48 protein-coding genes and 1 pseudogene (1 of these 49 running past the window's edge) are annotated in these 57671 nt (G+C 72.6%); 28 read left to right on the top strand and 21 right to left on the bottom strand.

The window, feature by feature from the left end; translation table 11 throughout:
- Positions 1 to 417 carry the 3' portion of an amino acid ABC transporter ATP-binding protein gene (locus AWQ70_RS33385; RefSeq protein WP_067185457.1) on the top strand. 324 nt of this gene lie to the left of the window's left edge, so only the last 417 of its 741 coding nucleotides appear in the window; the start codon falls outside the window, past its left edge; it ends in the stop codon at positions 415 to 417.
- Positions 418 to 492: 75 nt separating this feature from the next.
- Here the strand turns inward: AWQ70_RS33385 and AWQ70_RS33380 are convergent, their stop codons facing one another.
- Positions 493 to 978 carry a carboxymuconolactone decarboxylase family protein gene (locus tag AWQ70_RS33380; RefSeq protein WP_067185455.1) on the bottom strand — a complete coding sequence of 162 codons (486 nt, stop codon included), beginning with the start codon at positions 976 to 978 and terminating at the stop codon, positions 493 to 495.
- 232 nt (positions 979 to 1210) lie between these two features.
- Positions 1211 to 2224 (bottom strand): pirin family protein, encoded by a 1014-nt coding sequence (locus AWQ70_RS33375; protein WP_067185453.1) that lies wholly within the window; start codon positions 2222 to 2224, stop codon positions 1211 to 1213.
- A 125-nt stretch (positions 2225 to 2349) separates the two neighbouring features.
- On the opposite strand from AWQ70_RS33375, the gene AWQ70_RS33370 reads away from it, so the two are divergent.
- On the top strand, positions 2350 to 2814 hold the full coding sequence (locus AWQ70_RS33370) for a MarR family winged helix-turn-helix transcriptional regulator (protein WP_067185450.1): 465 nt from the start codon (positions 2350 to 2352) through the stop codon (positions 2812 to 2814).
- 4 nt (positions 2815 to 2818) lie between these two features.
- Here AWQ70_RS33370 and AWQ70_RS33365 read toward each other — a convergent pair whose 3' ends face one another.
- Positions 2819 to 3781: a GNAT family N-acetyltransferase gene (locus tag AWQ70_RS33365; RefSeq protein WP_067185448.1), complete on the bottom strand. Its 963-nt coding sequence runs from the start codon at positions 3779 to 3781 to the stop codon at positions 2819 to 2821.
- A 98-nt stretch (positions 3782 to 3879) separates the two neighbouring features.
- The gene (locus AWQ70_RS33360) at positions 3880 to 4251 is read right to left on the bottom strand and encodes a VOC family protein (protein WP_067185446.1); all 372 of its coding nucleotides are present in this window, start codon (positions 4249 to 4251) and stop codon (positions 3880 to 3882) included.
- A gap of 131 nt (positions 4252 to 4382) precedes the next feature.
- Here AWQ70_RS33360 and AWQ70_RS33355 point away from each other — a divergent pair, with 131 nt between their 5' ends.
- From AWQ70_RS33355 to AWQ70_RS33325, 7 genes are all read left to right on the top strand, one after another.
- The gene (locus tag AWQ70_RS33355; protein ID WP_067185443.1) at positions 4383 to 4922 is read left to right on the top strand and encodes a phosphate-starvation-inducible PsiE family protein; all 540 of its coding nucleotides are present in this window, start codon (positions 4383 to 4385) and stop codon (positions 4920 to 4922) included.
- 136 nt (positions 4923 to 5058) lie between these two features.
- The gene (locus tag AWQ70_RS33350; protein ID WP_067185441.1) at positions 5059 to 5637 is read left to right on the top strand and encodes a MarR family winged helix-turn-helix transcriptional regulator; all 579 of its coding nucleotides are present in this window, start codon (positions 5059 to 5061) and stop codon (positions 5635 to 5637) included.
- A 47-nt stretch (positions 5638 to 5684) separates the two neighbouring features.
- Complete coding sequence (locus AWQ70_RS33345) at positions 5685 to 6056, top strand: nuclear transport factor 2 family protein (protein ID WP_067185438.1); 372 nt, start codon at positions 5685 to 5687, stop codon at positions 6054 to 6056.
- Positions 6057 to 6203: 147 nt separating this feature from the next.
- Positions 6204 to 7178, top strand: a complete 975-nt coding sequence (locus AWQ70_RS33340; protein ID WP_067185475.1) for an aldo/keto reductase — start codon at positions 6204 to 6206, stop codon at positions 7176 to 7178.
- A gap of 176 nt (positions 7179 to 7354) precedes the next feature.
- The gene (gene polX, locus AWQ70_RS33335; protein ID WP_067185435.1) at positions 7355 to 9040 is read left to right on the top strand and encodes a DNA polymerase/3'-5' exonuclease PolX; all 1686 of its coding nucleotides are present in this window, start codon (positions 7355 to 7357) and stop codon (positions 9038 to 9040) included.
- Positions 9041 to 9265: 225 nt separating this feature from the next.
- Positions 9266 to 10486 carry a sulfite oxidase gene (locus AWQ70_RS33330; protein WP_084518085.1) on the top strand — a complete coding sequence of 407 codons (1221 nt, stop codon included), beginning with the start codon at positions 9266 to 9268 and terminating at the stop codon, positions 10484 to 10486.
- 346 nt (positions 10487 to 10832) lie between these two features.
- A complete protein-coding gene (locus tag AWQ70_RS33325; RefSeq protein WP_067185431.1) occupies positions 10833 to 12416 on the top strand; it encodes a WS/DGAT/MGAT family O-acyltransferase in 1584 nt (527 codons plus the stop codon).
- 28 nt (positions 12417 to 12444) lie between these two features.
- On the opposite strand, the gene AWQ70_RS33320 is transcribed toward AWQ70_RS33325, so the two are convergent.
- The 6 genes from AWQ70_RS33320 to AWQ70_RS33295 form a co-directional block, all read right to left on the bottom strand.
- Positions 12445 to 13038, bottom strand: a complete 594-nt coding sequence (locus AWQ70_RS33320; RefSeq protein WP_084518084.1) for a TetR/AcrR family transcriptional regulator — start codon at positions 13036 to 13038, stop codon at positions 12445 to 12447.
- 205 nt (positions 13039 to 13243) lie between these two features.
- Complete coding sequence (locus tag AWQ70_RS33315) at positions 13244 to 14854, bottom strand: monocarboxylic acid transporter (protein ID WP_067185427.1); 1611 nt, start codon at positions 14852 to 14854, stop codon at positions 13244 to 13246.
- On the bottom strand, positions 14851 to 15183 hold the full coding sequence (locus AWQ70_RS33310; protein WP_067185424.1) for a DUF485 domain-containing protein: 333 nt from the start codon (positions 15181 to 15183) through the stop codon (positions 14851 to 14853). Before AWQ70_RS33310 ends, AWQ70_RS33315 begins: the two co-directional genes overlap by 4 nt.
- 260 nt (positions 15184 to 15443) lie before the next feature.
- Complete coding sequence (locus AWQ70_RS33305; RefSeq protein WP_067185420.1) at positions 15444 to 16928, bottom strand: sodium/solute symporter; 1485 nt, start codon at positions 16926 to 16928, stop codon at positions 15444 to 15446.
- 13 nt (positions 16929 to 16941) lie between these two features.
- Positions 16942 to 17364, bottom strand: coding sequence for a hypothetical protein (locus AWQ70_RS33300; protein WP_067185416.1), 423 nt, complete (start codon positions 17362 to 17364; stop codon positions 16942 to 16944).
- Positions 17361 to 18110 (bottom strand): LytR/AlgR family response regulator transcription factor, encoded by a 750-nt coding sequence (locus AWQ70_RS33295; protein WP_067185412.1) that lies wholly within the window; start codon positions 18108 to 18110, stop codon positions 17361 to 17363. The genes AWQ70_RS33300 and AWQ70_RS33295 overlap by 4 nt, the downstream gene beginning before the upstream one ends.
- Positions 18111 to 18561: 451 nt before the next feature.
- Here AWQ70_RS33295 and AWQ70_RS33290 point away from each other — a divergent pair, with 451 nt between their 5' ends.
- Positions 18562 to 19197 (top strand): RNA polymerase sigma factor, encoded by a 636-nt coding sequence (locus tag AWQ70_RS33290; RefSeq protein ID WP_067185409.1) that lies wholly within the window; start codon positions 18562 to 18564, stop codon positions 19195 to 19197.
- A 48-nt stretch (positions 19198 to 19245) separates the two neighbouring features.
- A complete protein-coding gene (locus AWQ70_RS33285) occupies positions 19246 to 19713 on the top strand; it encodes a peroxiredoxin family protein (protein WP_067185404.1) in 468 nt (155 codons plus the stop codon).
- A gap of 147 nt (positions 19714 to 19860) precedes the next feature.
- On the opposite strand, the gene AWQ70_RS33280 is transcribed toward AWQ70_RS33285, so the two are convergent.
- From AWQ70_RS33280 to AWQ70_RS33265, 4 genes are all read right to left on the bottom strand, one after another.
- Positions 19861 to 21033: a sensor histidine kinase gene (locus tag AWQ70_RS33280; protein ID WP_084518082.1), complete on the bottom strand. Its 1173-nt coding sequence runs from the start codon at positions 21031 to 21033 to the stop codon at positions 19861 to 19863.
- Between the two features lie 10 nt (positions 21034 to 21043).
- Positions 21044 to 21469: an HIT family protein gene (locus tag AWQ70_RS33275; RefSeq protein ID WP_067185397.1), complete on the bottom strand. Its 426-nt coding sequence runs from the start codon at positions 21467 to 21469 to the stop codon at positions 21044 to 21046.
- A gap of 70 nt (positions 21470 to 21539) precedes the next feature.
- Positions 21540 to 21920 (bottom strand): DUF3618 domain-containing protein, encoded by a 381-nt coding sequence (locus AWQ70_RS33270; protein WP_067185394.1) that lies wholly within the window; start codon positions 21918 to 21920, stop codon positions 21540 to 21542.
- Positions 21917 to 22315, bottom strand: a complete 399-nt coding sequence (locus AWQ70_RS33265) for a phage holin family protein (protein ID WP_067185392.1) — start codon at positions 22313 to 22315, stop codon at positions 21917 to 21919. The genes AWQ70_RS33270 and AWQ70_RS33265 overlap by 4 nt, the downstream gene beginning before the upstream one ends.
- Positions 22316 to 22654: 339 nt before the next feature.
- Between AWQ70_RS33265 and AWQ70_RS33260 the strand changes: the two genes are divergently transcribed.
- The 5 genes from AWQ70_RS33260 (at position 22655) to AWQ70_RS33240 (ending at position 33847) form a co-directional block, all read left to right on the top strand.
- Positions 22655 to 25111, top strand: a complete 2457-nt coding sequence (locus tag AWQ70_RS33260) for a glycoside hydrolase family 48 protein (RefSeq protein WP_067185388.1) — start codon at positions 22655 to 22657, stop codon at positions 25109 to 25111.
- A gap of 124 nt (positions 25112 to 25235) precedes the next feature.
- Positions 25236 to 27632: a glycoside hydrolase family 9 protein gene (locus tag AWQ70_RS33255; protein ID WP_067185384.1), complete on the top strand. Its 2397-nt coding sequence runs from the start codon at positions 25236 to 25238 to the stop codon at positions 27630 to 27632.
- A gap of 163 nt (positions 27633 to 27795) precedes the next feature.
- Positions 27796 to 29226, top strand: a complete 1431-nt coding sequence (locus tag AWQ70_RS33250; RefSeq protein ID WP_067185380.1) for a glycoside hydrolase family 10 protein — start codon at positions 27796 to 27798, stop codon at positions 29224 to 29226.
- Positions 29227 to 29435: 209 nt separating this feature from the next.
- Positions 29436 to 32879, top strand: a complete 3444-nt coding sequence (locus AWQ70_RS38185; RefSeq protein WP_245647266.1) for a DEAD/DEAH box helicase — start codon at positions 29436 to 29438, stop codon at positions 32877 to 32879.
- Entirely contained in the window at positions 32876 to 33847 is a 972-nt protein-coding gene (locus AWQ70_RS33240) for an SWIM zinc finger family protein (RefSeq protein WP_084518081.1), read from the top strand. Before AWQ70_RS38185 ends, AWQ70_RS33240 begins: the two co-directional genes overlap by 4 nt.
- A gap of 196 nt (positions 33848 to 34043) precedes the next feature.
- On the opposite strand, the gene AWQ70_RS33235 is transcribed toward AWQ70_RS33240, so the two are convergent.
- Together AWQ70_RS33235 and AWQ70_RS33230 are read right to left on the bottom strand one after the other, a co-directional pair.
- Entirely contained in the window at positions 34044 to 34973 is a 930-nt protein-coding gene (locus AWQ70_RS33235) for a diacylglycerol/lipid kinase family protein (RefSeq protein ID WP_067185466.1), read from the bottom strand.
- Positions 34974 to 35055: 82 nt separating this feature from the next.
- Positions 35056 to 37815: an immune inhibitor A domain-containing protein gene (locus AWQ70_RS33230; protein WP_067185376.1), complete on the bottom strand. Its 2760-nt coding sequence runs from the start codon at positions 37813 to 37815 to the stop codon at positions 35056 to 35058.
- A 298-nt stretch (positions 37816 to 38113) separates the two neighbouring features.
- On the opposite strand from AWQ70_RS33230, the gene AWQ70_RS33225 reads away from it, so the two are divergent.
- The 9 genes from AWQ70_RS33225 (at position 38114) to AWQ70_RS33185 (ending at position 49581) form a co-directional block, all read left to right on the top strand.
- Positions 38114 to 39463: an FAD-binding oxidoreductase gene (locus AWQ70_RS33225; protein WP_245647265.1), complete on the top strand. Its 1350-nt coding sequence runs from the start codon at positions 38114 to 38116 to the stop codon at positions 39461 to 39463.
- 81 nt (positions 39464 to 39544) lie between these two features.
- Complete coding sequence (locus tag AWQ70_RS41705) at positions 39545 to 41341, top strand: serine/threonine protein kinase (RefSeq protein ID WP_067185370.1); 1797 nt, start codon at positions 39545 to 39547, stop codon at positions 41339 to 41341.
- Between the two features lie 165 nt (positions 41342 to 41506).
- Positions 41507 to 43099 (top strand): acyl-CoA carboxylase subunit beta, encoded by a 1593-nt coding sequence (locus AWQ70_RS33215; protein WP_067185365.1) that lies wholly within the window; start codon positions 41507 to 41509, stop codon positions 43097 to 43099.
- 6 nt (positions 43100 to 43105) lie between these two features.
- The gene (locus AWQ70_RS33210) at positions 43106 to 45094 is read left to right on the top strand and encodes an acetyl/propionyl/methylcrotonyl-CoA carboxylase subunit alpha (protein WP_067185361.1); all 1989 of its coding nucleotides are present in this window, start codon (positions 43106 to 43108) and stop codon (positions 45092 to 45094) included.
- Positions 45072 to 45875: an enoyl-CoA hydratase-related protein gene (locus tag AWQ70_RS33205; protein WP_067185357.1), complete on the top strand. Its 804-nt coding sequence runs from the start codon at positions 45072 to 45074 to the stop codon at positions 45873 to 45875. Before AWQ70_RS33210 ends, AWQ70_RS33205 begins: the two co-directional genes overlap by 23 nt.
- Positions 45872 to 47914 (top strand): acyclic terpene utilization AtuA family protein, encoded by a 2043-nt coding sequence (locus tag AWQ70_RS33200; protein WP_084518080.1) that lies wholly within the window; start codon positions 45872 to 45874, stop codon positions 47912 to 47914. Before AWQ70_RS33205 ends, AWQ70_RS33200 begins: the two co-directional genes overlap by 4 nt.
- 65 nt (positions 47915 to 47979) lie before the next feature.
- Positions 47980 to 48186, top strand: coding sequence for a hypothetical protein (locus tag AWQ70_RS33195; protein ID WP_067185353.1), 207 nt, complete (start codon positions 47980 to 47982; stop codon positions 48184 to 48186).
- A 163-nt stretch (positions 48187 to 48349) separates the two neighbouring features.
- A complete protein-coding gene (locus AWQ70_RS33190) occupies positions 48350 to 49201 on the top strand; it encodes a helix-turn-helix domain-containing protein (protein WP_067185350.1) in 852 nt (283 codons plus the stop codon).
- 122 nt (positions 49202 to 49323) lie between these two features.
- On the top strand, positions 49324 to 49581 hold the full coding sequence (locus AWQ70_RS33185; protein WP_067185347.1) for a hypothetical protein: 258 nt from the start codon (positions 49324 to 49326) through the stop codon (positions 49579 to 49581).
- 77 nt (positions 49582 to 49658) lie between these two features.
- On the opposite strand, the gene AWQ70_RS33180 is transcribed toward AWQ70_RS33185, so the two are convergent.
- From AWQ70_RS33180 to AWQ70_RS33160, 5 genes are all read right to left on the bottom strand, one after another.
- On the bottom strand, positions 49659 to 50177 hold the full coding sequence (locus AWQ70_RS33180; protein WP_067185344.1) for a mannosyltransferase YkcB-related protein: 519 nt from the start codon (positions 50175 to 50177) through the stop codon (positions 49659 to 49661).
- Positions 50178 to 50194: 17 nt separating this feature from the next.
- Positions 50195 to 51304, bottom strand: a complete 1110-nt coding sequence (locus tag AWQ70_RS33175) for a glycosyltransferase family 39 protein (protein WP_067185341.1) — start codon at positions 51302 to 51304, stop codon at positions 50195 to 50197.
- 69 nt (positions 51305 to 51373) lie between these two features.
- The gene (locus tag AWQ70_RS33170; protein ID WP_067185338.1) at positions 51374 to 52873 is read right to left on the bottom strand and encodes a sensor histidine kinase; all 1500 of its coding nucleotides are present in this window, start codon (positions 52871 to 52873) and stop codon (positions 51374 to 51376) included.
- Positions 52870 to 53583: a response regulator transcription factor gene (locus AWQ70_RS33165; protein ID WP_067185335.1), complete on the bottom strand. Its 714-nt coding sequence runs from the start codon at positions 53581 to 53583 to the stop codon at positions 52870 to 52872. The genes AWQ70_RS33170 and AWQ70_RS33165 overlap by 4 nt, the downstream gene beginning before the upstream one ends.
- Positions 53584 to 53617: 34 nt before the next feature.
- Positions 53618 to 55135 (bottom strand): phytoene desaturase family protein, encoded by a 1518-nt coding sequence (locus AWQ70_RS33160; RefSeq protein ID WP_067185332.1) that lies wholly within the window; start codon positions 55133 to 55135, stop codon positions 53618 to 53620.
- 238 nt (positions 55136 to 55373) lie between these two features.
- On the opposite strand from AWQ70_RS33160, the gene AWQ70_RS33155 reads away from it, so the two are divergent.
- The 3 genes and pseudogenes from AWQ70_RS33155 to AWQ70_RS33145 all read left to right on the top strand — a co-directional run.
- Positions 55374 to 56288 (top strand): pseudouridine-5'-phosphate glycosidase, encoded by a 915-nt coding sequence (locus AWQ70_RS33155; RefSeq protein ID WP_067185328.1) that lies wholly within the window; start codon positions 55374 to 55376, stop codon positions 56286 to 56288.
- Position 56289: 1 nt separating this feature from the next.
- Positions 56290 to 57237: a carbohydrate kinase family protein gene (locus AWQ70_RS33150; protein ID WP_067185325.1), complete on the top strand. Its 948-nt coding sequence runs from the start codon at positions 56290 to 56292 to the stop codon at positions 57235 to 57237.
- Between the two features lie 65 nt (positions 57238 to 57302).
- A pseudogene (locus AWQ70_RS33145) lies at positions 57303 to 57671 on the top strand (hypothetical protein); the annotation flags it as partial.

The following is a 57671-nucleotide window of genomic DNA, read 5'->3' as shown; positions in this document are numbered from 1 at the left end:
AGGCGCGGCCGGGCCGAGGCCGAGCGGGTAGCCCGGGAGACCCTGGAGAGGGTCGGGCTGAGCGAGAAGGCCGAAGCGTATCCCGCGCAGCTCTCCGGCGGCCAGCAGCAGCGGGTGGCGATCGCCCGCGCCCTGGCCATGAACCCGTCGCTGATGCTGTTCGACGAGCCCACGTCGGCGCTCGACCCGGAGCTGGTCGGCGACGTCCTCGCCGTCATGCGCGAGCTGGCCGGGGACGGCATGACGATGATGGTCGTCACCCACGAGATGGGCTTCGCCCGCGAGGTCGCCGACCGCGTGGTCTTCATGGACCACGGCATGATCGTGGAGGACGGGCCGCCGGAGCAGGTGATCGCCGATCCCCGGCATGCCCGTACCCGCGAGTTCCTCGGCCGGGTGCTCCACCCCGAGGGCTAGCCGGCCCTCCGGACCGGATCACCCCGCCGAGCAGGCGGATCAGCTCGCCGGCGGGCCGACCAGCTCGTCAGCTCGTCAGCTCGTCATACCGGCGAACATGCCGGGCTCGTAGGAACCCCCCTGGTTGCGCACGATCACGCCGAGCCGGTTGGCGGCGTTGATCATGGCGACCAGGTAGACCAGCGCGGCGGTCTGGTCGTCGTCGTAGTGCTCGCGCACCCGGGCCCAGGTCGCGTCGGACACGCCCTGGTGGGCGTCGGCGAGCCGGGTGCCCTCCTCGGCGAGTGCCAGCGCGGCCCGCTCGGCCTCGGTGAACACGATGGACTCGCGCCAGGCGGCGACCAGGTGGAGCCGGACCGCGGTTTCCCCGGCGGCCGCGGCCTCCTTGGTGTGGAGGTCGACGCAGAAGCCGCAGCCGTTGATCTGGCTGGCGCGCAGCATCACCAGCTCCTGGAGGTCCCGGGGCAGCGGCGACTGCTGGATCATCAGGCTGACGTTGGCGAACCGCTTGCCGATCTTGGCGCCGAGTTCGCCGGCCATCAGGTTCATCCGGGGTTCCATGGTTTCGTCCTCACTCGTGGAGAGTCGCGGACCGCGCGGATCGTTCGCGCGGCGTCCTGACGACCATGGAGATGCCGCCGACCCGCTCCCTGTGACAGCACGGTCGTGTGACGTGCGCCACCGGTCGCGGGTGTCACAAAGCGGCGCGAACGACGCCGGCTCCAGGCATCCGCCGTTCAGACACGCCGTTCAGACACGCCCTTCAGGCATCCGACGTCCAGGCATCCGACGTTCAGGCATCCGTCGTCGAGGTGTCGCCGTCGGCGGCGGAGGTGGCGGCCCGCACGTCGGCGTGGGCGGCCGGGACGCTGCCCAGCCGGCCGGCCTGGTAGTCCTCCATCGCCGTGATGATCTCCGCCTTGGTGTTCATGACGAAGGGCCCGTAGGCGACGACCGGCTCCCGGATCGGCAGGCCGCCGAGGACGAACACGTCCATGCCGCCGGTACGCGAGTCCTGGCGCGCGTCCGCCGCGACGGTGATCGTGTCGCCCGCCCCGTAGACGGCGAGCTGCCCGGCGGTGATCGGCCGCCGCTCGGCACCGACGGTGCCGTCGCCGGCGAGGACGTAGACCAGCGCGTTGAAGTCGGCCCGCCACGGGAGCGTCAGCGACGCGCCCGGCGAGACGGTGGCGTGCACGAGGGTGATCGGCGTGTACGTCGATCCGGGCCCGGCGTGCCCACCCACCTCTCCGGCGATGACGCGGACCAGGGCGCCGCCGTCGTCGGAGCTGAGCAGGGCCACCTTGGACGAGGTGATGTCCTGGTAGCGGGGCTCGGCGAACTTCCGGGCGCGCGGCAGGTTCACCCAGAGCTGGAGGCCGTGGAACAGGCCGCCGCTGGCGACGAGGTACTCGGGCGGGGTCTCGATGTGCAGGATGCCGGATCCGGCGGTCATCCACTGGGTGTCGCCGCCGCCGATGAGGCCGCCCCCGCCGTGGGAGTCGGAGTGCTGCATCTCCCCGTCGATCATGTACGTGACGGTCTCGAAGCCGCGGTGCGGGTGCCAGGGCGTGCCCTTGGGCTCTCCGGGGGCGTACTCGACCTCGCCCATCTGATCCATGTGGATGAACGGGTCGAGGGCCCGCACATCCACTCCCGCGAAGGCACGCCGTACGGGGAAGCCCTCGCCTTCGAGGGCGCGGGGCGCGGTGGTCACGGACACGACCGGGCGGTGCGCGTCGGTCAGCGGGTTGGGCAGCGGGACGCGCGGCAGGGCGAGCGGGTTCTCCACGGTGACGGCGGGCATGGTGGCCTTCCTTCCGGTCTCGGAGGGTCGCGGGCGGCGTACGACGCAAGGTCGTTGCGCCGTCAACGACATTCACTCTACCCAATATCGTTTCGCCGTCAACTATTCCCGCTAGGCTGGGCGGCATGGACGAGGTGCGATGGCTCGAAGCGGAGGAGCAGCAGGCGTGGCGCGCCTACCTGGACGGCACCCGGCTGCTGATCCAGGCCCTCGATCGCCAACTGGAGGCGGACGCGGGCATCTCCATGCTCGACTACGAGGTGCTGGTCGTGCTGTCGGAGGCGCCGGACCGGCGGATGCGGATGCGCGACCTCGCCGACGCCGTGTTGTCCACGCGCAGCGGCGCGACCCGGGCGGTGACCCGGCTGGAACGGCTCGGCTGGGTCCGCCGCACCGAGTGCGAGGACGACAGGCGCGGCACCGAGGCCGAGCTCACCGAGGCGGGCGCGGCCAAGCTGGCCGCCACCGCGCCCGGCCACGTCGCCGCCGTCCGCGCCAACATGTTCGACCTGCTCACGCCCGCCGACGTGGCCCGTCTGCGCTCCATCGCCGCAAGGGTGCGCGACCACCTGCTGCGTCCCGCCCCCTGAGCCGCTACTCGCGCTCCGCCTCGGACGCCGGGCCGGTCGGCAGGTCGGCCTGCCAGGCGTCGATCGCGAGGACCCGGCGCATGCCGACCGAGAGGTAGAGATCGAGCGCGGGCGTGACGTTGTTGGAATCCACGTGCAGGATCGTCCCGGCGCGCCCGCGCCGCGCGTCCGCCGCGAACGCGGTACGCAGCAGGAGCCTCCCCAGCCCCCGGCCGCGGAAGCCGGGCAGCACCGCCAGGGTCCGCACGTAGCCGCAGCCCTCGTCGGAGAGGAAGTGGTCGGTCCCCAGCAGCATCGCCGCGGGCTCGCCGTCCACGCGGGCGACCAGGAGCTGACTCCAGTCGTTCGCGGGGGACGCCTCCATGGCGGAGACCCACTCGTCGAACGTCCGGGGCACGAATCCGAAATGCCGGGCGAATCCCTCCTGCTGGATCCGGTGGGCCGTACGGAGCCGCTCCTCGTCGGGCTCGCCGCTCTCCACGGTGACGCCGGAGGGGATCTCGGGCTCCGCGGCGGGCGCCCCGCCGGGGTGGTCGATCCGCATCCGGTGGAAGCTGGTCGCGGGGGCGAGCCCGCGTTCCTGGGCCGCCGCCCGGAGCTCGGCGTCCTCGCGATAGATCCCGATGTCCACCCGGGCGCGGTCGTGCCCGAGGCCGCGGGCGATCTCCACGGCGCGTTCGAGGACCCGGTCCCAGAGCCAGTCGGCCACCGCCGGGACCCGCGCCTGGACGTCGATGTCCACGTTGTCGCTCGTCCCCTTGGGGCAGGCCCACCCCCAGCCCACGAGCCGGTCGCTTTCGTACACCAGCCAGCCGTCGGCGTCGAGGTCCAGCTCGCCGAGCACCTCGGCGACGTCGTCAAGGGTGGCGTCGGGCCTTCCGACGACCTTGGTGTCGTGCTCGGCGACCAGCTCGTGGATCGCCTCCGCGTCGGCCTTCGTGGGCCGTCTGATGTCGTATCCGTTCACCCCGCGGTTGTATCGTCCGCGACTTGGCGGCGGCTTACTCGCGGATTGGCGGCCGGGCGCGGTCAGACGCGCGGTCAGGCGTACAGCTGGGCGTGCGGTCAGGCGTACGGCTGGGTGATGACCTCCATGTTGTGACCGTCGGGGTCGTTGAAGTAGACGCCGCGACCGCCGTACAGGTGGTTGATCTCCCCGGGCTTCTCGTGGTGGGGGTCGGCCCAGAAGTCGAGCCCCCGTTCCCGGATCCGTCCGAAGATGACGTCGAACTCGGACTCGCTGACGATGAAGCAGTAGTGGTTCCGCTGGACCTCGTCGGCGTCCATGTAGTCGAGCGTGACCCCGTTGGCGGTCTGGACGGGCACGAACGGCCCCCACTGCGGGGCCGCGGTGAGCCCGAGGATCCCGGCCAGGAACTCGGCCGACGCGCGCTTGTCCCTGCTGGGCACGATGGTGTGGTTGAGTGCGACGGACATCGAAGGCGCCCTCCTGTCCCGTTTCCGGGGAACCGTCCTGTCGGGAACCGGCGTTCCCTCCCCCTTGGAGACCTTCCCCGCTTCGCCCCTGCTTTGACGGCATTCCCCCACTTTGGGGGCATGTTTCACCTATGGGCGATGAGACGCGTACACCGGCCCCGGACGACACGCCGGGACCGCCGGCCACGATCGCGCGGAGCGGACTGGAGTCCCTGCTGCTGCGGATCCTCACCCGCGTCGAGCGGGCGCTCCTGTACGTGGTCGCGTTCATCCTCCTCGCCATCGCGGGCGGAATCGTGGTCATGACGTTCGCGACGGCGGCCCGGACCTCGGCGAACTGGAGCGACACGACCGTCGCCCTCCTGGAGGAGCTCCTGCTCGTCCTGATCGTCATCGAGATCTTCGTGACGGTGCAGACCCATCTGCGCGGCGGGCACCTCCAGGTCGAGCCCTTCATCATCATCGGCGTCATCGCCGTGGTCCGGCACATCCTCTCGGTCGTCGTACGGCTCAGCGTCACGATGACGGCGGAGCAGGCCCGCGATGAGTTCACGGAGCTGGCCGCCTACGCGGCGGTGACGTTCGTGCTGGTCGCGGCGCTCACCCTCGCCCGCTGGTCGAAACGGGCCGCGCACCACGGCTCCCGGGCTCCCGGACCTCCGGACTCCTGAACCTCCGGGCCACGAGTGAACCTCCGGGCCACGAGCGGCCGCCGACGCCGGCGGGGGCGTCGTCGGCGGCCACCGGCGCACATACCGGGGCAGCGCTCGACAATTCGTGAAGTAGGTAATAAAGTCCTGCTTCATCATGAAGGACGTAAATAAATCCCCCAACGGCTTCCAGCGTGACGCGGACGACCTCCTCTTCGATCCCCGGGCGAGGGAGGCCATGTCGCGCTTCACCGACGGGGCCGACACCCTGGCCCTCGAAGCCGCCGCCGCCATCCGGACCGCCGTACACGCGATCGAGCGGATGCGCTCCCACGGCGCCCAGGGGCGCGGCCTCAGCGCAGGGGCGCTCGACATCCTGATCCGGCTCAGCGGCGCGGTGGAGGGCGGGATCAGCATCGGCGACCTGGCCCAGGCCGGCGGGGTCAGCGCCCGCAACGTCACCGGCCTGGTGGACACCCTCGAACGCGACGGGCTGGCCCGCCGGGTCCCCGATCCCGACGACCGGCGGTCCGTCCTCGCCCGGATCACGCCCGCCGGGCTGGCGTGGATCGAGGCCTTCCGCCGCCCGACCCAGGTCGCCATGGACGCGATCTTCCAGGGGTTCACGGCCGACGACCTCGCCCGGCTTCGGCACCTGTGCCTGCGCCTCGCCGACAACCATCACCGCGTCTCCGAGCACCTCGCCCGCACCACCGGAACGGCCCCCCGTTCCTGACTCCCCCTGCACGAGGCCGTCCTCGCGGACGGCGGATCGGAGCTCCGATGTCCAGTGCCCCCACCCCGACCCGGCAGGCCGTACGCGGCTATCACGAGGCCCGCTTCCGCGGGGACGTGACCGCGGCCGCCGCCCACCTCGCCGAGACGTTCGCCTTCCAGAGCCCGATGCTGCGTTCGGACGCCGCCGGGCACCTGGCCGGCCTTCCCGGCTTCCTCCAGATCGTCACCGGAGTCGACATGATCAGCGAGCTGTACGGCGACTCGGAGGCGACGCTCGTCTACGACGTGCACACGGCCACCCCGGCCGGCACCCAGCGCACGGCCGAACACTTCCGGCTCGACGGCGGCAAGATCACCTCGATCACTCTGATCTTCGACGCGGCGCCCTGGCAGCCGATGAAGGCGATGATCGGCTGACCGCCGCTTCTCGCCCCGCTCGCCCTGCCCCCCTCCGTCGGAGCACGAGCAGGTCGTAGGGCCCGTCCCGATGGACCTCCCGCCGAGGCGAACCGATCGCCTGACTCCGTTCGCCCGGCCGTCGCGGCGGAACTTAGGGTGATCGGCATGGATTACGTACGGCTGGGAAACACGGGACTCAAGGTCAGCAGGATCTGCCTCGGCATGATGAGCTACGGCGACCCCGACAAGTGGGGCGGCTGGGTGCTCCCCCAGGATCAGGCCGAACCCATCGTCCGCAAGGCGGCCGACGGAGGCGTCACCTTCTTCGACACCGCCGACGTCTACTCCCAGGGCGTCAGCGAGGAGGTCACCGGCAACCTGCTCCGCGCGATCTTCCCCCGCCGCGAGGACTACGTCCTCGCCACGAAGGTCTACTTCCCCGTGGGCTCCGCGCAGAACGACCGGGGACTGTCCCGCAAGCACATCCACGCCGCCGTCGACGCCTCGCTGCGCCGCCTCGGCACCGACTACATCGACCTCTACCAGATCCACCGGTGGGACGACGAGACTCCCATCGAAGAGACCATGGAGGCCCTCGACGACGTCGTCCGCGCCGGAAAGGCCCGCTACATCGGCGCCTCCTCCATGTACGCCTGGCAGTTCGCCAAGGCCCAGCACACCGCCGAGCGCAACGGCTGGACCAGGTTCGTGTCGATGCAGAACCACTACAACCTCCTCTACCGGGAGGAGGAGCGGGAGATGATCCCGCTGTGCCTGGACCAGGGCGTCGGCCTGATCCCGTGGAGCCCGCTCGCCCGGGGCCTGCTCGCCCGCGCCGGCGCGCCGGCCGACACCGTGCGCCAGGTCGGGGACGGCGCGCGGCAGGAGCAGCTCTACGGCGGCCCCGGGGACGCGGCGGTCCTGGAGCGGGTGGCCGAGACCGCCCGGGAGCGCGGCGTCTCCCCGGCCTCCCTGGCGCTCGCCTGGCTGATGCGCAGGCCGGGCGTCACCGCGCCGATCGTCGGCGCGACCAAGGACCGGCACGTGGACGACGCCCTCGCCGCGGTGGGCCTGGAGCTCTCCGACAAGGAGATCGCGTACCTGGAGGAGCCGTACCGGACGCGTCCGCTCCAGTTCTGACGGTGATGACGTCCTGACAGCGACGATTGGAGGCGAGCGCCTCCCGCGGCGGGGTCCGCCCCGAGGTCCGACCGTGCCGGAACCAGGCCACGGCCGAGCCCTCCGGGCCGGCCTCGGCCGGCCCCCGCGACGAGGCGGCGGCGAAGATTGTCGGAGCCGCGCCGTACGCTGCTGCCATGGGTCGGTCGAACGATGACGCCGCTGCCGCGATCGAGGAGTACGCGGAGCTGTTCGCGCTGAACGGCGGGGACGCGTTCCGGGTCCGCAGCTACCAGAAGGCGGCGAAGTCGATCGCCGGCTTCCCCGAAGACCTGCGCGAGACGGACGTGCGCAAGATCCCGGGCGTGGGCGAGGCGATCGCGAAGAAGGTCGAGGAGTTCCTCCAGCGGGGCAGCTTCCGCCAGCTCGACGATCTGCGCGCCGTCGTCCCCGAGGGGGTGCGCGAGCTCACGAAGGTCCCCTCGCTCGGGCCGAAGAAGGCGCTGTTCCTGTTCCAGGAGCTCGGCGTCGACTCCCCCGCCGCGCTCGCCGAGGCGATCAGGGGCGGGCGGCTGGCCGGGCTGCGCGGCTTCGGCCCCAAGACCGAGGAGAACCTGCTCAAGGGGGTCGAGCAGCTCGAGCAGTCGTCCCGGCGGGTGCACATCGGCGTCGCCATGGACCTGGCCGAGCGGGTCATCGCGTCGCTGCCCGCCGAGCGCATCGCGTACGCCGGGTCGCTGCGGCGGATGCGCGAGACGATCGGCGACGTGGACATACTCGCGGTCGGCCCGGTCGAGCTGATGGCCACCTTCGCGGCGCAGCCGTACGTCACCGAGGTGATCGCGCGAGGCGACCGCAAGACCTCGGTCCGCACCGACCGCGGCATCCAGGTGGACCTTCGCGTGGTCCCGCCGGAGTCGTGGGGCGCCGCCCTCGTCTACTTCACCGGCTCGAAAGAGCACAACGTCCACATCCGCGAGATAGCGGTGAAGAAGGGGTGGAAGCTCTCCGAGTACGGCCTGTTCGACGGGGAGGACCACGTCATCGCCTCCGAGACCGAGGAGGACATCTATCACGCGCTCGGCATGCAGTGGGTGCCGCCGGCGCTGCGTGAGGACGGCGGCGAGATCAAGGCCGCGCTCGACGGCCGCATCCCGCGGCTGGTCGAGCTCGGCGACATCAAGGGCGACCTGCACACGCACACGAACCTGACCGACGGCATCGCCTCGCTCGACGACATGGTGGCCGCGGCGGCGGCCCGGGGGTACGCGTACTACGCCGTCACCGACCACGCGCCCGAGCTGTTCATGCAGCGGATGACGTTGGAGAAGGCGCTCCGGCAGCGGGAGGAGATCGCCGCGCTGCAGGGGAGATACCCGGGCATGCGGCTGCTGCACGGCACCGAGCTCAACATCGGCCCCGACGGGTCGGTGGACTGGCCGGCCGAGATCCTGGAGGGGTTCGACATCTGCGTCGCGTCCGTCCACTCGCACTTCGGTCAGAGCCGCGAGGACATGACCCGCCGTTTCATCGCGGCGTGCGAGAACCCGAACGTCCACATCATCGGCCATCCGACCACCCGCAAGATCGGAAAGCGGCCGCCGGTGGACGCCGACTGGGACGCGGTGTTCCGGGCGGCGGCGCGCACCGGCACCGCCATGGAGATCGACTCGTTCCCGGACCGGGCCGACCTCCCGTCCGATCTCGTCCGGCTGGCCCGCCATCACGGCGTGAAGTTCTCGATCGACAGCGACTCGCACGCGATCCCGCATCTGGTCAACCAGAGGTTCGGGGTCGGCATCGCCCAGCGGGCCTGGCTGACCTCCGACGACGTGATCAACACCTGGCCGCTGGACCGTCTGTTCGCCTTCCTCGGCCGATAGCCGGTACACCGCTCGACGAGGACCTCCGCCGACAGCCGAGACGGCGCCGCCCGCGGCCCCGGGGCGGGACACGCGTGCCGTCGCGGCCGGCGGCGCCTCGGGCGCCGGCCCTCCCGTGTCGCCCGTTCGTCGCCCGTTCACGGCGATGCTTGCCTCGGTATCACCTCGACGCTGATTCAATGGTTTCCTGGTAGGGAATAGGCAAAAGCGAGGAGGGCGGTCCACATGGATATCGACGACCTGACCGGCGCGTCCGTCTCCAGGGCCCGGGTGCCGCATCCGCGCGAGGAGATCCGCCGCATACCGGACGACACCACTCCCCTTACCGACGGCTCCCCGCCTCACGGCGCGGAGGAGGCGCCCGCCGTGGAGGCGGGGCGGCCGATCGTCAAGCCGTTGCCTCCCGAGCTGTTCGACGTACACGGCTCGTGCGCCGAGATGCGCTGGGAGGCGATGCGCGGGCGGGGCTACCACGTGCCCAACGACCGGTTCTTCGTGCGGAACCACACCTCGACCCCGCTGATCGACGCCGCGACCTGGCGTCTGAGGCTGCACGGCTCGGGCCTGCGCTCCCCACGCGACTTCACGTACGACGAGCTGCGCGCGCTGCCGGCTCGCACGGTGGACGTCGCGATCGAGTGCGCGGGCAACGGCAGGTCCTTCTTCGCCACCCAGCAGGGCCTGCACACCCCCGGCACGGCGTGGCGGCTCGGCGCGATCGGCGTGGCGCGCTGGCGCGGCGTGCCGCTGTCCGCGCTCCTCACGTCGGCCGGGCTCCGCGACGACGCCGTGGACGTCCTGCCCACCGGCCTCGACCCCGAGTACGTCGACAACGGCGTGAACCACGGCCACGTCCGCCGCCCGCTCCCGATCGGCAAGGCCCTGGACGACGTGCTCCTCGCCTACGAGATGAACGGCGAGGCGCTGCCGCCCGACCACGGCTTCCCCGCGCGGCTGGTCGTCCCCGGCTGGACCGGCATCGCCTGGATCAAGTGGGTGGGCGACATCGAGGTGTCCGCCACTCCGCTCGCATCGCCGTGGAGCACCGACCTGTACCGGATGCTGGGCCCCGGCCGGTCAGGGGAGCCGCTGAGCACCCAGGTGGTCAAGAGCGCGTTCGAACTGCCGTGGAACGCGACACTCCAGGCAGGACGCCGGCATGTCCTGCACGGCAGATCGTGGTCGGGGACCGGGCGGATCGTCCGGGTCGAGGTCAGCGTCGACGGGGGGCGGTCGTGGCGGCGCGCCCTCGGCCGGGGCCGCACCCCCGCCTCCGGCTGGACGTCGTGGCACATCGCCTGGTTCCCCCAGGAGCCCGGCCCGTACGTGCTCATGGCCCGGGCCACGGACGAGACGGGCGCCACCCAGCCGATGCGCACGGCGTACAACACACTCGGGTACCTCTACGACGGGATCGTGGGGCATCCGGTCACGGTGACCGGCTGACGGCGTTCGAACGCGACGCGCCTCCCCACCGAGCGCCCGGCTTCGGCGCGGTCCTCGCCCCGGCCGGGCAAAGGTTGCGGATCACCGGCACTAGAAGAGTGCCGAACGGGAATGTCACCACGAGGCCACCTCACCTGCATCAGGAGAGGTCAGGCGCGTCCGACCGGAACAGGTCTCGCTCCGGTGGCCTTTTCCCGGCCCCATGCCGGGGCCACGCGCGGCCCAAATCTCCCCGGAGACGCGCGCGAAACGCGCCGGTAACCCGGCGCGGAGATGATGGTCACACTCCGGAAGCGGCCGGCGATCGTCCGCCACCGGTGCACGGAGGCGAGCAGGGAGGTTGCCGATGCGCCAGCTAACGGCACTTGACGCGCAGTTTCTGAGCGCGGAGTCGCACACGACCGCGTCGCATGTCGCCGGCGTGGCCGTCCTCGATCCGGCGTCCGCCCCGACCGGCGCGGTCACCCGCGAGGGACTGATCAACCTGTTGCGCGAGCGGCTCCACCTCGCCCCTCCCCTGCGGATGCGGCTCGCCGACGTGCCGTTCGCGCTCGACCGGCCGTACTGGGTCGAGGACCCCGACCTGGACCTGCGGCGGCACGTGCACGAGTCCACGCTGGCGGCTCCCGGCGACGACGACCAGCTCGCCGAGCACGTCGCCCGCATCCACGCGCGCCGCCTGGACCGGACCCGGCCGCTGTGGGAGATGCACCTGATCCACGGGCTGCCGGACGGCCGGGTGGCGCTCTACACGAAGGTCCACCACTGCGCCATCGACGGGGTGTCGGGCGCGGAGATCCTCGTCTCGCTGCTGGACCTCTCCCCCGAGCCGCGGCTGGTCGACACTCCTCCGGAGCTCCCGGCCGAGCGCACGCCCGACCAGGTCGCCTTGCTGGCGGGCGCGCTGGCCCGCTCGGTCGTCCACCCGGTCGGGGCGCTGCGGTCGCTCACCCGGGCGGTGGCCGACCTCGACGCGATCCCCGTGGCCTCGGCGCTGCCCGGGGCCCGCCTGATCGCCCGCGCGACGCGGCGGCTCCTCGGCGACGAGCGGCCCCGGCCGGAGCTGCCGCCGCTCGCCGCCCCGCGTACGCCGTTCAACGGGGTCATCTCCGGCGAGCGGAGCTTCGCCTTCGGTTCGATCCCCCTCGGGGAGATCCGGCGGGTCTCCCGCGCCTTCGGGATGAGCGTCAACGACGTCGTCATGACGCTGTGCTCGTCCGCCCTGCGCCGCTGGCTGATCTCCTGCGACGCGCTGCCCGGCCAGCCGCTCATCGCGGCCGTCCCCGTCGCCGTGCGTTCGGCACGCGGGAGCGAGACCATCGGCAACCAGATCTCCGCCATGATCACCCCGCTGGCCACGAACGTCGAGTGCCCGAAGGAGCGGCTGGCGACGGTGCGCTCGGCGATGCTGGCCGCCAAGCGGCGGTTCGCGGTGTCGCCCGCCACCTGGCTCAACGACGTGTGCGCCATGTTCCCCGCGCCGTTCTCGGCGCTGGCGACGCCCGTGCTGTTCCGCCTGGCGGGCATGGTCGGGACCGGCGTGAACCTGATCGTCTCCAACGTTCCCGGCCCGCCGTTCCCGCTCTATCTGTGCGGGGCCAGGGTGTTGTCGTACTACCCGATGTCCGTGCTGACCGACGTCACGGGCGCGCTCAGCATCACCTGCATCTCGTACGACGGGCGGCTGGACTTCGGTGTGGTGGCCTGCCCGGACCGGGTGCCCGACGTGTGGAGCCTGATCGGCCACATCGACGAGGCCATGGAGGAGCTGACCACGCTGGCCAAGCGCGAGAAGGCCGCGGAGCCGGAGGCGGAGGAGCCGGCCGCGCGGGAGCGGTCCTCGGACGCCGAGCCGGAGACGGCCGAACGCCCCCACGCGGAGACCCCCGATCTCGCCGGGCCGGAGGCCATGGAGAAGATCCCCGCCTGACCGCGCCCCCGGGAAGCGCCGGAGGGTGTCAGCCCAGCGCGTGGGCGATCAGCTCGGCGACCGCGTCAGGGTCGATGTGGTGGCCGGTGAGCTGGCAGATGCTCTCCTGGTAGAGCAGGACGGCGGCGAACGTGGCGGCCGCGGCCTCCAGCCGGGCCGCGTCCCCGCGGCCGCCCGGCATGGCGAGCTCCAGGGCGAACCGCGCCCTTTTGATGATCTCCGTGTTCAGCCGGCCCAGCCGTTCCCGCACCGAGCCGTGCGTGTCCGCCTCGCGGAACAGGATCCGCCGCATCGCGGGCGAGGCGTGCAGCGGCAGCCTGCGCGCCAGCCGGGACAGCGCGCCGGCGGCGTCACCCGGTACGGCGGCCGGGTCGCGCGCGGCGGCGGCGTCGGCGTCGTCGGCCTCGTGTTCGGTGACCAGGGTCCGCTCGTCCACCAGCGAGATCAGCACATCGATCTTGCGGGGAAAGTAGTGGAAGAGCAGACCCTTGGGCACCCCGGCCAGCTCCGCGATCCGCGCCGTCGGGGTCGCGTCGTACCCGCCGCCCGAGAACAGTTCCTCGGCCGCGTCGAGAATCCGGGTTCTGGCCGTCTGCCGGTACACGAATCCGACAATAACCACGCGGGATCCTGCGTACCATCCCGCGGCGGACAGTTGACCCTTCGGTCCCCGTCCGCCGCCACCCTCGCCGGTCGTACGGCGAGAAGGCCCGGCCGCGGGGCGCTGTCGCCGCCCGCGGCCGGGCCCGACCTGGGGATGGAGCCCGGGCCACCCGTACGGGCCGCCCGAACCCCTCGGCGACCGGTCACCGGTCACCGAGCCCGGCTCAGTGCTCGGAGGCCTTCTCCGCGCCGACACCGGTCAGCGAGCGGACCTCGATCTCGGCGTACTTGGACGCGTTGTACTCCTTGCTGAGGATCGTCCCGAGGTACCCGGCGAGGAAGCCGACCGGGATCGAGACGATGCCCGGGTTCGACAGCGGGAACCAGTGGAAGTCCACGTCGGGGAACATCGCGGTCGGCGCGCCGGACACCACCGGGGAGAAGACCACGAGCAGCACCGACGTGACCAGGCCGCCGTAGATCGCCGACACCGCGCCGGCGGTGTTGAACCTCTTCCAGAACAGGCTGAAGAGGATCGCCGGCAGGTTGCCCGAGGCCGCCACGGCGAAGGCCAGCGCGACCAGGAAGGCCACGTTGAGCGACTGCGCGAAGATGCTCAGCGCGATCGCGACCGCGCCGATCACGAACGCGGAGATCCGGGCGACCACGACCTCCTGGCGCTCGGTGGCGGTGCCCCGCTTGAACACGTGGGCGTACAGGTCGTGCGCGAAGCTGGACGAGGAGGCGAGGGTCAGGCCGGCGACCACGGCCAGGATCGTGGCGAACGCGACCGCCGCGATGACCGCGAGGAGGATGGTGCCGCCCACCTCGCCGAAGATCTCCCGTCCGATCGCCTCGGCGAGCTGCGGCGCGGCGGTGTTGCCCGCCTTGTCCTGCTCGGTGATCGCCTTGCCGCCGACCAGGGCCGCCGCGCCGAAGCCGAGCACCAGCGTGAGCAGGTAGAACACGCCGATGATGCCGATGCCCCACTGGACGGACTTGCGGGCGTCCTTGGCGGTGGGCACGGTGTAGAAGCGGATCAGGATGTGCGGCAGGCCGGCCGTGCCGAGGACGAGGGCCAGGCCGAGGCTGATCAGGTCGATCTTGCCGGCGATGCCCTGCGCCTCGGTGCCGTACTTCAGGCCGGGCTCGAGGAGCGCGTCGCCCTTGCCGCTCTTCGCCGCCGCCTCGCCGAGCAGGCTGGACAGGTTGAACCCGAACTTGCCGAGCACGAGCAGCGTGATCAGCGTCGCGCCGGTCATGAGCAGGACGGCCTTGACGATCTGCACCCAGGTGGTGCCCTTCATGCCGCCGAAGACCACGTAAACGATCATCAGCAGGCCGACCCCGATGATCGTCCAGATCTTGCCGGCCTCGGAGTGGATGCCGAGCAGCAGGCCGACGAGCGCGCCGGCGCCGACCATCTGGGCGAGCAGGTAGAAGATGCTGACCACGATCGTGGACACGCCCGCGGCCGTGCGGACCGGGCGCGGGCTCATCCGGAAGGCGAGCACGTCGGCCATCGTGAACTTGCCGGAGTTGCGCATCAGCTCGGCGACCAGCAGCAGGGCCACCAGCCAGGCGACGAGGAACCCGATCGAGTAGAGGAACCCGTCGTATCCGGACAGCGCGATGATGCCGGCGATGCCGAGGAACGACGCGGCCGACATGTAGTCGCCGCCGATCGCCAGGCCGTTCTGCAGGCCGCTGAACGAGCGGCCGCCCGCGTAGTAGTCCGCGGCGGTCTTCGTGTTGCGGCTGGCCCAGAACGTGATGCCGAGCGTGCCGGCGACGAAGACGACGAAAAGGATGGTCGAGAGGGTCTCGTGGCTCATGCGGTCGTCTTCTCCTCGACCTCGTGGCGCAGTTCGTCGGCCAGCGGGTCCAGCTTGCCGGCGGCGTGCCGCGAGTAGGCCCAGGCGATCAGGAACGTGGAGACGAACTGCAGGATGCCGAAGACAAGGGCCACGTTGATGTTGCCGAACAGCTTCGTGCCCATGAAGCCACGAGCGAAGCCCGACATGATGACATAAAGCACGTACCAGGCGAGGAACGCGACGGTCATCGGGAAGACCCAGCGCCGGAACCGGCTCCGCAGCTCGCGGAACCGCTCACTCGCCTGTATCTCCTCATAAACGGACGCGTCATGTTGCCGAGTCGTCACACGACCTCCAACGGCTGTGATCTGGATCACGCAGAGCGTAGGAGGAGGCCGCGGCCGTGACGAGACGCCCGCGGCGTCTCTTCGGTGAGCCGCCGCCTCACGGCGGCCAAGCAGGTACGGCGTGCGGCGAATGGTCCCATCAATGCGCCGAGCGGTAGGAAGCCACGCGACGAGAAGCGGCGGAAGGCGGGGGGAGGCGGGGGAACTGCTCCGCGCACGCCGTACGTCACGCCGTACGGAGGAGCCCGGCGGCGCTCGGGTCAGACCGAACGCGGCCGCCAGTCGCCCCGGTCCACGTCGAGGGTCTCGGGGGTGTGCAGCCGGACCATCGTCCTGGCCACGTTCCTCGGCACGCGGGACGGCGTCAGCAGCGAGACCACGATCATGACGGCGAACGAGATCGGCACGCTCCACGCCGCCGGCTGGGCGAGCAGGGCCTCCTTCCAGCCCGAGTACGGCCCGCCGACGATGGTGGCGACCCCCGCGGCGCAGGCCAGCCCGCCGCCGACGAGGAGCCCGGCCAGCGCCCCCACCGTGGTGAGCCGCCGCCACCAGATGCCGAGCACGAGCAGCGGGCAGAACGAGGACGCGGCGACCGCGAACGCCAGCCCCACCACGTCGGCCACCGGCAGGGGCCGCGCCACGCAGGCCAGCACGAACGGCACGGTCACCGCGAGCAGCGTCGACCGCCGGAACGGCCGCACCCCGCCGCCGGTGAGGTCCTGCGCGATCACTCCCGCGACCGACACCGCGAGCCCGGACGACGTGGACAGGAACGCGGCGAACGCCCCCGCCGTCACCAGCGCCGTCAGCAACTCCCCCGCCGTGCCGCCGACCAGCCGCCCCGGCAGGGTGAGGACGACGGCGTCCGTCGCGGGCAGCCCGTAGACCCGGCCGAGGTACCCGTACACGGCGGGCATCAGGTAGAACGCGCCGAGCAGCGTGAGCACCAGCAGCGTGGTGCGCCGGGCGGCCCGGCCGTCCGGGTTGGTGTAGAACCGCACCAACACGTGCGGCAGGCCCATCGTGCCGAGGAACGTCGCCATGATCAGGGAGTACGTCGCGTACACCGGGTGCTCCCGGCCGTGCAGCGGCAGCGCCCAGGGGTCGCCGGGCGGCAGGCCGGGCGAGCCGCCGGACCGCCAGGCGATCAGGATGAAGACCAGCGGCACCGCCAGCGCGGTCAGCTTGATCCAGTACTGGAACGCCTGGACGAACGTGATCGACCGCATGCCGCCGGACAGCACGTTGAGCGCGACCACCACCGCCACGAGCAGGCCGCCCGCCCACGTCGGCGCGCCCGTCACCGTGCGGAAGACCAGCCCGGCACTCTGGAACTGCGGCATGAGGTAGAGCCAGCCGATCAGCACCACGAGCACGCTCGACGCGCGCCGCACCACCATCGACTCCAGCCGCGCCTCGGCGAAGTCCGGCAGCGTGTACGCCCCCGACCTGCGCAGCGGGGCGGACACGAGGACGAGCAGCACGAGATAGCCGCCGGTCCAGCCGACGGGGAGCCACAACATGTCCGCGCCGTAGGTGAGGATCAGCCCGGCCACACCGAGGAACGAGGCGGCCGACAGGTACTCCCCGCCGATCGCCGAGGCGTTCCACAGCGGCGACACGGTGCGCGAGGCGACGTAGAAGTCGGAGGTCGTCCGGGACACCCGGATGCCGAACGCGCCGATCAGGACCGCGGCGAGCAGCACCAGCACCACCGCGGTCACGCCGTACGCGGGGCTCACCGCCGCACCCCGGTCACTCCTGGTCCATCAGTTCGGCGAAGTGGCGCTCGTTCCGCTCCGCCTGCCGTACGTACAGCCAGGCGCCGACGACGAACGCGGGATAGATGAGCCCGGCGAGCACCAGCCAGGGCAGCGGCACGCCGAGCAGCTCGGCCGAGCGCAGCTCCGGGACCAGCAGGAACAGCAGCGGCAGCCCGCCGACCACGCAGCCGAGCACCGTGCAGACGAACAGCGCCAGCCGGAACTGGGTCCGCACCAGCGACACCATGTAGACCTCGCCGAGCCGCGTCTGCTCGTCGATCTCCGTGGTCAGCGGGCGGCGCGGGCGCCGGGCGGCCGCGGTGCGGGGGCTGGTCACGACGACGCGGCGCGGCCGGTCGGCGTCTGCGGCCGACCGGCTCACCCGCAGCAGGTCGGAGATGCGCTTCTCGGTCATCGCGGCCCGGCCTTCCGCGCCCGCCGGACCAGCAGGTCGCGCAGCTCGCGCGTGTGCCGCCGGCTCACGGGGATCTCCGTCTCGCCGATCCGCACCACGCACCGGCCGGAGTCGATGCGCAACTCGTCGATGTGCCGGAGCGCGACCAGGTGGCTGCGGTGGACCCGGACGAACCCGGCGGGCGCCCAGCGCTCCTCGAGCGCGGCGAGCGGGATCCGCACGAGGTGGCTTCCGGTCGCCGTGTGCAGCCGGGCGTAGTCGCCGCGCGCCTCGACGTACCTGACCTCCGTGCTGGTGACGAACCGGGTCACCCCGCCCAGCTCGACCGGGATGGTGTCCGCCTGTGGTCCCGTCTCCGGCTCCGTACGGCTGCCGCACACCCGCCTGATCGCCTCGGCCAGCCGTTCGGGCCGGACCGGCTTGAGGAGGTAGTCCTCGGCCTTCAGCTCGAACGCGTCCACCGCGTGGTCCTCGTACGCGGTCACGAACACGATCTTCGGGGGCCGGGTGAACTGGGCGAGCAGCCGCCCGAGCACCACCCCGTCCAGGCCGCGCATCCGGATGTCGAGGAAGACCGCGTCCACCGGCCGGCCCTCGGCCATCGCCCGGTCCAGCAGCTTCAGCGCCGCCGCCCCGTCGCGGGCGGTCAGCACCTCGCCGATGCGCGGATCCGCCCTGAGCAGGTACGCCACGTCCTCCAGGGCGGGCTGCTCGTCGTCCACCGCCAGGACCCGCAGGCCGGTCACGGGAGCCCTCCTTCACCACACGGAATCCCCTAGAGCGTGTTGAATCAGGACAGCCGAAGTCAACGCCTCACCGGACCGGGATCACAACGATTCGGCCCGCCGCTCCTCCCTCGCAGGGCCGCCCCGCCGCCGGTGCCATCACACCGGCACGACGCTGTCACTCTCGGCGGCTCAGTGGTTCGGCCCGGAAGTCTCTCGGAGGTTGACCGACTGAGGCTGGTCGTGCGTCGGCGTCGGGTGCAGCTCCTCTTCGGGGACGGGCTGCTTGCCGGCGTACTGCTCGGGGTGCGCCGAGCGAGATCGATCCCGAGACGGTGAATCCTTTCGCGGCGTGGGGGCCTCTTATGGGATGACGGTCACGCTGGGAAGGAGATTCGGATGACTGACGTCGTGACGCCGGCTGTGCGGCAGGCACTGTTCACGACCTCGTTCCGGTGGCGAGGGCGCGGACGTGGCTGACCGCGGCTGGGTGAGCACGCGGCTCATCGAGGCCGCACAGGCCGGTGATCGAGAGTCGATCACCGCCGTGGTCCATGGTGCCCATTCTCATGTGCGGCGCTTCGCGGAGCATCTTTGCGCGTCCCCGCAGGATGCTGAGGACGCCGCGCAGGAAGCGCTGATCATCCTCTACCGGAAGATCGGTTCACTCCGCGCTACCGGAGCACTGGCATCGTGGATGTTCCGAATCGTCCGAAATGAGTGCCTGCGCCGGGCTCGACTGCTGTTCGATCGTTATGACGAGGCCGGCGCCGGTCTGGTGACGTCGGCCGAGGAGGAGGTCATCCGGCGTCTGGAAGCCGAGATCGTCGCGCAGGCGATCAGGGAGCTGCCGGACGTTCAGCGCAGAGTGTTGATCATGCGGGACGTCCTGGGCCACCCGGGGCGGGTAGTCGCAGAGAGGCTCGGCCTGAGCAACGCCGCGATGAAGTCCCAGCTACACCGGGCGCGCAGCACGGTACGGCTCGGCCTGAGCAACGCCGCGATGAAGTCCCAGCTACACCGGGCGCGCAGCACGGTACGGCTCGGCCTAAGCGGAAAGACCGACGCCGCGGGCGGCCGCACGACCCCGGAATCCACCGGCGCCTGACCTGAGCAGACCGTATTCCCACAACCCGAGTCGAAGAGGAGTTCCGCCATGCTTGAAACCGGATCACCCGCGCCCGACGTCGTGCTGGAAGACACCGACGGGCAGGCCGTCCACCTGTCCGACTACCAGGGCAATCATGCTGTGCTCATCTACTTCATGCGGTCGACGTCGTGCCCGGTCTGCAACCGGCACGTCCACGACCTCATCCGGCGCCGCGACGAGTTCGCCGCCGACAACGTCCGAGTGCTCGTCGCGGTCCCCGAGGACCGCCAAACGGCGGCCGAGTGGAAGGCCGAGCGTGAGATCCCGTTCCCCGTCCTCACCGGCCGCCACAGCACCCCGCACGAGATGGTCGGCCTGAGCAGAAAGGTCTTCGGCTCGCTGCAGCAGTCAGGCAGCATCCTCATCGATTCCCAGGGCATCATCCGCCAGGCCCACGGCGCCACCATGCCCACCGGTGGCTACCACAGGAAGGCGATCACCGCCGCCGTCCAGGCCCTCCGCACACGTGGGTGATCCACCTCAGGGCGCCGCTTCCAGCAGGAACGGCCGCTTCGAGCGGCTTGCGGGCCGTCTTCGCTCCGAAGGCGGATCGAAGCTGACCGCCACTCCAAGGGCACGCACGAGGGCGCGACGCGGCCTCGCCCTACCGGAGACCGGTGATCAGACCGAGACGCCGGGGTGGTACTTGGGGAGGCGGATGCTCACCTTGGTCCCGGCGTCCCTGCCGGTCTCGACCACGAGGCCGTACTCGTCGCCGTACACCTGCCGGAGGCGCTCGTCCACGTTGGCGAGGCCGACGCCGGTGGCCCGGTCCTCTCCGGACAGGATGCGGCGCAGCCGCTCCGGGTCCATGCCGATGCCGTCGTCCTCGACGCTGATGCCGCACTCGGCGCCCGCGTCCTCGGCCACGATCGAGATCCGGCCCGCGCCCGGCATGCTCTCCAGGCCGTGCCGTACGGCGTTCTCGACCAGCGGTTGCAGGCACAGGAACGGCACGGCGACGGCGAGCACCTCGGGGGCGATGCGCAGCGTGACCTGGAGCTGGTCCCCGAACCGCGCCCGCTCCAGGGTCAGGTAGCGCTCGATCGAGTGCAGCTCCTCGGCGAGGGTGGTGAAATCGCCGTGCCGCCGGAACGAGTACCGGGTGAAGTCGGCGAACTCCAGCAGCAGCTCCCTGGCCCGCTCCGGATCGGTGCGGACGAAGGAGGCGATCGTGGTCAGCGAGTTGTAGATGAAGTGCGGCGAGATCTGCGCGCGCAGCGCCCTGACCTCGGCCTCCATCAGCATGGTGCGGGAGCGGTCCAGCTCGGCCAGCTCAAGCTGCGAGTCCACCCACCGGGCCACCTCCTGCGCCGCCCGGACCAGCCCGGCCGAGGCGTGGTCGCCGTACGCGGCGAGGGTGCCGACGACGCGGTCCTCGGTGGTGAGGGGCACGACCACGGCGTGCCGGACGGGGCACTCCAGCAGGTCGCAGTCCAGCGCGAGCACCTGGGTCGTGCCGTCCTCCAGGGTTTTCGCCGCGTGGCCGAACGCCTCCTTGGCGTGGTGGTCGCCCTCGCCGTCGTAGACGAGCAGCCCCTCGCGGTCGGTGACGGCGATCGCCGGGGAGCCGAGGAGCTCGCGCAGGTGCCGGGACGCCTTGAGCGCGCCGGCCTGCGTCAGACCGGCGCGCAGCGGCGGCGCGGCGAGCGACGCCGTGTGCAGGGTCTCGAACGTCGCGCGCTCCGCCGGGCTGCTGCCCAGCTCGCGCCGGCCGCGCACCACTCCCCACAGCACGACGGACGGCACGCCGATGAGCCCCGCCACCACCAGGACCGCCACAACGGGTTCCACGCCGCGCCCTTTACGTTGTAGATTTCTTGATCGCGGCGCGGATCCGCGCGGCGTACTCCCCGGCCTCGCCGTCGCCGGCGTACTTCACCCGGGGCCAGAAGAAGCCGCGCAGCCCGTCCTTGCGGTTGCGCGGCACGACGTGGGTGTGCAGGTGGGGGACGCTCTGGCTGACCCGGTTGTTGAGCGCGACGAAGGTGCCCGCCGCCCCGAGCCCCTCCTCGACGGCCCTGGCCACCTCCCGCACCCGCTGGAAGTACGGCCCGACGTCGGCCTCCGGGAGGTCCGGCAGCGTCTCGACGTGGACGCGCGGCACGACGAGGACGTGCCCCTTGAACACCGGCCGGGCGTCGAGGAAGCCCACGGCCACCTCGTCGGACAGCACCGTCGCGGCCGGCGTGCGGCCCGCCACGATGGCGCAGAACACGCATTCGTCCACGCGCGTCCCTTCTCACGACTCTCCCGACATCGTGCCACCATCGCGATGCCGCGGAGGTCGCGCGGGAGCGTCACGCGCCTCCCGGACCGGGCGGGCAGCCCCTCCTCGCCCGGCGCAGGATGAGCCCGGCGGCGACGCCGGCGGCGACGGCCGCCAGCGGCAGCGCCGCGCCGCCGATCCGGCCGACCTTCGCCCTGACCCGGCTCCTCAGGTCCAGCCTGGACAGCAGCGCGGCCGCCGTGCGGGCGAGCTCCGCCCGGTCGCGCTCGATGTCGCGGCGCACCTGCGCCAGCTCGTCCACGGCGGGCCCCCATTCGACGACGGCGCGCCGGATGGTCTCGTTCAGGGTCACCCCCCGGTCGCGGACCGCGCCCCGCACGAGCTGCTCGTGCACCCCGGTCTCCCCCGCGTCGGTCGAGGCGAGGCCGAGCCGGGGGTCGGTCTCGGTCACCTCCGTACGCCTTCCCGGACCACGTCGATGTCGGTCCTGATGCTGTGCATCGTCCGATGCGGCGTCGGGGGCGTCGCGGAGGCCACCCGCTGCTTGCCGACCACTCCGACGAGCATGGCCAGGAAGACCAGCCCGCCGCCGATGATGAGCGCGGACGCCCAGCCGGGCAGCACGATCGCCAGCGCGAGGATCGCCGCGGCGACCAGCGCGCCCCCGCCGAGCAGCGCGGTCACCCCGGCCGCGCCGACGAGCCCGGCGCCGAACCCGGCGTGTCTGCCCTTCTCCATGAGCTCCATCCTGGCGAGCCGCAGTTCGTCCCGGACGAGCCGGGACATCTGCTCCGACATCTGCCGGACCAGCTCGCCGGTGGACTGCGCTTCCTTGGTGTGAACCATGGTTGCCTCCCATGTCGGAGATGCGTATGCGCCTACCCCTCGATCTGGCTACAAACCCGGGCGAAACAGATGAAAGTTTCAGTCAGTACGGCACCGGGCGGGCGGCGGCGTGGCGGCAAAAGCGCAGCCTGCGCGGGGGGCCCGGGCGACGCGGCGTGGGCGCGGCGAGCGGGACGCGGCCGGCGATTGACATCGGGGAGGGCGCTTCCACAATCCTGGATGGGAGCGCTCCCATACTATCCGTCCGATCCAGCCGTCCGCCCGCATCCCCGGCCCGGCCCGCCAACTGGCGTTCCGGTCCCGCGGATGCACCCCCCACACCTTGGAGAACCCCCGAAGATGCGCACACGACCCCGAAGCGCGGGAGCGCTCCCACGATCCCGGAAACGGATCGCCTGGATCGCCGCCGCCAGTGTGTCCGCCGGCGTGCTGGCCGGCCTCGCGCAGTCCCCCGCGTCCGCCGCCGTCTCCTGCGACGTGGCGTACACGACCAACGAGTGGACGTCCTCGCCCGGCCAGGGCGGGTTCACCGCCAACCTCACGATCAAGAACCTCGGTGACCCGATCAACGGCTGGACGCTGAAGTTCACCTTCCCGGGAAGCCAGCAGGTGACGATGCCGGGCTGGTCGGCCGACTGGAGCCAGAGCGGCTCCGCCGTCACCGCCACCAACCTGGCGTGGAACGGCTCCCTGGCGACCGGCGCCTCCACGAGCATCGGGTTCAACGGCACCTGGAGCGGCTCCAACCCGAAGCCCGCCTCGTTCACGGTCAACGGGGTCACCTGCGGCGGCGGACCGTCGCCCTCGCCGTCGGCGTCCCCCTCCTCCTCGCCCTCGCCCTCGGCCTCGCCGTCCGCGTCCCCGTCGGCGTCGCCGTCCCCCTCGGCCTCGCCGAGCGTCAGCCCGCCGAGCAACCCGTACGTCCAGAACTTCCTCGCGATGTACAACAAGCTGCACGACCCGGCCAACGGGTACTTCTCGCCGGAGGGCGTGCCGTACCACTCGGTGGAGACGCTGATGGTGGAGGCCCCCGACCAGGGCCACGAGACCACGTCCGAGGCGTACAGCTACTACCTGTGGCTGGAGGCGATGTACGGCAAGGTCACCGGGGACTGGAGCAAGCTCAACAACGCGTGGGCCTCGCTGGAGAAGTACATCATCCCGGCGACCGCCGACCAGCCGACGAACTCCTTCTACAACGCGAGCAAGCCGGCGACGTACGCCGGTGAGTGGGACGACGTCACGAAGTACCCGTCCCAGCTCGAATCGGGCGTGAGCGTCGGCGTGGACCCGATCGCGAACGAGCTGAAGAGCGCCTACGGCACCGGCGACGTGTACGGCATGCACTGGCTGCTCGACGTGGACAACACGTACGGCTTCGGCCGGTGCGGCGACGGCACGACCAGGCCCGCGTACATCAACACGTACCAGCGCGGCCCGGAGGAGTCGGTCTTCGAGACGATCCCGCAGCCGTCCTGCGACACGTTCAAGTTCGGCGGCCCGAACGGCTTCCTCGACCTGTTCACCAAGGACGCCTCGTACGCCAAGCAGTGGAAGTACACCAACGCGCCGGACGCGGACGCCCGCGCGGTGCAGGTGGCGTACTGGGCACTGCAGTGGGCCAAGGAGCAGGGCAAGGAGTCCCAGATCTCGGGGACGGTCGCCAAGGCCGCGAAGATGGGCGACTACCTGCGCTACGCGATGTACGACAAGTACTTCAAGAAGCAGGGCTGCACCAGCACCTCCTGCGCGGCCGGCACCGGCAAGGACAGCTCGGCGTACCTGCTGAGCTGGTACTACGCGTGGGGCGGCGCGAGCGACACCTCGGCCGGCTGGGCGTGGCGGATCGGCTCCAGCCACAACCACTCCGGCTACCAGAACCCGCTCGCGGCGTACGCGCTGTCGAACGTGAACGAGCTGAAGCCCAAGGGCGCGACGGCGGTCGGCGACTGGTCGGCGAGCCTGACCCGGCAGCTCCAGTTCTACAAGTGGCTGCAGTCGGCCGAGGGCGCGATCGCGGGCGGCGCGACCAACAGCTACCAGGGCCACTACGCGAACCCGCCGGCGAACCTGCCGACCTTCTTCGGGATGTCGTACGACTGGCAGCCGGTCTACCACGACCCGCCGTCCAACCAGTGGTTCGGCTTCCAGGCGTGGTCGATGGAGCGCGTGGCCGAGTACTACTACGCCACGGGCAACGCCGACGCCAAGTCCATCCTCGACAAGTGGGTCGCCTGGGCGCTGTCCGGCACCACGGTGAACGCCGACGGCACGTACCAGATCCCGTCGACGCTGCGCTGGTCCGGCCAGCCGGACGCCAGCTTCAGCGGCCCCGGCATGCCCCCGCCCAACACCGGGCTGCACGTCTCGATCGTCGACCACACCACCGACGTCGGGGTGGCCGGCTCCTACGCCAAGACCCTGATGTTCTACGCCGCCAAGTCCGGTAACGCGGCGGCCAAGAACACCGCCAAGGCGCTGCTCGACGGCATCTGGAAGAACAACCAGGACAGCAAGGGCGTCTCGGTGCCGGAGACGAAGGCGGACTACAACCGCCTCGACGACCCGGTGTACGTCCCGGCCGGCTGGACCGGGAAGATGCCGAACGGCGACACGATCAACTCGAACTCGACCTTCATCTCCATCCGGTCCTGGTACAAGAACGACCCGGACTGGCCGAAGGTCCAGGCGTACCTGAACGGGACCGCTCCGGCGCCGACGTTCAACTACCACCGCTTCTGGGCGCAGGTCGACGTGGCCACCGCCCTCGGCCAGTACGGCCTGCTCTTCCCCTGAGAAGAGGCCCTGACGGGCCCCGGCAGACCCGGGGGTGCGGTGTCGCCTGACCCTTCACCGCACCCCCGACACCCCCTTTGACACCACACACCCCCCACACACCCCGCACCTGCGAGGCATCCCCATGCGGCGTACGTTCACGGTCCTGGCGGCCCTCCTGGCCGCCGCCGCGCTCACCCCGGCGGTCCACGGGGCGGCGCTCGCCCCCGCCGCCTCGGCGGCGCCGGCGTTCAACTACGGCGAAGCCCTCCAGAAGTCGCTCTTCTTCTACGAGGCGCAGCGCTCCGGGCGGCTGCCGTCCACCAACCGGGTGTCCTGGCGCGGCGACTCCGCCCTGCGCGACGGCGAGGACGCCGGCCTCGACCTGACCGGCGGGTGGTACGACGCCGGCGACCACGTCAAGTTCGGCCTGCCGATGGCGTCGAGCGCCACCATGCTCGCCTGGGGCGGGGTCGAGTACCGCGACGCCTACGCGTCGTCCGGGCAGCTCCCCCACCTGCTCGGCAACCTGAGGTTCGTCAACGACTACTTCATCAAGGCGCACCCCGCGCCGAACGTGCTGTACGGCCAGGTGGGCAACGGCGGGACCGACCACGCCTGGTGGGGCGCGGCCGAGGTCATGCCGATGGCCCGCCCCGCGTACAAGATCGACGCGAGCTGCGGCGGGTCGGACCTGGCCGGGGAGACGGCCGCCGCGATGGCCGCCTCCTCGATCGTCTTCCGTCCCACGGACCCGGCCTACGCCGACACCCTGCTCACGCACGCGAAGCAGCTCTACACGTTCGCCGACACCGTGCGGAAGAAGTACAGCGACTGCATCACCGACGCGGCGGGCTACTACCGCTCCTGGAGCGGCTACAACGACGAGCTGGCGTGGGGCGCCATCTGGCTCTACCGCGCCACCCGGGACGCGTCCTACCTCGGCAAGGCCGAGGCGTACTACGCCGACCTCGGCACCGAGCCACAGTCCGCCACCAAGTCGTACAAGTGGACCATCGCCTGGGACGACAAGTCGTACGGCTGCTACGTCCTGCTCGCCAAGCTCACCGGCAAGCGGCAGTACGCCGACGACGCCGAACGGTGGCTGGACTACTGGACGGTCGGCGTGAACGGGCAGCGGGTCCCCTACTCCCCCGGCGGCCAGGCCGTGCTCGACCAGTGGGGGTCGCTGCGCTACGCGGCCAACACGGCGTTCGTCGCCCTCGTCTACAGCGACGGGCTGGCCGACGCCACCCGCAGGGCGCGCTACCACGACTTCGCGGTCCGCCAGATCGGCTACGCGCTCGGCGACAACCCCCGCCGATCGTCGTACGTGATCGGGTTCGGCGCGAACCCGCCCAGGAACCCGCACCACCGCACCGCGCACGGCACCTGGACCGACAACCTCAACGGTGAGCCCGCGCAGAGCCGGCACATCCTGTACGGCGCGCTCGTCGGGGGCCCCAAGGCGGCCGACGACGCCTACGCCGACAGCCGGAGCGACTACGTGATGAACGAGGTCGCCACCGACTACAACGCCGCGTTCACCGGGGCGCTCGCCCGCCTCCACGGGGAGTACGGCGGCGCGCCGCTCGCGGACTTCCCCCAGGCCGAGACCCCGGACGGGCCCGAGATCTACGCCCAGGCGTCGGTGAACGCCTCGGGGACGAACTTCACCGAGATCAAGGCGCTGATCGTCAACCACTCGGCGTGGCCGGCCAGGGCGCTGACCGACGCCACGCTCCGCTACTACTTCACCCTGGACGGCGACACCACGCCCGCGCAGATCACGCTGTCCTCCGCGTACAACCAGTGCAAGGCGCCGACCGGCCCGACGCAGTTCTCCGGGCGGGTCTACTTCGTCACGGTGGACTGCTCCGGCACGGCCATCGCCCCGGCGGGCCAGTCGCAGTCGCGGCGCGAGGTCCAGTTCCGGATCGCCGGCTCGGGCTCCTGGGACCCGTCGAACGACTGGTCGTACTCCGGCGTGCCCACCGCCCCCGGCTCCACCCCGGTGACCGTACGGAACATCACGATCCACTCGGGCGGCTCCGTCGTCTGGGGCACGCCTCCCGGCTCCGAGCCCTCGCCGTCGGCCTCCCCTTCCGCGTCCCCGTCCCCGTCCCCCTCGGCCTCGCCGTCGCCGTCCGCATCGCCCTCGCCGTCCGCATCGCCCTCGCCGTCCGCATCGCCCTCGCCGTCCGTGTCGCCCTCGGCTTCGCCGTCGCCCACCGGCCGGTCCTGCTCGGCCGTGTACACGGTGGCGAGCTCCTGGCAGGGCGGCTTCCAGGGCGAGGTCACGGTGACCGCCTCCGGCTCGTCCGCGATCGGCGGCTGGACCGTCGCCTGGGCGTTCCCGAACGGCCAGACCGTCACCCAGCTCTGGAACGGCGCCCTGAGCCAGTCCGGGGCGAACGTCACCGTCAAGAACGCGAGTTACAACGGCTCCCTCTCTCCCGGCGGCTCGACCACGTTTGGCTTCACCGGCACCTGGTCCGGCGCCAACGGCACGCCCACGTCGATCACCTGCACTCCGGTGTGACCCGCGCTCCCGCGCCCGCGCGTGTCTCTCGGCGAACGCGCGGGCGCGGGCCCATGACCGCCCGCCTTCCTGAACCCCGGCCCCCAAGGAAGGCGGGCCTCCATCCCCCGGCGGCGTCCGCCCCCGGGGCCCACCCCACAGAGAGACAGAGGTGACGCACTCCATGACGAAAAGCGTCTTCCGCCCGCCCGCCACGGCGCTGGCGGCTCTCGCCGCCACGGCCCTGGCCGCCACGGCGCTTGTCGCCGCGGCCACCACGACGGCCTCGGCGGCCACCGGCCTCGGCCAGCTCGCCGCCGCCAAGGGCAGGTACATCGGCACCGCCCTCGCCAACAACCACCTCGGCGAGTCCGCGTACGCGACCGTCGCCGACCGCGAGTTCAACTCGGTCACACCCGAGAACGAGATGAAGTGGGACGCCACCGAGCCGTCGCGCGGCTCCTTCAGCTACGGCGGCGGCGACGCCATCGTCAACCACGCCCAGGCCCACGGGCAGAGCGTGCGCGGCCACACCCTGGTCTGGCACAGCCAGCTCCCGTCCTGGGTGAGCAACGGCGGCTTCAACGCCGCCACGCTCACGTCGATCATGCAGAACCACATCTCCAACGTCGCCGGCCACTACAAGGGCAAGCTGTACGCCTGGGACGTGGTCAACGAGGCCTTCAACGAGGACGGCACCCGCCGCCAGTCGGTGTTCCAGACCACCATCGGCGACGGTTACATCGCCACCGCCTTCCAGGCGGCGCGCGCGGCCGACCCGACCGCCAAGCTGTACTACAACGACTACAACATCGAGGGGATCAACGCGAAGAGCACGGCCGTGTACAACATGGTCAAGGCCTTCAAGCAGCAGGGCGTCCCCATCGACGGAGTCGGCTTCCAGACCCACCTCATCCTCGGCCAGGTCCCCTCCGACCTGCAGGCCAACCTGCAGCGCTTCGCCGACCTCGGCGTGGACGTGGCGCTGACCGAGGTGGACGTGCGGATGCAGACCCCGGCCGACTCCGGGAAGCTCGCCACCCAGAGTTCCAACTACAACGCGCTGACCAAGGCGTGCCTCAACGTCGCACGCTGCGTCGGCATCACCCTGTGGGGCGTCACCGACAAGTACTCCTGGGTTCCCGACGTGTTCCCCGGGTACGGCGCGCCCCTGCTGTTCGACGACAACTACAACGCCAAGCCGGCGTACACGGGGATGGGCACCGCGCTGGGAGGCACCACCTCCAGCCCCAGCCCGTCGGCCAGCCCGAGCGCCAGCCCCTCGACGAGCCCGTCCTCCCCTCCCGGCAGGTCCTGCTCGGCGACGTACCGGACGGTGAACCAGTGGAACACGGGCTTCCAGGGTGAGGTCACGGTCGCCAACACCGGCGCGTCGGCGATCGGCGGCTGGACCGTCATCTGGGCGTTCCCGAACGGCCAGACCGTCACCCAGCTCTGGAACGGCACCCTGAGCCAGTCCGGGGCGAACGTCACGGTGCGGAACATGAGCTACAACGGCTCGCTCGCCCCGAACGCCTCGACCACCTTCGGCTTCACCGGCGACTGGTCCGGCGCCAACGGCGCGCCGTCCCCCGTCACGTGCGCCGCCTCCTGACGGACGGGCGTGCGGGACGACCTCCCGCACGTCCGGTTCCGAAACTTTCGCTGCAATCATGAAACTCTCGGAGCCCCCGGAACGCCTGGTTCCGGGGGCTCCCGCCCGGGGCGGCCGGGGCGGGTTCCCTCCGACGCCGGCCCTGTGGACAGCCGGTTCGCGCACCCGGCACGCGCTGTTACCGTTTCCGTGTTCGGAAGGGAGTGCGCGTGCTGGTGATCCACGGCGCCTGGTCGGGCGGCGATCTGATGCTCTGGGCGGAGGACACGTCGCGCGGCATGGGGAGCGCCTCGCGGGCGAAGGTCCGTCCGCATCCGTTCGCCGCCGAGGCGGCCGCCATCGCCGCCGACCTGCCGCTGTGGGGAGACGCCGCGAGCGCCGCGGCCGCCAAGGCGGACGCCGCCGACCTGGTCCTGTTCCTTCCCGGCTCGGCCCGCGGCCCGCTGCCGTCCCCCGAGTCCGGGCTGACGTCGGCCGCGCGCCGCCCGTCGATGGCGCTGTGGCGGGTCCCCGCGCTGCGCGTCCCGGAGGGGCCGGCGCTCGCCCTGCTGGATCGGGTGGACGCGCTGACCCGCCTCCCCGCCGAGGCATACGAGCCCGGCGAGGCCGGGGAACCGGGGGCGTACGAGCCTTCCGAGGCGGGTGAATCCATCGACACGCGGGGCGAGGCCGGGGAACCGGCGGCCTACGAGCCTTCCGAGGCGGGTGAATCCATCGACACGCGGGGCGAGGCCCGGGAACCGGCGGCGTACGAGCCCGGCGGGGAGCCCCGGGCGGGCTCCCGGCCGTCGTCGGAGCCGGGCGTCGAGCCTCCGGGCGCACATCTTCCGGTCGCGGGCGCCTCGCTCCGCTACCTCGCCGCGACGGCCGGATACGCCGTCGACCTGGTCCGGAACGGCCGGGTGCTCCCCCAGCTCGTCGCCGAGGGCGGCGGCTACGCGGCGCGCTGGCGTCCCGTGCTGACCGGCCCGTACGCCGCGCGCTTCCGGGAGCTGGCCGCCGCGATGCCGCCCGTCTGCCGGGCCGTGGACGGGGAGCGCCCGTCGGCCCACGTGCTGATCGAGGCGCTGGCCCCGCTCACCGACGCGGCGGTGCGCCGGTCGCTGCCCGATCGGCTCCTCGGCGGCCACCGTCCGGGGGCGCGCAGCCCGCTGGCCGACCGCTGGACCGTGGCGCTCACCGGCGAGGAGGCGGTCCTGCACGGCGTGACACGCGCCGACGCGGAGAAGCTGGCGACGCCGCTACGGGAGTGGTTCGCCGCCGCGCACCGGCTGGACGGCCCGATCCGGGTCTGCTTCCGCCTGACCGAGCCGGACCCCGGGCCGGACCCCGAACCGGACCTCTATCCGGAGACCGGCGCCGGCCCGATCGCCGAGCCGGGCCCGGGGTCGAGCATGGGGCCGGGCGCGGGATCAGGCGCCGGGTCGGGCGCGGGGCCGGGCGTGGGGATCCCGCACGGCGACCTCGTCGCGGAGTACGGCGGGCGGCCCGCGACCGCGCCGGACGGCGGCGTGTGGCGGCTGGAGTTCGCCCTCCAGTCCGCCGAGGACCCCAGCCTCTACCTGCCCGCCCGCGACATCTGGGCGGGGGCCGGCTCGCCGGGGTTCCCCGGGCGGCCGGACGAGGCCCTGCTCGCCGGGCTCGGCCGGGCCGTACGCCTGTATCCGAAGGTGGACGAGGCGCTGCGCGGCCCCCGCCCGGACGGTCTGGACCTCGACACGGCCGGGGCGTACGCCTTCCTCCGGCACGCCGCGCCGCTCCTGCAGGCCGCCGGGTTCGGCGTGCAGCTCCCCGCCTGGGCGGGCCGCACCCGGCTCGGGCTGAAGCTCACCGCCCGGACCCGGCCCACCGGCCCCGGAGCCGCCGCCGGGCAGGGCTTCGGCCTGGAGCAGCTCGTGGACTTCCGCGCCGACCTGGCGATCGGCGACGAGACGATCGGCGAGGAGGAGCTGGCCGAGCTGGCCCGGCTCAAGGTCCCCCTCGTACGCGTGCGAGGGCGCTGGGTCGAGCTGGACGACCGGCAGCTCCGGGCCGCGCTGCGGGCGGTGGAGCGCCGCAGGACCGGTGAGATGGCCGTCCACGAGGTGCTCCGCGAGGTGGCCCGGGGCGGTGAGGACGAGCTGCCGCTGGTCTCGGTGGACGCGGACGGCGCCCTCGGCGACCTGCTGTCCGGCGAGGCCGACCGCCGGCTGCGTCCGGTGGCGACCCCGGCGGGCTTCCACGGCACGCTCCGGCCGTACCAGGAGCGCGGGCTGGCCTGGCTCTCGTTCCTGTCCGAGATCGGCCTCGGCGGCGTGCTCGCCGACGACATGGGTCTGGGCAAGACGGCGCAGGCGCTGTCGCTGCTGCTGAGCGAGCGGGAGGCCGGGGAGCGGCCGGGGCCGACGCTGCTGGTCTGCCCGATGTCGTTGCTCGGCAACTGGCAGAAGGAGGCCGCGAGGTTCGCGCCGTCGCTGGAGGTCTACCTGCACCACGGGGGCGACCGGGCGCGCGAGGACGAGCTGGCCGAGCGGGTGGGCCGGGCGGACCTGGTGCTCACCACGTACGGCACCGCCCTCCGAGACCGGGACGTCCTGGCCGGGTTCGACTGGGCGCGGGTGGTCTGCGACGAGGCGCAGGCGATCAAGAACAGCGCGGCCGGGCAGGCGCGGGCGGTGCGGTCCCTGCCCGCGCGGACCCGGCTGGCGCTGACCGGCACGCCGGTGGAGAACCACCTGGCCGAGCTCTGGTCGATCATGGAGTTCTGCAACCCGGGGCTGCTCGGCGCCGCGAAGGAGTTCCGCACGCGCTACCAGGAGCCGATCGAGCGGGACGGCGACGAGGCGGCGACCGTGGCGCTCCGGCGGGCGACCGGCCCGTTCGTGCTGCGCCGTCTCAAGACCGACAAGACGATCATCTCCGACCTGCCGGAGAAGCTGGAGATGAAGGTGTGGTGCACCCTCACTCCCGAGCAGGCCACGCTGTACCAGGCGGTCGTCCAGGACATGATGGAGCGGATCGAGGGCAGCGAGGGCATCGAGCGACGCGGCAACGTGCTGGCGACGATGACCAAGCTCAAGCAGGTCTGCAACCATCCGGCGCACCTGCTCAAGGACGGCTCGCGGCTGCCCGGCAGGTCGGGCAAGCTGGCCCGGCTGGAGGAGCTGGCCGAGGAGGTCGTCGCCGAGGGCGACAAGGCGCTGGTCTTCACGCAGTACGCCGAGTTCGGGGCGCTGCTCCAGCCGTACCTGGCCGCCCACCTCGACCGGCCGGTCCTGTGGCTGCACGGCGGACTGCCGAAGAGCCAGCGTGACGCGCTCGTGGAGCGGTTCCAGAGCGACGACGAGCCGATGTTGTTCCTGCTGTCGCTCAAGGCCGCGGGCACCGGCCTGAACCTCACCGCGGCGAGCCACGTGATCCACGTGGACCGGTGGTGGAATCCGGCCGTCGAGAACCAGGCCACCGACCGCGCCTTCCGCATCGGCCAGACGCGGAACGTGCAGGTCAGGAAGTTCATCTGCGTGGGCACCCTGGAGGAGCGGATCGACGAGATGATCGAACGCAAGACGGCGCTCGCCGAGCGGGTCGTCGGCACCGGCGAGGACTGGATCACCGGCCTGTCCACCGACCGGCTGCGCGAGCTGTTCCGGCTCGGCCCGGAGGCCGTGTCATGACCGAGCGCAAGCCCGCGAGGGCGCGGGCGGCGCGCGGCCCGGGCTCCGGCGGCGGGACGCGGGGAGGCGGCTGGTTCGAGCCCTCCCGGCCGATCAAGGTCGAGGGCGGGTTGCGGGTGCGCAGCAGGCGCGGCTCTATCGGCGAGCGATGGTGGTCGCGCCGCTTCATCGACGTCCTGGAGGCCGTCTGCGACAGCGGCCGCCTCGCCCGCGGCCGCTCGTACGCACGCTCAGGGCAGGTGCTCGACCTGGAGATCGCGCCGGGCCGGGTGCGGTCCCGGGTCCAGGGGTCGCGGCCCGCGCCGTACCGGGTCGTGGTGGAGGTCGAGGCGTACGGCGCGGACCGGTGGCGGGAGCTGGTCGAGGCGCTGTCCGGGCAGGCGATCCACCGGGCCGCGCTGCTCGCCGGGGAGATGCCGCCCGAGATCGAGGACGTCTTCCGGATCGCCGGGCTGCCGCTCTTCCCGGACGAGACCGGGCTGGACATGTCCTGCTCGTGCCCCGACTGGGGTTTCCCGTGCAAGCACCTGTCCGCGGTGCTGTACGTGCTGGCCGAGTCGTTCGACGACGACCCGTTCCTGGTGCTGGCCTGGAGGGGCATGGGCAAGGAGTCCCTGCTGGACGCGCTGCGCGCGACCACGCTCGCCGGGCCGGGCGGCGGCGCGGGGCAGAGTGACGGGCAGGGCGACGGGCACGGCGAGCCGGCCCGGCCGGGGCTCTTCGACGTGGCGGACACCCCGTTCGCCGAGCGGATGGCGGACTTCTACGAGCCGTCGGTCTCGCCGGCCCGGCTGCGGGATCGCGGCGGCCTGCCGGCCTCGCCCTCCGACCTGTTGCTGCGCGCCCTCGACCCGCCGCCGGTGAAGGCGCGGCACATCCCGCTGCTCGACCTGCTGCGGCCCGCGTACCGGACGCTCGCGGAGGGCGGCCCGGCCGAGGAGGACGGCGGCGGGCCCGGCCGCCGGTGAGGACGCGGCACCCGGTCCCCTGACGGCACGGGCGGCGGCGTGCGTGCCCTGCCCTGGTCACGGCGGCCACCCTCGGCGGGCGTGCCCTGCCCTGCTCGCGGCGGCCACCCTCGGCGAGCGTGCCCTGCCCTGCTCGCGGCGGCCACCCTCGGCGTACGCGAAAGGCCGCGACGGGCCAGGACGGGCCGCGACGGGCTCAGGTGTCGGTGAAGTCCCGGGGCACCATGACGCGCACGCCGTTCGGGATGGTCTTGAGCACGAGCGGGGTGCGCAGCCGCACCTCGCCGTCGATGTCGGCGGCCATCGGCGGGTCGGTCTCCAGCAGCATCTCGGCGCCGGAGACGAACGGGCCGCCGGCCAGGCTCTGCCAGCGGCCGGTGGTGGCCCGCACGAGGGTCTCGGCGAGCAGCCTGAGCCGTTTGCCGGAGCCGAGCTGGTAGGCGACGAGCGTCCGGTTGTCGATGCTGATGTCCCGGGCGATCTGCCATCCGCCGTGGAAGCGGCCGTTGGCGATATTGAGCTGGTGGGTGAGCACCTCGTGCCGCCTGCCGTCCACCGTGATGTACGCCCGGAACGGCTGGTGGCGGGGAAGCAGCCGGATCGCGGTCAGCGGGTAGGCCGCGCGGCCGAGCACCCGCTTGAGCCAGGGGCGCACGGTCCCGGCGACCTCGACGGACACGCCGAAGCTGGCGAGGTTGGCGAAGGGGCGGTCGCCGCAGACGCCGAGGTCGATGTCGGCGACCTTGCCGTCGGTGAAGACCCGTACGGCGCGGGCGAGGTCGAGGGGCAGGCCGAGGCTGCGGGCGAAGTTGTTGGTGGTGCCGAGCGGCAGCACGCCCAGGGCGACGTCGCGGTGCGCGATGTGCTTGATCGAGCTGCTGAGGGTGCCGTCGCCGCCGCCCACGACCAGCAGGTCGGGCGTGGCGTCGAGCGCCCGCTCGATCGTGTCCCTGAGCCGGGCGGGGTCGGTGACCTGGTGGACGCCGACCAGGTCGAACCGGCCGGCGCGGAGGAGGCGCAGGACGTCGGGGTAGTGCCGCCGCCCCCGCCGTGACCGCGTGTTCACGACGACGGCGGCGCGGCGATGCGTTTGGATCGCCGCCGTATGGTCCGCTTTGCTCCGCATGATCACATGGTAGGCGGGCCCGGCGACAGAAATCGTCGCCGGGCCCTGACCGTTCGCGTACCGTTCCCTTACCGGGTCACGTTCACTTCTTGGGCGCCGTGACCTGGAGGATCACACCGAGGTTGAGCGGCAGCGGGGCGACGAGCTTGATCTTCACGCCGAGCTGCTTGTTCTCGTCCCCGGGGTTGCCGGTGCCGAGGATCGCGCCGCCGATGTCGGTGCCGTACAGGTCGGTCGCCGGGGAGCCGTCCTGGTTGACGATCCGGGTGCTGTACTGCTGGCCGTCCTTGGACGGGACGACCGCGGAGCCGTCACGGTGCCGGTAGTAGAGCTGCTCGCCCCGGACCTCGAAGCCGGGGTACCAGCCCTTGGCGTCGGTGAACTCCTTCACCGCGGACTGCTTGGCGAACGAGGTGCAGTACTCCTTGAACGCCTCGCCCTCGATGCACTCCTTGAAGGGGTACGTCCCGACGAAGTTGAACGACGCGTTCGAGGACTGCGGACGGGAGGGGAGGTTCTTCAGCGTCGAGGGGTCCTTCGTCGCCGCCTCGCCGGTGCGGCGCAGCGGGTCGAAGTGCGAGTCGACGACGAGGAGCTGGCCCTTCGGGCCCACCGAGGGCAGGTCGAAGGTGTTGTCGGCCACGTTGTTGGCGGCCCGGGAGGTGTCGCGGTACCAGACCAGCAGGCCGGGCGCGTTGTACTTGACCTTCTCGACCTTCCAGGCCCCGTCGCGCTGCCAGGTCGTGTCGTAGGCGTACTCGAGGCCCTTGTCGAAGCCGTCGAAGTTACGCCACTCGGCGAGGTAGTACTGGGCCGACTGCAGTTCGCCGGCGTGGGTCACCCAGCCGGCGCCGCTGGTGTTGGTGAAGGTGCCGGTGGCGGTGGTCCAGCCGTTGGCGCCGTTCTCGACGTCGTCGCTCCAGACGGACGTGCCGCCGTTCGTGAGCGAGAAGTCGTCGAGGAACCAGCCGGTGTTGACGGACGCCGCGTCCGTGGCGTAGCGGAAGCGGACCTGGACGGTCTTGCCGGCGAACGGCGTCAGGTCGGCGTACAGGTGGGCCCAGCCGCCGCTCTCGCCGGTGACGCCGTACTTCTTGTTGCCGTAGTCGCGCAGGCGGCCGTTGGGGTCGGTGTAGCCGTCGTCGGTGCTGGCGAGGCCGCCGTCCTCCTTGTAGACCTTCTGCTCGGCCCAGGTGGCGCCGCCGTCCGCGGAGACCTCGAAGAACCCGAAGTCCCAGTCGGCCTCGATGCTGTAGTCGCTCCACCACCAGAACTTCTCGTCGGCGCCGGCCGGGACGTCGACCGTCCTGGTCAGCTTCGAGTCGCCCCAGTTCTGGTCGCTGTTGGACCACCAGACGTTGGAGCCGCTGTGCGGGGTGGTCATGACGACGTGCTTGTCCGGCAGGTTGATCCGGACACCGTCCTCGGTGCCCTTCGGGGTGCGCGAGGTCTGGCCGACGGTCAGCAGCTTCGTGCCGTCACCGGGGTTGAGGTTCTTGGGGTTGGCCCAGCCGAGCACCCACTTGTCCCACAGGCCCATGTGCGTGGGCAGCGACTGGAAGATCGGCCCGGAGTGGGAACCGCTGGCCATGAGGTCCCAGAAGTCCACGTCGGAGTCGCCGCCGCCGGAGGAGTCGTACAGGTCCGGCAGGCCGAGGTCGTGGCCGTACTCGTGGGCGAAGACGCCGACGCCGGAGTTCTCGGGCTGCACGATGTAGTTGGAGATCTTGACGTTGGTGCCGGGAACGGTGTAGCCGCCGGTCACGTCGCTGGAGTGCGCCCAGATGGCGAAGGTGCCCTCGGCGCCTCCGCCGCCGGACTTGTCCTCGCCGGCGTGGATCAGGACCACGTGGTCGATCACGCCGTCCGGCTCGTCGTAGTTGCCGTCGCCGTCCGCGTCGGAGACGTCTTCCTTGTCGTAGTCGGCCCACGGGAAGTTCGGGTTCTGCGCCGCGAGGGCGTTCACCGCGTCGATCGGGAGCTGGGCGGCGCCGCGCGGGTTGTCCGGGTGGCCGGACATGTCCTGCATGGGCGAGCCGCACTTGCCGGCGCCGTACCACGCCTCGGAGTGCGGGACCTTGATCCAGCCGACCGCCTCGCCGGAGACGGTGTAGGCGCCCTTCGACATCTCCTCGTACATGTTCTTCATGGTGGAGCGGGAGATGTCGATGCCCTTCTTGCCGTCCCGGGGGTCGGTCAGGTCGGGGCGGACGCGGGTGGTGATGCCCTCGGAGGAGTAGAGCATCTTGTTGTAGTGGGCGTTGTTGAAGTCCGCCACCCACATCGAGTTGTTGTCCTTGCCGCCCCCGGCGGCGTCGGCCGGGTTGGGGATGGTGTTGTGCAGCGGCCCGTTGACCTTCGTGCCCGGCGGCTCGGTCACGCAGTCGTCGACGTTGTCGATCGTCTTGGGGTGCGAGAAGCCGGAGAAGTCGTCGTTCGCCTGGTCGTTGAACTCGACGAGGAGGGTGAGCAGCTTGGCGGTCTTGGTGGTCTTCGACTTCTTGTAGAGGAAGTCGAAGGGGTTCTGACCGGTCCTGATCGCGCGCTTCTCGTTCTTGACCAGCTCGCGGGCGGCGACGGGGTTGCCGCTGGCGAACTTGCGGTCGATCTCCTTCGCGAGCGCCGCCGTGCGGTTGGCGCCCTTGGAAGGGACCTTCTCGGGGGTTTCGGTGACGTCACTCTGCACGCGCGGGGACGCGTAGTTGATGTAGTGGTCCGCCGCCGACGGCTGGTAGTTCGCCGGGGTGTCGGCCGCGGCCGCACCCGAGGTGGTCAGCCCCGCCGCCGCCGCCAGCCCGAGCACGGGCACGACCGCGACGAGACGCCTGAGTCTCCTGGACAACGAGATCCCTTCCCTGTCCGGGGTCGCCGGACGCGTCACGAGGCGCGCCGGGATGAGCGCGCGCCTGGCCTTGCGATCCCGCGGCGGGGCCGCCCCGGGATCCGCAAGCGGACGATAAGGAGGAAGTAAAGGAAGCGTAAAGGGGCGAGATCGAACTTTGTAAAACCGTGATCTATCCGGCATCGGACCGCGCTCCACCTGCGCGGACGCCGTCCCCACCGCCCTCCGGGCGCCCTCGTGTGCCCTCACCTGCGGTTCTCTTCGCCAAATGGGCACAGCGGGTCGTAAGGTCCTTTTCGTGGAAGACCTCATCGCCGCGCTGCCCGAGGGGCGGGTGCTGACCGACCCCGACGTCACCGAGTCGTACGCCAGGGACCGCACGTTCCTGCGTCCCGGCAAGGCGCTGGGCGTGGTGCTCGCCCAGTCGCGGGACGACGTGGTGGCGACCATGCGGTGGGCCACCGAGCACCGGGTGCCGGTGGTGCCGCGCGGCGCGGGCTCGGGCCTCGCGGGCGCGGCGACGGCGACGGACGGGAGCGTCGTCCTCTCCCTGCACCGGATGACGTCGATCCTGGAGCTGTCGCCGGACGACGAGATCGCGGTCGTCGAGCCCGGCGTGATCACCGCCGACCTGGACCGCGCGGCGCGGGAGCACGGCCTGATGTACGCGCCCGACCCGTCGTCGTACGAGATCTCGACGATCGGCGGGAACCTCGCCACCAACGCGGGCGGGCTGCGCTGCGTGAAGTACGGCGTGACCCGGGACTCGGCGCTCGGCCTGGAGGTGGTGCTCGCCGACGGGCGGATCCTCGAGACGGGCCGCCGGACGGTGAAGGGCGTCACCGGCTATGACCTGACCGGGCTGTTCGTCGGCTCCGAGGGCACGCTCGGCGTGATCACCAGGGCGACGGTGCGGCTGCGGCGGGCCCCGGCGGGGGTGGCGACGGTCGCGGCGGAGTTCACCTCGCTGGGCGACGCGGCGGCGGCCGTGTCGGCGATCATCGCGGCCGGCTGCCAGCCGTCGCTGCTCGAACTGATGGACCGCACCACGCTCAAGGCGATCGACGACTGGAAGAACATCGGCCTGGCCCCCGCCACCAAGGCGATGCTGATCGCGCAGTCGGACGCCTCCGACAACCAGCGGGCCGCCGCGCGGATGGCCGAGCTGTGCGACGCGAACGGCGCGTCCTTCACGGCGCTGTCGGAGACGGCGGAGGAGGCGGCGGAGCTCGTCGGGGTGCGGCGGCTCGCCTACCAGGCCAAGGAGCGCCTCGGGCAGTGCCTGGTCGAGGACGTGTGCGTGCCGAGGTCGGCGCTGCCGGACATGATCTCGGCGGTCGAGGCGGCGGCGGCCCGGCACGACGTCATGATCGCTACGGTGGCGCACGCGGGCGACGGGAACCTGCACCCGGTGTTCGTCTTCGAGCGCGGGCTGGAGGAGCCGCCGCCGCGGGTGTGGGCGGCGGCCGACGAGGTGTTCCGGGAGGCGCTCGCGCTGGGCGGCACGCTGACCGGCGAGCACGGCGTCGGCCTGCTCAAGCGCCGCTGGCTCGAACTGGAGTCGGGTCCGCTGGCCACCGAGATCCAGCACGGGATCAAGCGGGTCTTCGACCCGTTGAACATTCTCAATCCCGGCAAGGCGATATAAAGCGTTACAAAACAGCCCAAGACTTGATCGCTGGTAACGTTTTCCTCTCTTGTCACACTAATTGAGGAAAACGGGGTCAAGATGGCGCTGGGGGAAGGTGATCCGGAGAGGCTGGGCCCGTTCGAGCTCGTTGACCGGCTGGGAGAGGGCGGCCAGGGGATCGTCTACCTCGGACGCGGGCCGGCCGGCGAGCAGGTGGCGGTCAAGCTGCTCCACACCCGCTTCGCGGCGGACCAGGAGGCGCGGCACCGGTTCCTGCGCGAGGTCGCGCTGGCCCAGCGGGTGGCGCGGTTCTGCACGGCGCCCGTCCTGCACGCCGACCTCGCCGGGAACCAGCCCTACATCGTCAGCGAGTACGTCCCGGGGCCGTCGCTGCGGCAGCTCGTGGACAAGGAGGGGCCGCGCCGGGGGGCGGCGCTGGAGCGCCTCGCCATCAGCACCGCGACCGCGCTGGCCGCCATCCACCGGGCCGGGATCACGCACCGCGACTTCAAGCCGGCCAACGTCCTGATGGGCCCCGAGGGGCCGGTCGTGATCGACTTCGGCGTGGCGCGGGCGCTGGACTCGCCGCAGGCGACCGCGACGGGCGCGACCATGGGCACCCCGTCGTACCTCGCGCCCGAGCTGCTCTCGGGGGGCGGGGCGACCGGGGCCGCCGACGTCTTCGCCTGGGGCGTCACGATGGTGTTCGCGGCGACCGGCACGCCCGCGTTCGGCGCCGACTCGATCCCGTCCGTGATCACCCGCATCCTGAGCATCGAGCCCGACGTCAGCGCGCTCACCCCGCCCCTGCGCGACCTCGTCGCCGCGTGCCTGTCCAAGGACCCCGCCCGGCGTCCCACCGCGGACGACGTCGTCGCCGCGCTCACCGGCGGTCCCGGCGCGTACGCCCCGCCTCCGGCGCACCCCGCGGCCCCCGTGGCCGCCCATCCCGGGGCACCGGCCGGAGGGCCCGCCGGGGAGCATCCCGCGCGTCCGGGGCAGGGACCGCAGGCCGCGCCGCCCTCCCACCCCGGGCCCGGAGCGCCCGGCCCCTCGCACCCCGGACGGCCCGCCGCCCCCGGGACCGGGAGCGGGCGGAAGACGCGAAGCCGGGTGCCGATCCTCGCGGGCGTCGGCGGCGCGGTCGTGGTGGCGGCGATCACCGCGGCCACCGTGGTGACGACCCAGAACGCGAAGAACGTGGCCATCGAGCAGTCGGGAACCCCCGTGGCGGAGGCGGCCGACCCCACATCGGCCGCCGACGTCCCCTCTCCGGACAGTCCGCGGACGGGGGCTCCCACGCCCTCGCCGTCCCGGTCGCCCCGGGCCAGGCCCGGGCAGACCCGTACCGCGCCGCCCGTGCCCGCCCGGCAGGAGCCGGCGCACACCCCGGCGACGACCCGCGGCACTACGTCGAAGGCCACGTCGTCGCCGCGCCCGTCGGCCTCCGCCGTCCTGATCCTGCCGACCGGGGGGCCGGAGCCGTCGCCCGTCAGGACCCCCGCCCCCGCCAAGACGACCGCGGCCCCCAAGAGCACGCCGACGAAGACGGCCGCGCCGTCCCCGAAGCCGAACCCGTACACGGCCGCGGGCGTGTGCGGCTCGGGTTTCAGGGTCATCGACTCCCACGGCTGGGGCGGCAAGGCGACGACGTACCTGCTCTACAACGCGTCCACGGGCAGCAACTGCGTGATCACCATGTCCAAGTACGTGGTGCCCGGAAAGATCAAGATGGGTGCGGTGCTGAAGGTCAAGAACGGGAGCTCGATCAGCGACTGGGGCTCGTACACGACCTACGCGGGCCCGAAAAGGCTCGCCGCGAAGGGCAAGTGCGTCATCTGGGGAGGCGGGTACGGCTCCGCCGCCTGGAACAGCGCCTGGTCCCACTGCGGCTGACCCGGCCGCGCGGCGCGGGCACGGCTGCCGGTACGGCGGCGGGAACCCTGAGGACGGGCCCGCCGCCGGCACACTCCGGCGCGGCGCCGCGTTGACGCGCGCGCGGATTTCCGAGCAGGATCCTCCCGTGGCTGGACATGGCGCCGAACACGGTTCGGTGACCCGATGACGATCGTGACGAGCGGGCTGGACACCTCCGCCCCCGAGTACGCCGCGCGGCGCGCGGCCATGCTCGCCCGGCTCGGCGAGCTGGCGGACGAGCACGCCAAGGCGGTGGCGGGCGGCGGGCCGAAGTACGTGGAACGGCACCGGGCGCGCGGCAAGCTGCTCGCCCGCGAGCGGATCGAGCTGCTGCTCGACCCGGACTCCCCGTTCCTCGAACTCTCCCCGCTGGCCGCCTGGGGCACCGAATACCCGGTGGGCGCGAGCGTGGTCACCGGCATCGGCGTCGTCGAGGGCGTCGCGTGCGTGATCAACGCGAACGACCCCACGGTGCGCGGCGGCGCGTCCAACCCGTGGACGCTGCGCAAGTCGCTGCGCGCGGCCGACATCGCCCTCCGCAACCGGCTGCCGCTGATCAACCTGGTCGAGTCGGGCGGCGCCGACCTCCCGGCCCAGAAGGAGATCTTCATCCCCGGCGGGCAGGTGTTCCGCGACCTGACCCGGCTGTCGGCCGCGGGCGTCCCGACGATCGCGCTGGTCTTCGGCAACTCGACCGCCGGGGGCGCGTACGTGCCCGGCATGAGCGACCACGTGGTGATGGTGAAGGACCGGGCGAAGGTGTTCCTCGGCGGCCCTCCCCTGGTCAGGGTGGCGACCGGCGAGGAGGCCGACGACGAGTCCCTCGGCGGCGCGGACATGCACGCCCGGACCTCCGGCCTGGCCGACTACCTGGCCGCAGACGAGCACGACGCGCTGCGGATCGGCCGCCGGATCGTCGCCCGGCTCAACCGGCGGCGGCCCGGCCCGGCGTCCGCTCCCGCGCCGCCGCCCCTGTACGACGAGGACGAGCTGCTGGGCATCGTCCCGGAGGACCTGAAGGTCCCGTTCGACCCGCGCGAGGTCGTCGCGAGGATCGTGGACGGCAGCGACTTCGACGAGTTCAAGCCGCTGTACGGGCCGAGCCTGGTCACCGGCTGGGCGGCCCTGCACGGCCACCCGATCGGGATCCTCGCCAACGCCCGCGGCGTGCTGTTCGGCGAGGAGTCGCGCAAGGCGGCCCAGTTCATCCAGCTCGCCGACCGGTCGCGTACGCCGCTGGTCTTCCTCCAGAACACGACCGGGTACATGGTGGGCCGCGAGTACGAGCGGGACGGCATCATCAAGCACGGCGCGATGATGATCAACGCGGTGTCCAACTCGACGGTCCCGCACATCACGATCGTCATGGGCGCCTCCTACGGCGCGGGGAACTACGGCATGTGCGGCCGGGCGTACGATCCGCGGTTCCTGTTCTCGTGGCCGAGCGCCAGGTCGGCGGTGATGGGGCCGGCGCAGCTCGCGGGCGTGTTGTCCATCGTCGGGCGGGCCGCCGCCGAGGCGCGGGGGCAGGTCTACGACGAGGAGGCGGACGCCGCGATGCGGCAGGCGGTCGAGGCCCAGGTCGAGGCGGAGTCGCTGCCGTTCTTCCTCTCCGGCAGGCTGTACGACGACGGCGTGATCGATCCGAGGGACACCCGCACGGTCCTCGGCCTGTGCCTGTCCGTGATCGGCGACGCGCCCGCCGAGCCGTCCGGCTACGGCGTCTTCCGGATGTGAGGCTGCATGGGGACGATCCACCGGCTGCTGGTCGCCAACCGCGGGGAGATCGCCCGCCGGGTGTTCCGCACGTGCCGTGACCTCGGCATCGAGACGGTCGCCGTCTTCTCCGACGCCGACGCGGACGCGCCGCACGTCGCCGAGGCGGGCCAGGCGGTACGGCTCGGCGGCCCCCGGTCGTACCTGGACGCCGACGCGATCGTCGAGGCGGCCCGGGCCGCCGGCGCGGACGCGGTCCACCCGGGGTACGGCTTCCTCTCCGAGAACGCGGCGTTCGCCCGGGCCGTGCTCGGCGCCGGCCTGGTCTGGGTCGGCCCGCCGCCGGAGGCGATCGCCGCGATGGGCGACAAGATCGAGGCGAAGGCGCTGATGGCCGCCGCCGGGGTGCCGGTGCTCCCGACGTACGACCTGGACGACGGGGACGCCCGCCCGGAGCCGCCGCTGCTGGTGAAGGCGTCGGCGGGCGGCGGCGGGCGCGGGATGCGGATCGTGCGCGACGCGGCCGACCTGGCCGGGGCGGTCGAGTCGGCGCGCCGGGAGGCCCTGGCGGCCTTCGGCGACGGCGCCGTGTTCGCCGAGCCGCTGCTGGAGAACGCCCGGCACGTCGAGGTGCAGGTCCTGGCCGACGGCCACGGCACGGTCTGGGCGCTGGGCGAGCGCGAGTGCTCGGTGCAGCGCCGCCACCAGAAGATCCTCGAGGAGGCTCCCTCCCCCGCCGTCACGCCGGAGCTGCGCAGGGAACTGTGCGACGCGGCGGTGAAGGCCGCCCGGGCGGTCGGCTACGTCGGCGCGGGCACGGTCGAGTTCCTGGTCGGGGACGGCGTCGTCGCCTTCCTCGAGATGAACACCCGGCTCCAGGTCGAGCACCCGGTGACCGAGTACGTCTACGGCGTGGACCTCGTCCGGCTCCAGTTGGAGATCGCCGAGGGCGCCCCGCTCCCCGGGCTGCCGCCGAGCCCGGTCGGCCACGCGATCGAGGCCCGCCTCTGCGCGGAGGACCCGGCGGACGGCTGGCGGCCGCGGACGGGGGTCCTGCACCGCTTCGAGGTGCCCGGCGTGGACGCCGAGTTCCGCGCCGCCGGGACGCTGCGCCTCGACTCCGGCGTGACGGACGGCACGCTCGTCGGGCCCCACTACGACCCCATGCTGGCCAAGGTGATCGCGTACGCGCCGACCCGCGCGGGCGCGGCGCGGCGGCTGGCCGGCGCGCTCGCCGCGGCCCGCCTCCACGGCCCGGCGACCAACCGCGACCTGCTCGTCAACGTCCTGCGCCATCCGGCCTTCCTCGCGGGCGAGACCGACACCGGCTTCCTCGACCGGCACGCCGCCGCCGTCACCGCCCCGAGGGCGGACGCGGACGCCGTGCGTCTCTCGGCGCTCGCGGCGGCGCTCGCGCGCGCGGCGGCCAACCGGGCGGCGGCCCGGGTGCTCGGCGAGCTGCCCAGCGGCTGGCGGAACGTCGTCTCCCAGCCCCAGAGATCCGCGTTCGCCGTCCCCGGGGAGTCCGGGGAGCGCGTCGAGATCGCCTATCTGCTCACCCGCGACGGCCTGTCCGCCGAGGGCTTCGACGGCGTGGAGCTCGTGTCGGCGGCGCCCGGCGAGGTCGTGCTGTCGGTGGACGGGGTGCGCCGCGTGTTCTCCGTCCACGCCTGCCCGGACGTGACGTACGTCGACTCCGTCCTCGGCCCGGTACGGCTGACGCCGCTCGAACGGCTGCCCGAGCCCGTGCCGCGGGTCGAGCCGGGATCGTTGCTCGCGCCCATGCCGGGTACGGTCCTTCGCGTCGACGTCGAGCCCGGGGACCGGGTGGCCGCGGGCCAGCCGGTGGTCGTCCTGGAGGCGATGAAGATGGAACACCAGATCGTCTCCCCTGGGGCGGGCGTCGTGACCGCGCTCGACGCCGTCGCCGGCCGCCAGGTCGAGGCGGGAGCCGTACTCGCTGTGATCGAGGAGCACGCCGATGACATCGCCGATGACAACACTGGTACACCGTGAGACCGCCGGGGGCGTGCGCACGCTGACCCTCGACTCCCCGTCCAACCGGAACGCGCTGTCGGTCCGGCTGCTCGGCGAGCTGAGGGAGGCCCTGGACGACGCGCTGGCCGACCCCGGGGTGCGGGTGATCGTGCTGACGGGCGCCGGCCCGGTGTTCTGCTCGGGCGCCGACCTGAAGGAGCAGCGCGCGCAGCGGGAGGACGGCAAGGGGTCCGCGCCCGTGACGGGGGCGTTCCCCGAGATCCTCAGCCTCATCTGGGACAGCCCCAAACCGGTGATCTGCCGTCTGAACGGCACGGCGCGGGCGGGCGGCCTCGGCCTGGTCGCGGCGTGCGACTTCGCCTTCGCGCCGCTGTCGGCGACGTTCGCGTTCAGCGAGGTGCGGCTCGGCGTCGCGCCCGCGATGATCGCGGTCACCTGCCTGCGGCGGATGGAGCCGCGCGCGGCGGCGGAGTACTTCCTCACCGGGGAGACCTTCCCGGCCGCCCGGGCCGCCGAGATCGGCCTGCTCACCCGCGCGGTGCCCGAGGACGAGCTGGACGCGACCGTCGAGCGCTACGCCGGCATGCTGCTGCGCGGCGGCCCGGAGGCGTTGGCGATCACCAAGCGGCTGGTCCGCGAGGTGCCCGCGCTGCCCTTCGCGGAGGGTCTGGGCCGGATGGCCGATCTGTCCGCCGAGCGGTTCACCTCGGCGGAGGGGCAGGAGGGCATCCGCGCGTTCATGGAGAAGCGGCCCGCCGCCTGGATCCCCGCGCCCGCCCCGGAGGACGCGCCGCGATGACCGGCCCGGGCAGCGGCACGGGAAGCGGCCTGACGACCGGTCCGGGAAGCCGCGCCGAGGCCGGGCCGCTCCGTGTCGCCAACTGCTCCGGGTTCTACGGGGACCGGCTGTCGGCGGCGCGGGAGATGGTCGAGGGCGGCCCGATCGACGTGCTGACGGGCGACTGGCTGGCCGAGCTGACCATGCTGATCCTCGCCGGCAACCGGCTGAAGGGCCGCCCCGGCTACGCCCGCACGTTCCTCACGCAGATGGAGCAGGTGCTCGGCACCTGCCTGGACCGCGGCATCAAGATCGTCACGAACGCCGGGGGGCTCGACCCGGCGGGGTGCGCGGAGGCGGTGTGCGATCTCGCGGACCGGCTCGGGCTGTCGGTCACGGTCGGCCACACGCCCGCCGTCGACCCCGTCGAGGGCCGCGTGCGCGTCGCCCGCCGCCGTGCGCGGGTCGCCCACGTCACCGGGGACGACCTCATGCCCCGGTTGTCGCCGGGCTCCCCCGCGCCGATCCCGGCCGGCGCGCTGTCCAACGCCGACACCGGGGAGCCGCTCACCGGCCGGCCCGTCACCGCCAACGCGTACCTCGGCGGGCGGCCGATCGCCGTCGCGCTGGAACAGGGCGCCGACGTGGTCGTCACCGGGCGGGTCACCGACGCCGCGCTGGTGACCGGCCCCGGCATGTGGCGGTACGGCTGGCGGCCCGGCGACCTCGACGAGCTGGCGGGATCGGTGGTCGCCGGGCACGTGGTCGAGTGCGGATGCCAGGCGACCGGGGGCAACTACGCCTTCTTCGAGGAGGTGCCCGGCCTGGCCCGGTGCGGCTTCCCGATCGCCGAACTGTACGCCGACGGGTCGAGCGTGATCACGAAGCACCCGGGCACCGGCGGCCTCGTCTCCGTCGGCACGGTCACCGCCCAGCTCCTGTACGAGATCGCCTCCCCGCGCTACCTCGGGCCCGACGTGACCGCCCGTTTCGACACGATCCGGCTGGAGCAGGAGGGCCCGGACCGGGTCCGGATCAGCGGCGTGCGCGGGGAGCCGCCGCCGGCCACGCTCAAGGTGGGGCTCAACCTCGTCGGAGGCCACCGCAACACGATGACGCTCGTGCTCACCGGTCTCGACATCGAGGCCAAGGCCCGGGTCGCGGAGGAGGCGATCTGGGCGCGGGTGCCCAAGGAGTCCTTCGAGCAGGTCCACGTCGAGCTGACCCCGCTCTCCCACGTCGCCCCCGCGGGCACGCCGAGCCCCGGGGCCCGCCCCGCGACCACCCCACCGGAAGGCGGCCCGGCGACCGCACCGCTGCCCGGGAGCCACCCCGCGACCGCACCGCCGTCCGCGGCCGGCCCGGCGACCGCGCTGCTGCGGATCACCGTCATGGACTCCGACAGGGAGAAGGCCGGGCGGCGGTTCTCCTCCGCCGTGGTGGAGACCGGGCTGGCGAGCTATCCCGGGTTCTACGCGCTCACTCCCCCGGGCAACGCCTCGCCGTACGGGGTCTTCTGGCCCGCCCTGGTGGACGCGCGGGAGGCGCCCGCCGTGGTGACGATCGAGGGCAGGCGGATCACCGTGCCGCCGCCCGACCGCGCGGACGTCTCCGGCGGCGTCCCCGGCCCCGCCTCCATCCCCATGCCGGAGACCGGCCCCGCGCCGGACACCGCCTCCGGCCCCGCCCCGGCCCCGACGGCCCCCGTACGAGCGGCGCCGCTCGGGGTGGTGGCGGGGGCGCGATCGGGCGACAAGGGGGGCAACGCGAACCTCGGCGTCTGGACCGGCACGGCCGAGCGGTACGCCTGGCTGGCGGCGGAGCTCACCCCCGACCGGCTGAAGGAGCTGCTGCCGGAGACGCGCGACCTGGTCGTCGAACGCTTCGAGCTGCCCAACCTGCTGGCGCTCAACTTCGTCGTCCACGGGCTGCTCGGCCGGGGTGTGGCGGCCAACCCCCTGATGGACGCGCAGGCCAAGGCGCTCGGTGAACGGCTGCGGGCGGTCACGGTGGCGATCCCGGAGCACCTCCTCGCGGACGACCGAAAATTGCCGGAGTGATCCCCCGAAAACCCAAGAACCTTTACAATTGCGCGCAATTGTTCTTGGCATCGGGGAAGGACGCCATGCGACTGCGCTTTCTCGGCTCCACGTCCGAGGCGGGGGCCTGCCCCTCGCTCTACGAGACCGACCGGGGCACGATCGTCGTACAGGGGATGGAGCTCGTCGACACGGACGCGCTGGCGGACCTGCGCCACGTGCTCGACGGCGAGACGGCCGTCGAGGTGCCGAGGGAACTGCTCGTGGAGATCGCCAGACGCGTGCTCGACTGATCACGATTAGGCACATCCGTATGGCCGGATCGGTCCGGCGGGTCTACCTTTGAGCGCACCACAGCCGGAGGTAGCACGTGATCCACCGAACCACCCGTACGGCGACCGTCCATCCGCGTGCCGAAGGGGGGACCCCGGCGGCGCCACTCGGGACGGTGCTCGGGTGAGCGGCTTCCAGCAGGCCCGCGTCGATCTCGGCGCCGAGCTGCGGCGGCTGCGCGAGGAGGCGCACCTGTCGGGAAAGGACCTGGCCGAGCGCCTCGGCTGGCAACCGTCCAAGGTCTCCCGGATCGAGAACGCCAGGCAGACCGCGACCGAGGACGACGTGGTCACCTGGGGGCAGGCCGTAAGCGCCGACCCGGGCACCGTGGACGAGCTGCTCGAGCGGGCCCGCGGCCTCGTCGAGCGGCACGACTCGTGGCGGCAGCGGCACAGGAGCGGCCTGGCCGCGCTCCAGGAGGACATGCGCGATCTGGAGTCCAGGACCAGGACGTTCCGCGCGTTCGAGCCCGGCATCGTGATCGGCCTGCTGCAGACCGCAGAGTACGCGCGGAACATCTTCATCCGGATCCGCCGGGTCTACGAGGCGACCGACGACGTCGACGCGGCGATCCGGGTCAGGATGCAGCGCCAGGAGATCCTCTACGACCCCACACGCTCGTTCCGGTTCGTCCTGCCCGAGGCGGTGCTGCGGTACCGCTTCGCGCCGCTCGACGTGATGCGCGGCCAGATGGACCGGCTGCTGGCGGTGACCACCCTGCCCAACGTCGAGTTCGGGATCATCCCGACCGGCGTGCTGCTGCCCACCACCCTGGTGAACCCGTTCTGGATCTACAACGACGTCCTCGTGGGGGTCGCCACCAAGACCAAGGAGCTCCTGCTGCGCGATCCCGAGGACATCGCCTTCTACGCCCGGGAGTTCGAGGACCTCTGCGAGGCCGCCGCGTTCGGGGAGGAGGCCCGCCGCCTGATCGTCCGGGTGATCGACGACTACGGCCGGCAGCCGCCGGACTGACCGCCGCTAACGGCCGGGCCGCGTCCCGCGCGGTCCGTAATCGCCGGAATTATCGGCGCAATTGCTTGTATCCGGCTCCCGGCGCGTGCAATCCTTTCCCCCTGAACGGGAGGTGAAGCGCGTTGGTCGACACGGTTTCGCGCATCCACGAGTTCGCGTCCGCGGCCCGCGCGCACATCGACCTCTCGGTCCGGGTGGTCGGCGACATGCCTCCCCGCGTCCAGGTGCGCAACCGTTTCAGCGAGACCCTCCGCGAGACCGTCACCTGCTCCGACGACGGCGCTTTCCTCACCTCGTGGGGCTACCGGCTCGGCACCGTCGAGTGCGTCGAGTCCGCCGCCGCCCGGCTCGCCTACCTCCTGGCCGCCCTCCCCGCCTGAGGGCGACCACCCGCTCCCGGAATCAGCCGAGCCTCCCGGCTCCCGGCCCACCCTCACGCCGGGTGCGCCCCCGGAGCTCAGCCGAGCCGGTAGAGCGACGTCTCTTCCTCCTCGCCTCCGTACTCGGCGGCGTCCACCGGGGTGCCGTTGGCCTTCACCCACTCGGCGACCTCCGACGACCCGCCGCGCGGTCCGTCCCCGCCCAGCAGGACGTACTTCAGCCTGCCGTCGGCGGCGTACTCCCGGAGCGTGGCCACGGACATCGCCGGGTCGCTTCCGGTGAAGCCGCCCATCGCGATGACCGGCCTGCCGGTGGACAGGATGAGTGACGAGGCGCTCTGGGCGGAGGAGACGGCGACGAGCCAGGTGGCGCCGCCCTGGTTCCGCTCCAGATAGGCGGTCATCGCGGCGCTCACCCGTCCGCCGAACCCGCCCGTCCCCCGGCCGTCCGGGCCGCCGGGGCCGGCGGAGCCGTCCGGTCCGCCCGAGCCACCCGGGCCGGATTCTCCGGAGCCGCCCGGACTTCCGGTGCCGACGGAGTCCGAAGCGCCGCCGGGGTCCGCGTCCGGAGTGGCGAGGGGGTCGGCGGCGCCCATGGCGGCTCCGGAACCGTTCAGTTCGCCGTACCGGCCCTCGAGGCGATCACCGGGCCTCTCCCCCGGCTCTCCTCCGAACCCCCCTCTGAAGCCGCCTCCGGGCCCGCCGCCGGGGCCTCCCGGGCCCGCCACATGAGGGCCCCGCCGAGGCCCGTCAGCGCGGCGATGGCGGGTGCCATGGCGGTCGAGTAGTACGGGTGGAACGTCCCCGCCGAGAAGCTGAAAACGGCGTAGTGGACGAGCAGCCAGCCGCCCCACAGCAGCAGCGCGGCCCGTGCGGCGGAGCGGCGGCCCCGGCGGTCGCGGACACCGGGAATCCTCGTTCCGAGGGGCACAGGCCCGGGCCCCGTTCGCGGCCCGGCGAGACCCGCGGAGAGGGCGACGGCGCGGGCGGTGGTCAGGGCGAGCCCCGCCACGAGCGCGATCAGCGCGAACGGGATCAGCCAGGAGATCTGCCCCGCCATGACGTCGCTGAAGAGCCGGCCCGCGCCCGGCTCGCCGCCCCACGACGCGCCCCGGCCGCCCCCTCCGCCCCCTCCGCCGCCGCTCCCGCCGAAGATCCGGCCCAGCCCGTTGTAGCCGACGACGAGGTCCCACACTGTGTTGTCCGTGCTGCCCCCGATGTACGGCCGGCTCCGCTCCGGCCACAGGTCGACGACCACCATCCACCAGGCGCTGGAGACCGCGAGCGCCGCCCCTGCCGCGAGGAGCCGCCCGGCCCGGCGGAGGAGGGACCCCGGCGCCGCGCACAGGTACACGAGGGCGAGGGCGGGCAGCACGAGGTACGCCTGCAGCATCGTGGTGTTGAACGCGAGGCCGACCAGGACCGCCGAGACGGCGATCGTACGCGCGCGGCCGTCGCGGACCGCCTCCAGGCAGAACCATGCCGCCGCCACCAGGAGCAGCACCAGCACGGTGTCCGGGTTGTTGTCCCGGTCGATGGCCACGGTGATCGGCGTGAGCGTCATCACGAGGGCCGCGATCAGCGCGGCGGCGTGCCCGGCGGCGCCCTCCAGCGAGCGCCGGCCCGCGGAGTGGACCACGGCGACCGACGCGACTCCGGCGGCGGCCTGCGGCAGCAGCATGCTCCACGTGCCGAACCCGAGGATCCGCGCCGACAGGCCCATCACCCACAGGGCGAGCGCAGGCGCACCGCGCCGGAGAGGGTCCTGCGCGCGACCCGCCACATCCCTGTGTCAGCCGGGCTCGCCCGGCGTGCCGGGGAGGGTGAGGGTGGCCCGGGTCCCCCCGCCGGGCGCGTTCTCCAGGCGCGCCTCGCCCCCGGCGTCCCGTACGGCCTGGGCCACGATCGACAGGCCGAGCCCCGAGCCGGGGAGGCTGCGCGCCGACGACGAGCGCCAGAACCGCTCGAAGACGTGCGGGAGCTCGTCGTCCGGGATGCCGGGCCCGTGGTCGCGGACGGTCAGCACCCCGTCGGCGAGCCGCACCTCCACCAGGCCGCCCGGCGGGCTGAACTTCACCGCGTTGTCGAGCACGTTCACGGCGGCCCGTTGCAGGCCCCTGGCGTCGCCGTGGACCCGCCACGGCCGCAGGTCCACCCGGAACTCCAGACCCGGGCCGCGCCGCCTGGCGCGTTCCACGGCGACGGCGACCAGGTCGTGGAAGTCGACGTCGGTGGAGTGCTCGCCGGTCTCGGCGCTCCTCGACAGTTCGAGCAGGTCGCCGATCAGGCTCGACATCTCCTCGAACTGCTCCTTGACGTTGACCAGCAGCCGGCGCTTGGCCTCCGGCTCCAGGGCCCGGCCGGTGTTCTCGCTGCGCAGCATCAGGTCGATGTTGGTGCGCAGGCTGGTCAGCGGGGTGCGCAGCTCGTGCCCGGCGTCGGACACCAGCCGCCGCTGGCGCTCCTGCGAGCTGGAGAGCGCGGCCGTCATCGTGTTGAACGACCGGCCCAGCCGGGCGATCTCGTCGGTGCCCTCCACCGGGATCCGGATCGCGAGGTCCTCCGTACGCGCCACGTGCTCGACCGCGCTCGTGAGCCGCTGGACGGGGCGCAGCGCGGCGCGGGCCAGCCAGAGACCGGCCACGGCCGCGCCGACCACGCCGGCGACGGCGACCGAGCCGAGGATCAGGGCGAGCATCCGGAGCGTCCCGCTCAGGTCCTCGGTGGAGCGGAACACGCTCACGGCCACCGGCTCGTGCATCGCGAACCGCCGTACGTCGTCGGGCGCCCCCGGCGGCAGCGGCTGCGGGGTGTACCTCCTGGTGAGGACGAGGACGTCGCTGCCGTTCCCGGTCACGGCGTCGCGCAGGACCGGCTCGCCGTCCGAGACCGCCAGCGCCCGCTCCTCGGCGGTCGGCACGACCCGGTCGGTGTCGCCGAACGCGCACACGGTGCCGTCCGCGCGGATGACCGACCAGCCGCGGCCGGAGGGGTCCCAGGGGTGCGGCGCGCCCGCGCCCTGCCCGAACTTCCCCGGCACCGCCCGGCCACCGCCTCGACCGGCGCCCTTCCCGCCGTTGTCCACGTCCCCGGCGGCGGAGTCGCAGCCGGCGAGCGCCATCGCCACCTGCTCGGCGCGCGGGACGAACTCCAGCAGCGAGTCGCGGACCTGCCCCTGCATCTGGTCGCGGATCAGGACCCAGCACGCCGCCGCCGACAGCGCCACGGCCACCGCCACCGCGGACGCGATGACCAGGGTGAGCCGGGCCCTGAGCGACCGGCGCCTCCTCACGGGGAGGTCCGCAGCACGTACCCGACGCCGCGCACGGTGTGGATCAGCCGGGTCTCGTCCGCGGCCTCGGTCTTCCTCCGCAGGTACATCACGTACACGTCGAGGGAGTTGGACGAGGGCTCGAAGTCGAACCCCCACACCTCGCTGAGGATCTGCTCGCGGGTCAGCACCTGGCGCGGGTGCGCGAGGAACAGTTCGAGCAGCAGGTACTCCGTACGTGTCAGGTCGAGGGGGCGCCCGCCCCGCGTGACCTCACGCGTGGAGGTGTCCATGCGCAGGTCGGCGAAGGCCAGCACGGCGCCCGCGTCGGCGCCCGGCGCGCTCAGCGCCCCGCGCCGCAGCAGCGCGCGCACCCGGGCGAGCAGCTCGTCCAGCTCGAACGGCTTGACCAGGTAGTCGTCGGCCCCCGCGTCGAGCCCGGATACCCGGTCGCCCACGGCGTCGCGCGCGGTCAGCATCAGCACGGGGACGTGGTTGCCCGAGGCGCGCAGCCTGCGGCAGGTCGTCAGGCCGTCGAGGCGCGGCATCATCACGTCGAGCAGCACCGCGTCGTACGGCTCGCGCTCCAGCCGGTCGAGGGCGGACGTCCCGTCCGCGACGGTCTCGACCTTGTACCCCTCGAATTCCAGGCTGCTGCGCAGCGCCTCGCGCAGCGCCGGCTCGTCGTCGACCACCAGCAGCCGCCGCCCGGCGTCCCCTTCGGCTCCCATCACCGCTTCACGTTATCCGCGCGGGATGAGAGCTCTATGAGAGCAGAACGGCCATCGCGGCGTTGTGACCGGGGATTCCGCTGACTCCTCCGCCGCGCCGGGCGCCCGCACCGCACAGCAGGATCCGCGGGTGCGCCGTCTCCACGCCCCACGGCCCGTCCCCGGAGGACTCCGCGTACGGCCAGGACAGATCGCGGTGGAAGATGTGCCCGCCCGGGAGCCCGGCCTCGTCCTCCAGGTCGAGCGGGGTGCGCGCCTCGACGCACGGCTCGCCGGACGGCGCGCGGAGCAGGCAGTCCTCGATCGGCTCGGCGAGCACGGTGTCGACCGACGCGAGGGTGCGGCGCAGCGCCTCCTCGCGGGCGCCGGGCGCGGCGAACAGCCGGGCCGGCATGTGCAGGCCGAACAGCGTCATCGTGTGCGCGCCGGACTCCCGCAGCCCGGCGCCGAGGATCGACGGGTCCGTCAGCGAGTGGCAGTACATCTCGGCGGGCGGCAGCTCGGGGATGCGGCCCGCCGCGGCCTGGGCGCGGGCGGCGGCGAGCGCCTCGGCCCCCTCGTTGACGTGGAAGGTGCCGCTGAACGCCTCCTCGGGGCGGACGGACGGGGCCCTGAGCCGGGGCAGCCGCGCGACCACCATGTTGACCTTGAGCTGGGAGCCCTCGGGCCGCTCCGGGGTCTCTCCGAGCAGCCGGGCCAGGACGGCGGGCGGGAGAGCGGCGAGGACGTGGCCCCCCGTGACCGTGTGCTCGCCGCCGGAGTCGCGGAAGGTCACCTCGCCGCCCGGGTCGATCGCGAGCACCTCGGCGCCGCACCTGATCTCGGCCCCGGCGCTCAGGGCGGCGTCCGCGAGGGCGTCCGTGAGGGCTCCCATTCCGCCGACGGGGACGTTCCAGTCGCCGGTGCCGTCCCCGATGACGTGGTACAGGAAGCACCGGTTGGCCAGCAGGTCGGCGGCCGGGTCGGCGAAGGTGCCGATGAGCGCGTCGGTGAGGACCACGCCCCGCACGGTGTCGTCGGCGAAGCGTTCGGCGACGACCTCCCCGATGGGGCGCTCGAACAGGTCGCGCCACGCCGTCTCGCCGACGAGAGCGCGCAGCGCGGCCCTGTCGGGGAGGGGGTCGAGGAGGGTGGGTGCGACGCGCCGTGCGACGTGGGCGGTCATCGCGTAGAAGCGGCGCCACGCCTCGTGGTCGCCGGTCCCCCCGGTGACGGCGGCGAACGACGCGGCGGTGCGCTCCGCGTCCTCGCCGTCCACGAGGAGCCCCGTGTCCCCCGCCGGCGTGTACGAGGAGAAGCGGCGGCGCCGGAGCTCGACCCGCACCCCGAGGTCCGCGCGGATCTTGCCGGGCAGCAGGCTGACCAGGTAGGAGTAGCGCGACAACCGGGCCTCCACCCCGGGGAAGGCCCGAGTGGAGACGGCGAGGCCGCCGATGTGGTCGAGGCGTTCGAGCACGAGGACGCGGCGTCCCGCGCGGGCCAGGTAGGCGGCGGCGACCAGGCCGTTGTGCCCGCCGCCGGCGACGACCGCGTCGTAGCGCGAGTGAGCCATCGTCCTCCAGGTGTCGGCCCGCCGGCCGGAGCGGGCGGGGTGCCGGACGCGGCGGACGGCGGGACCGGGTCCCTGCGGCCGCGCGTGAGGGGCACACTAGCCGTGAGGGTCCGTCCCGGCCAGGTGACCGGTGCCCAGTTTCCCCCCGCTTCGTTGGCTGTTCGTGCGGTGGACGGCAACGAGCGATACGTATAGGTTTGTCCTTTTGTAACCTTTTAAGGATCTACCCGGGAGAGTCATGCTCAAGGTCGTGCCGTCGGAGGAAGTCGCCGAAGCCCTGGCCGCCGGAAGGCCGGTGGTGGCGCTGGAGTCGACGATCATCTCCCACGGGCTGCCGCAGCCGCGCAACCTGGAGGTCGCCCTCGAACTCGAGGAGATCGTGCGCGAGGCGGGGGCGGTGCCGGCGACGGTCGCGGTCCTCGACGGCGTGCCGCGCGCCGGGCTCGACCGTGAGGGGCTGGAGCGCATCGCGACCGAGCCCGACCTGCGCAAGCTCGGCTTCCGCGACCTCGCCCCGGCCGCCGCGCTGAAGGTCAGCGGCGCGACCACCGTGTCCGGCACCTCGTTCCTCGCCGCCAGGGCGGGCATCCGCGTGTTCGCCACCGGCGGGCTCGGCGGCGTCCACCGCGGCTGGACCACCGTGCAGGACGAGTCGGCCGACCTCGACACGCTGAGCCGTACCCGGATCACCGTGGTCTGCGCGGGCGTGAAGTCGATCCTCGACGTGCCGGCGACGCTGCAGCGGCTGGAGACCCGGCAGGTGACGGTGGTGGGCTACCGGACCGACGAGTTCCCCGGCTTCTACCTGCACACCTCCGGCGAGCCGGTGGACTGGCGGATCGAGACCGCCGCCGACGCCGCCGCGATCATGCGGGCGCAGGACGCGCTCGACGGGCCGAACACGGCGCTGATCGTCGCCAACCCCGTGCCGGTCGCCGACCAGCTCGACCCCGCGCTGCACGACCGTGTGCTCGCCGAGGCGCTCCGGGCCGCCGACGAGCAGGGCGTCACCGGGCAGGCCATCACGCCGTTCCTCCTGGAGTACCTGGTCAACGGCACGGCCGGCGCCTCGCTTGAGGCGAATCTCGCCGCTGTGCGCGGAAACACCCGCCTCGCCGGGCAGATCGCGGCATCCTGGTCCCGGGAGGGCTGACGTGGGAGGGCTGCTGGTGATCGGCGACGTCGTCACCGACGTCGTGGCGCTGCACGGGCAGCCGGTCGCCACCGGCACCGACACCGCGGCCGACATCGTGCTGCGTCCGGGCGGCTCGGGGGCCAACACGGCCTGCTGGGCCGCCCGGCTCGGCGCGGACGCGCGGCTGCTGGCCCGGGCCGGATACGACACCGGCGACTGGCACCGGGCCGAGCTGGTCAAGACCGGGGTGCGGCCGCACCTGCGGATCGACCCCGGACGGCCGACCGCCGTCGTCATCGCGATGGTCGATCCGAGCGGCGAGCGCTCCATGCTCACCAACCGCGGCGCGGGACGGCACATCGGCCCCGAGGACTGGTCTCCGTCGCTCCTCGACGGTGTGGCGCACCTGCACCTGTCGGGGTACACGCTGTTCGAGCGGCCGGGTCTCGACCTCGCCCGGATCGCCGTGCGCGAGGCCGCCGCGCGGGGCGTGACCGCCAGCGTGGACGCCGCCTCGACCGGCTTCCTGCGCGAGTTCGGGCCGGACCGCTTCGTCCGGGAGACCGCGCCCGCCGGGATCGTCATCGCCAACCTCGACGAGGCGCTGCTGCTCACCGGCGAGCCGGCCTCCCCGGAACGCGCGGCGGCCGCCCTCAGCACCGCGTACGGCACGGCCGTGGTGAAGCTGGGGGCGGGGGGCGCCCTGCTGGCCAGGGACGGGGCCGTCGTGGCGAAGGCGCCCGCGGTCGCCGCCGAGATGGTCGACTCGACCGGCGCGGGCGACGCGTTCGCCGCCGGATTCCTCGCCGCGTTGTTGTCCGGGATCGCCCCGGAGACCGCTCTGGAAAATGGTTGCCGGGCCGGTGCCGCGGCGGTCGCGCAGGTCGGCGGCCGTCCCCCGGTCGCGGGAGCGGCGGGCGCGGCGATCGGGATCGCGAAGGAGCTTTACCCTATTGACACCAATTGATAGCTTGCGGCGTAAGCTGCACCATTAGCAACATGCGTCACTCTCGGGAGGGTGCGGTCATACCGATGGACGCCGAGTCAACGATCTGCCTGAGTGATCTGGTTCCCGCCCTTCGCTGGACCCGTGCGCAGCAGGTCGCCGAAGTTCTGGCCGACCCTCGCCTGCCCGCGGGCTGGTGGGGCTCCGTCGCGCTCGGCCGAGCCCTCGGCGCGACCGGGGTGGACTGGCTCTGCGAGCGGCTGGCCCGGCTCGCCGCGACCCGCTGGGACCATCTCGCGCTGACCGACCTGCTTCCCGCGATCCAGGTCCACTCGGTGGATCCCGCCCTTCCCGGCTGGCAGGAGCCCGCCCGTTCGGCGGTCACCGGCCTGGGTGGCTGGCACCGGCTCCGCCGGCTCACTCCCGGAGATCTGCAGAGCCCCTCCGCGCCCGCC

Origin of the sequence: Microtetraspora niveoalba (assembly GCF_001570405.1) — a bacterium.
In the GTDB taxonomy this organism is placed as follows: domain Bacteria; phylum Actinomycetota; class Actinomycetes; order Streptosporangiales; family Streptosporangiaceae; genus Microtetraspora; species Microtetraspora niveoalba.
This window is presented reverse-complemented; position numbering and strand designations above follow the sequence as displayed.

Coding starts and splice junctions, on each gene's coding strand:
- AWQ70_RS33380 (WP_067185455.1), bottom strand. CDS start 978: ATGGAACCCCGGATGAACCTGATGGCCGGCGAACTCGGCGCCAAGATC.
- AWQ70_RS33375 (WP_067185453.1), bottom strand. CDS start 2,224: ATGCCCGCCGTCACCGTGGAGAACCCGCTCGCCCTGCCGCGCGTCCCG.
- AWQ70_RS33370 (WP_067185450.1), top strand. CDS start 2,350: ATGGACGAGGTGCGATGGCTCGAAGCGGAGGAGCAGCAGGCGTGGCGC.
- AWQ70_RS33360 (WP_067185446.1), bottom strand. CDS start 4,251: ATGTCCGTCGCACTCAACCACACCATCGTGCCCAGCAGGGACAAGCGC.
- AWQ70_RS33355 (WP_067185443.1), top strand. CDS start 4,383: ATGGGCGATGAGACGCGTACACCGGCCCCGGACGACACGCCGGGACCG.
- AWQ70_RS33350 (WP_067185441.1), top strand. CDS start 5,059: ATGAAGGACGTAAATAAATCCCCCAACGGCTTCCAGCGTGACGCGGAC.
- AWQ70_RS33345 (WP_067185438.1), top strand. CDS start 5,685: ATGTCCAGTGCCCCCACCCCGACCCGGCAGGCCGTACGCGGCTATCAC.
- AWQ70_RS33340 (WP_067185475.1), top strand. CDS start 6,204: ATGGATTACGTACGGCTGGGAAACACGGGACTCAAGGTCAGCAGGATC.
- polX (WP_067185435.1), top strand. CDS start 7,355: ATGGGTCGGTCGAACGATGACGCCGCTGCCGCGATCGAGGAGTACGCG.
- AWQ70_RS33330 (WP_084518085.1), top strand. CDS start 9,266: ATGGATATCGACGACCTGACCGGCGCGTCCGTCTCCAGGGCCCGGGTG.
- AWQ70_RS33325 (WP_067185431.1), top strand. CDS start 10,833: ATGCGCCAGCTAACGGCACTTGACGCGCAGTTTCTGAGCGCGGAGTCG.
- AWQ70_RS33315 (WP_067185427.1), bottom strand. CDS start 14,854: ATGAGCCACGAGACCCTCTCGACCATCCTTTTCGTCGTCTTCGTCGCC.
- AWQ70_RS33300 (WP_067185416.1), bottom strand. CDS start 17,364: ATGACCGAGAAGCGCATCTCCGACCTGCTGCGGGTGAGCCGGTCGGCC.
- AWQ70_RS33285 (WP_067185404.1), top strand. CDS start 19,246: ATGCTTGAAACCGGATCACCCGCGCCCGACGTCGTGCTGGAAGACACC.
- AWQ70_RS33265 (WP_067185392.1), bottom strand. CDS start 22,315: ATGGTTCACACCAAGGAAGCGCAGTCCACCGGCGAGCTGGTCCGGCAG.
- AWQ70_RS33260 (WP_067185388.1), top strand. CDS start 22,655: ATGCGCACACGACCCCGAAGCGCGGGAGCGCTCCCACGATCCCGGAAA.
- AWQ70_RS33255 (WP_067185384.1), top strand. CDS start 25,236: ATGCGGCGTACGTTCACGGTCCTGGCGGCCCTCCTGGCCGCCGCCGCG.
- AWQ70_RS33250 (WP_067185380.1), top strand. CDS start 27,796: ATGACGAAAAGCGTCTTCCGCCCGCCCGCCACGGCGCTGGCGGCTCTC.
- AWQ70_RS33240 (WP_084518081.1), top strand. CDS start 32,876: ATGACCGAGCGCAAGCCCGCGAGGGCGCGGGCGGCGCGCGGCCCGGGC.
- AWQ70_RS33235 (WP_067185466.1), bottom strand. CDS start 34,973: ATGCGGAGCAAAGCGGACCATACGGCGGCGATCCAAACGCATCGCCGC.
- AWQ70_RS41705 (WP_067185370.1), top strand. CDS start 39,545: ATGGCGCTGGGGGAAGGTGATCCGGAGAGGCTGGGCCCGTTCGAGCTC.
- AWQ70_RS33215 (WP_067185365.1), top strand. CDS start 41,507: ATGACGATCGTGACGAGCGGGCTGGACACCTCCGCCCCCGAGTACGCC.
- AWQ70_RS33210 (WP_067185361.1), top strand. CDS start 43,106: ATGGGGACGATCCACCGGCTGCTGGTCGCCAACCGCGGGGAGATCGCC.
- AWQ70_RS33205 (WP_067185357.1), top strand. CDS start 45,072: ATGACAACACTGGTACACCGTGAGACCGCCGGGGGCGTGCGCACGCTG.
- AWQ70_RS33200 (WP_084518080.1), top strand. CDS start 45,872: ATGACCGGCCCGGGCAGCGGCACGGGAAGCGGCCTGACGACCGGTCCG.
- AWQ70_RS33195 (WP_067185353.1), top strand. CDS start 47,980: ATGCGACTGCGCTTTCTCGGCTCCACGTCCGAGGCGGGGGCCTGCCCC.
- AWQ70_RS33180 (WP_067185344.1), bottom strand. CDS start 50,177: ATGGGCGCCGCCGACCCCCTCGCCACTCCGGACGCGGACCCCGGCGGC.
- AWQ70_RS33175 (WP_067185341.1), bottom strand. CDS start 51,304: ATGGGCCTGTCGGCGCGGATCCTCGGGTTCGGCACGTGGAGCATGCTG.
- AWQ70_RS33165 (WP_067185335.1), bottom strand. CDS start 53,583: ATGGGAGCCGAAGGGGACGCCGGGCGGCGGCTGCTGGTGGTCGACGAC.
- AWQ70_RS33160 (WP_067185332.1), bottom strand. CDS start 55,135: ATGGCTCACTCGCGCTACGACGCGGTCGTCGCCGGCGGCGGGCACAAC.
- AWQ70_RS33155 (WP_067185328.1), top strand. CDS start 55,374: ATGCTCAAGGTCGTGCCGTCGGAGGAAGTCGCCGAAGCCCTGGCCGCC.